Source organism: Rhizobium sp. MHM7A (genome assembly GCF_005862215.1).
Classification (GTDB): Bacteria; Pseudomonadota; Alphaproteobacteria; order Rhizobiales; family Rhizobiaceae; genus Rhizobium; species Rhizobium bangladeshense.
This window is the reverse complement of sequence record NZ_VCHT01000001.1, coordinates 276,085-332,331: the sequence shown is the minus strand read 5'-3', so window position 1 is coordinate 332,331 and position 56,247 is coordinate 276,085. Positions and strand designations below refer to the sequence as shown.

Below are 56,247 nucleotides of genomic sequence, written 5' to 3'. Positions count from 1 at the left end.
GTCAGCAGGACAACTAAGGTGATAGCAAGTGTGATCTCCCCTCCAGCCGAACCCTTCATGGAAGCTGCATCTTCATGAGTAGCTTCAGCAATGCGCCACGCAATCGGTCCCTTTAACCTACCGCCAGCTTCGACTTCCACGACTTGAGACTTTAGTGTCGAAACGAACCCGCCCCGCGCGTGATGCCCGCCAAATTCGACGACTTCCAAGCGTGCGGGATTCGCGAATTCCTTCAGCTCCCCTGGCCGTAAGTGACTGAACTCCTGCAAAGCAGAGACTTTGATGTCATCCGGATCATGCAGAGCGGTTATGCCCTGAATGAGACCAGTTGCTTTGGATAGATCAAAAATACCATGATCTCGGTGACCAATTGTGAAGCGTGGGTAAGGAGTGTTCCGCATAGTTTTCCTTTAAGAAGATGAAATTGAGTTTCTTTCCACGTCGGGATCGAAGCCGTTGCCATCAGGCCCACAGCCATCAAGCTTCTCTCCACCGGCAATCACAAAGCCTGAAGGATCAACATAGATACGACCTTCACGACACAGCTCACCGTTCACACTGATCGTCCGAGGTCCCGAGACATGAACTCCCTGCGCGACGAGCCATGCGGCTATTGCCGTAGCGACCTCCTCGCCAGCCAATTCGATGCTTACACCGGGCCCATACTTGGTTCGACCGTCACCATATCTAATCAGCATGGCCGTAGTCTCAACCGTCCCGTTCGCTGTCGGGAAGCTGCATAAGCTCCTCAACAATCCATGCCATAGCCATAGATACGGATTTTACTGTCACTACCTCGCGAGGATGCGGGCGGTACGGGTCCCAACGCTCATCATGGATTGTGATCGCGCCCGGCTTGCCACGAACCTTGAACGCGCGCTCGGAGCCACCGTCATGACCGGTCGTGTGACCCTCCGGGTAGGCAGCATGAAACGCAGAAATCCGCCCTGGAGTCTGCTCAGCCGAGATGTCCCAATGACAACCGTCTCCACGATAATATACCGAAAAACCTTTCGGGAAAAACGGCTGAGCCTTATCGAAAAAATGCTTTTCAGCTTCCTTCAGCCGAGCATCGCCAGCCGCATATTCCAACTTTTTCTCAAGCGTAAGCGTCATTCTTGTGGTCCCTAGAGGTGCGATGGGAAAACTGATAAAGGAATTTCGCGATTATTCAACAGAATTCCTTCTAACCTCATTAAGAAAGGAGTTCTTGCAAAGAAATCTCAGCTAAATAGCGTCACGCGACAAACATATGCATGATGAGGTCAACACTGCCCGAGCACACTTGCCATTCTCGGATGGCGTCCTTGAATGAGGAGTGCAAAAGCCGGGAGGAAGGCTGACCCCGCCACACGTACTTTCTTCGGGAAGTGTCTCCCTTGGGAGCGTGCAAAAGGCGGGGTTTTTATTTTCAGGACCCGATGAAAATCAGGGTTTCGATAGATGGCGCAATCCCAGGCGGATGAGCTTGGTCGTATCCACCTCTTGGCCAACCTCCTTGATCACAGCTGAAATCGCGTTAGCGGCTTGATCCCTTGAATAGCCAAGATTGGTTAGTCCCGAGATAGCCTCCGCGACCGGCGCGAGGGTCTTAGCACCTCCCAAGTCCTGGTAGACCTCTGCATCGCCCTGATCGCTCAGGTTCTTCGGCAGTTTGTTCTTCAACTCAAGAACAATTCGCTCGGCGGCCTTCGGACCCACCCCGGGGGTTTTAGACAGCAAGCTCTTGTCCTGAAGGGCAATCGCGTTCGCCAACTGGCCAGGAGACAACTTTGACAGGAGCGCAAGCGCCAACTTGGCACCGATGCCCTGGACAGACTGTAGCAACAGGAACCACTGACGCTCAAAGGCGCTGGCAAAACCGAAAAGCTTGAGCTGATCTTCGCGTAAGTAGGTCTCGATAAAGAGCGTGAGCTGGTCACCGATCTTACCTGCATGAGCGATAGTCCGTTCCGAACAATGAACCACGTAGCAAACGCCATTCACGTCTACCAGCACGTAATCGTCGGCCTTCTCGTCAACAATTCCTTTAAGCTTACCAATCATGCGAGAACCGCCCATCAACAGTTTCAATCACTGAATATTGGACCGCAATTCCTTTGGTCCTGCAAAGGGAAAACCCGGAAGAGTCGATAAAGACCGTTATCGACCCTTCAAAAGCTTCCAAATTCTTGCTGGTTGCTCGATTCGCACCTACGTTAGGGACACAACAATCGAGAGATAAAAAGATGTCCGTTTCACAGGGAACACGTTACCCAACTTCCATTGAAGCTTCCTGCTACGGCCTTCACCCGATTGCGCCGGAGCGATTGCAGGCGGATGCCGCCGCGATCATGGAGGTCCTGGCACTTCTCGAAAACCATGAAATTCCGCAACGCCAGGAGGCGAATTCGCAGCGGTTCCAGGTCGTCTCCCGCCTGCTCAGCGCAGTCGTTTCTCAGTCCGATCCGACCTGGTTCACGGTCTCCGAATTGTTTGGCCACCCGGCACCGGAGCTTGCCAGGCGACTGATGCAGCATATGAGCAACTTCTCGCGCAGCATCAAACAGCAGGATCAGAAACGGTACACTGAACTCGTCGAACAGTTCGACAATGATCGAGGCTTCGAAGTCCTGGACAGCTACCTCGATGTTGCTCTTCGAGGCGAAGCGCCTGTTGGCGAGGATAAGATGGCCTACATTATGAAGGTCCCCGGCAAGTTTAGCCTTCAGATCGGCGCTTGTGATGAAACCCTCCGCGATTTTCTTACAGCCATGATCAAAGATCGGGGCTTTTCCCAGCAGCGTCCAGAGCTTTTGGGAGCATGGCTCATCCATGACCCTCAGGAAGTGCAGGCAGCAATTTCAACGGCTTTCAAGATGGAGGCAATGTCTGATGGCACGTTCTTCATCAACGAGCACAAGGCCAAGCCAATGCTGGAAGCCCTGCTAAAACAGACGAACAACTACGTCCTGTCACCCTGGCACGTGGAGGACGAGCCGTCAGCCGGTTTTGGCATGTAAACTGCCAACCGCCAAATTTGTGCAGGCGGATAAACGCCCGCGCCGACGGGACGCTGGACGGCCTGCAGTAGTGGGAAACGGCCGATCCCGGCTTGTCTCGCCGACGCTACTGAACCAAAAGGGAACGATGAAGCTCGCGAACGGTATCCCAGGTCGACCGGACCGCCACTCGATTGCCTATGTGGGGCCACTGGCAAACGCCGTGGACACGACCTTTGATGACCTCCCCGAATACAACGCCCTTGGCGGCCATTGCCCACGTTGTGAGCGGGTAGGCTGGGTGGATCGCTACGAGTTGAAGCGACGGTTCTCCAATGCCTTCCTCGGCCCCTTAGCAGTCAGACTTCGCTGCCTGGGATGCGGTAACCGTCAAAACAACAAATGGATCATCGGAAAACTACCGCGATGACGGCCCGGCCTCATCAGCCTCGATATGACTGGTTCATGACAAAACTCGATGAGCTTGACCCGCCGACGAAATTTGATTGGATGGACCTATCGGCATGTGCGCATTCGCAAAGAACTGAACGGCCCACTGAAAGGCAAGTGGCAGTGGTCGGGATGTTTCCTCGTACGCATTCAGGACATCCTCCATCGCCGAACACCGGATATTGTGACACGGCTCGTATCGCAACCGAGATGGTCGAAGAATTCTATGCGACATGTCTGCGCGACATGCAGGCGAGACAGTGCCCAATATCCCGCTCATGAAGGCACGCCAACAAATGCACAAGTCGCCGACAGTGTCGAAACAGAGTCGTCAACGGGATGGAGAATAGCAACGAAATGAAGCGCAGCGGCAAAGCTGTTTTCAGACGGAACATGAACGCCTGGAACAGCAATTCTGTCTGATAACGCCAAGGCGCTCCACGCCTTGGCGTCTGGTTCTGGTCGAGGTGCCCCTCGCTCTTTCCAAAGATAATATTCGCTTCTGACATTTTTAGTGTTGACACAATCGTTCACCCCATGTTCTCCTATGTTGACATAGACGATGAGATGATAATTCAATTTGGCTGAAGCGGTTAAGGCAGAGAAGCGAGTTTTGAAACTGGCTGTTCCGAACAAGGAATGGGCAGTTGTTGCTCTTGCGCTCACGCATGAGGCGAAGAACCTCTACAACACCTGCACCTTTCTCATTCGCCAAATCAACAGTGCATATCTCTTTGACAATGAGACGAAAACCTATCGTCACAGAGACGATTTGCATGAGCATCAGCGCATCGCGCTGATGGCTTTCAATCGCGTTATCGAACAGGTCAATGCCAAGCGCAGGGCAAAGCAGAACGACAAGCCCAGGTACGTCGCTTCGCTTAAGCCCGTGATGAGTGTTCCACCGCTTTATGTCGTCCTGGATGTCACCGTTCTCGACAACGTGGCCAAAGCCCACGTCGATCATGAAGGGCAGATCGTCTACCGACGACTGCCCGCGTCAGCGTCTCAGCAAGTCGTCCGGTCCGTCATCGACGTGTGGAAAGCTTCGCTGGCCGCGCAAAGGGACTTTGCCAAGCATCCGGAGAAGTACACCGGTCGGCCGCAGTTTCCAGGTTTCAAACCGAAGGACGGGCATTTCCCCCTGGAAATGCCCTATGCCATGATGGTGAGAGGGTTGCCAAAACCGGCGGTGCTAAAATCGCTCGGCGATGTCACCACGGATCAGCTGAACCGTTTCTACGCCTACGACCTGAAACAGGCAGCCTTGACTGCCTGTGAGAAGCGCGGTTGGCAAAATGCCAAGCCGCAACACATCAGAATCATCGCCGAAGGTGCGTCCAAGGTGAAGATCGAGGCGGTCGTCGCTTTGAGCAGAACTTATCCGGAAGGATCACTACTTCATCGTATCAGCGAAGAGCACCAAGGGAATTTCACCGATCTGAAAACGGTCGAGGATCGGGAGAAGTTCATTCTCAATCACGTTAGACGATCTGATTTGAAACTGAAACTGGCGGGCTTGGACTGTGGGCAAACCAACATCGCCACAGTGGGTTTCTCCACCGGTCATCGTGCCATTGTTCATTCCGGTGACCGACCGAATGAGATCGTTGAACGTTATCACCAGTTGATGGACAAGCGCCTAGCCGCTTGCGCTACGCCCCGCATGATGGAACTGCAACGCCTGAAGCAGGAGCTTGTCGACAAGGGAGAGAAGCTGGGCAAGGCCCAGCGGATTGAGCTACGCAAGGAGCAACAGAAGGGTTTTGCCGATCCGGAATATCGGAACCTGGCAGCCCGGTTAAACCACATCAAAAGCGACTTCGAACACAAGATTACCACCGACATTGTCAGTCAGTGCGTGAAGCACGGGATTGACCTCATTGTCATTGGCAAGAACAAGGGTTGGAAGAGTGATATTGACAGTGGCAATGAGCAGAACCGCAAGTTCCATGCCATTGCGCATGCACGGCTGATCAGTTTGATCAGGTATAAGGCCGAAGCCTACGGCATCGCCGTGATAACTACCGAGGAGAGTTACACTAGCCAATCGTCCTTCATCGACGGCGATGAACTTCCAGTTCATGCCACGGTAAAATCGGAAACGAAAAAGGAAAAATCGACAACACAGACCGAAGCGGATTTTCCCGTTCCGCAGCACAACTTCTCTGGAAAGCGCAGCGCCAAGAACCGCACATGGTTCGTTCGACACAATGTCGTGGCAGAGAAGCGTTTCTCCAGGATACACGCTGACGTTAACGGAGCATTCAACATCATCCGCAAGGTCTTCACGAACTTCTGTCATCACGCCGGACTGACGTACAAATTCACCGTCAGGTGGATCAGTCCCAGGCGTGGCACAGTCGTCCCGATTGCCTGTCTCTAACGAGACGAGCAATCGGAAATTCAGTCCCCGTCGGGAAACCATTGGCGAACGAGGCATGGTTCAGAAATGAATTGTGGAACAAGCCAATCCTCTCAATTGAAGGTCGTTGCTCGATCAAGAAGGATAACCAGGACAACCAGTTGGAAGTCACCTGCAAGACCGGCGAGAACTCGTATCTCAAGCACTTCCTCGGGATCAGCGACAACGTCACCTATTTCGCAGAACAGATGGAAGCGAGCAACGTCAGTGCCTATCATTACAAGGTGATCTTCAAGCCGCAGGCAATCTTGCCGGACATCGACCTCGCCGTCAGCGGCAAGGAGCTGGTGACCCCGCGCTCGGACGTCAATACCACCGACTTCAACCCGAAAACGCGTCAGTAAGGTGGCCTGAAAGGCACCGACTCTGGAGCCTTACCGCTCTCACCATGTAAGGCTTGAAACTTAGTATAGAACGGAACCTACGGCGGCCAGTAGCCGCCGTTTTGCTGTCAGCATGACCATAACAGACCTTCAACCTGGCGGCCTTACACGATAGGCTCCACAAGAGAGGAAATTGACGTGCTCGCTATAACAGCAGCTCGCTCGTCCTCTCCCAGTCAAAAACACCGTTTGCCATGTCGCGTGCCGAGCCCGGGTAGCCGACGCTCAACTCAGAAATCATCCTTCCGAACCCAGAAAACATGAAGTTGAGATGGTCATGGAAAATCTCACCTTGCTCCGTGCCCTTGGCCTCGTCATAGGCAGGTATCACGCTGATCGCGGATCGAAGTCGATTGCGCATAAATGCAGGCACACGCTCGTCGCGTTGCGCGGAAACGAGGAAATCAAGGGAGAATGCTCGCTTAACCTCGTCGAACGACGATGCACCCGACGCCAAGGCCGCTGGCAGGACAGAGATATAGTTTTGCGACATTCGGCCCGTCCACATCGGTCCGTCGGAGCCTGCCATGTTCTGCCGAACAAACCCTGAAACAAGTTCAAGATGAGCATCTTGCGAAAGACGACGGAACGTTTCGAACGCGTCCTCTTGGCGCAGAGGTGATGCGACAGCCCGAATTCCTGCAGCAACGCACGTCACCATGGCAGTAGACAAAACCGTAAATGATCGCCTGTTCAAAAGCATTCGCCGCACCTCAATTCACTCATAATCGTTATGTTGCTACATTCCATTCCGCCCGTCATCTTGCAAATGCCGTAAAAATGCCGAGCCCCGCAAGAACCAGAAGGGCCGACCATCACCTATTCAATGCTGACCAAACTCAGGCGCGGCGGCAACAAGCATCATTCCCGGAGATGAGACCCGAAAGCACCCCTGACACGGACCATTGTTGTGCATCGCACGGAGGCCTTGTAAGGTTCGCACACCTAGTTGTTAGGAGCCCGACCATGCATCCTGCGGACAAATCCAAGCTCGATATGATTGCTAAATACGGCTTCTGCTTCAATCCGGTGAGGGCTAACGGAACCGACTTCGTTTACACTGCCGGACTTTATCGCAATTTCAAGCACCCTGAAATCTATGTCATGGGTTACCAAGTCCAGGACGCCGTGAACCTTATTGGCATGGTCTACGAACGCATCAAATCCGGTGATCGTTTCTCCGATGCTATGGTAATCGATGACTTGCTTAATGACTCACTATTTGCAATCAGGCCGATGTTGCAGTCGAGCACCGATCAAAATTCCGGACTAGGCCGGAGGCTCGTGGGGGAGTTTCCGGCGGTTCAGCTATTTTTCACAGATGCTAACGACCTATTTCCCTGGGAAGAGAACTGCGACCCGCGCTGCAAGCGCGTCCAGACCGGTTTTCTGGAGGTCACATCCGAAATACCTGTTCGCCAGATGCGAAGCCTGAAGATGAACTAAGGGCCACGAGGGCTCGACCGCCACCTGCGGGACCGGCAACGTCGGCTCGAAAAGCGACTGAACTCTTTACCCGGGAAGATGCTTCAAACCCCAGCTCGCTGGGCCAATATCAACCATTGCAATTGGCGGAAGATACGTCGTCCGCACCAGTGCTGGTCGGGACAGTGCCTCGACAATCAGACGGGCTGTTTCGGCTTCCAAAGTCGTCCCACTCCTCAAGTTCTCTTCAATCTTGTTCATAGAGAGCGTTCTTTCCTCGTTGCATGTCCTACGGCTTCCTCAGACTTCATCGTGCCTAAAGGGCGAAACCTCCGTCAAGTCTCTGCGACATTATGTGGATTTGCCTGGGCACTCTCAACCGTGTGTAATTCCTTACAGTGGTCAATAAATTTAGCTGGACGAGACCCATTTCCAGCGCCACAATTCCTTTACTTCGATTTCAAAGGATTACGTTTGATGGTCCAGATTCTAAAACTTGGCCCAAACAAAGTGGTCACAGAGGTCATTTGCACAAGGTGCCAATCGACACTCCGCGTTTATGAAGCTGAGTGGAAAGACGGAGGCTACGGTAGCGAACGTCACATCAATTGCCCCGTGTGCAAGGCGCACATAGTGAAGCCAGGCACCGAATACCAAGGCGATTTCTAATCCAGATCGACCTCGCACCCTGTAAGCGGCTCTTACAGGGTGCCTTATAGGCATACTGCTCTGCAGATTTCAGCGAAAAGCTATTCAAGGAGGACCATAATGGCAGAACATCTAGGCATTGCACCGGATTATTGCGGAACTGGCACGATCAACTCTTCAGGGAAGATCGTAACTTCCGAGAAAGAAATACTCACAGCACTCGTAACAGGCGGAGAACTTCGAGGCATGTACACTGCCCGAGGCGCTACCGAATTTGAGCTACTGACGGGCGAGCAGGTGAAGGCTGAAGACAAGCGTGGGATCATGGAGATTGGTAGCGGCGCTCAAGTTCCCCAATCGGTGATGCGGAGCCTGGCCGAGAAAGGGTTGATCTCCATACCGCCACGTCAAGGACCGCGAAATCGAGTTGCTATAGCAAAGCTCCAGCCAAAGCTTAGTCTGATTTCGGGATAATCTCGTTAGGCTCACAGCCTTTTATCTCTTTAATAACGCTTGCTCACTCCCAAGGAACACAGCAGAATCGGAAGATCGCAATCTGGAATTCCCGATGACGACTTACCTTGATGTCCCGTTCCGCTACCCCGCTACCGTAATTCCAAAACGAGCCAGGAAAGAACGGGACGTATTTCTTACAGCGGCACTCTCTCTACCCATCCCCGAACTGCATCCTGATGATGCTCCGGTCGTCATCGAGGCGGAGGTTGAGTATGATTACGTCGTCCGCACTGGCGAAATGAAGGAGAATGGCTGGTACGACACTGCCTGGCGGCACAAGCTTGTTCCAGTCCAATACCGTCGCTACGGGAGCCATCTTCTTCGTCCTTTTGATGCCGTCTATCAGTGCGGCTTCGAAATCCCGGAGACATTCAGCGTCTCACGAGAAGACGCGTCTGAGCTTTTCCGCAAAATCCTCCGGACCATGAATGGCTTCTACGAATTCGAAGTCCAGCCCGTGATCGAGCCCGGGCGGCGTGACACATTCAACGAGACGGAGTTTGAAGGAAAGATTTTGGCAGATAACCGAAGAGAAAGAGCCCGTCTACTCACAGAATGGGTGAATGACTACGGCCTAGTCTTCATCGACGACCTTCTCTGGAAGCGAACAGAGCTACCCGTCTGGGACATTGGTTACGAAGAACTCAAGCCGGAGCTTGCACCGACGGCAGACAGAGGGTCGAAGCGCTTCCTGCGGCCAGTGCCATACGAGAACTGCACACACCTCGAAGACGCCTTCTGGAATAAGGATTTGGCACAGGCGAACTTTGCCCGGGCGATGGCGGAAAAGCAGGAATATAGCCGAGCATCAAGGACAGCTCTGGAAATCGCTCCTGAACGCGGACACATCACTCTGGTTGGCGAACTTCCTTTCGGGCGCAACGAGCCAGTGCAGCGGATATTTGAATGCCTTTCCTACGCGGTAGAACGTTCCCGTGACATGCCTGCTGCCCTCGGCAAGAACCTCCAAGACTTACTGGCAGCGTCAGATGCGATCCGCAGAGACGAAGAAGCCGACCCTCACGCTCTCATCCAACAGCTGGTGGATTTCAATGAGCCCTATTCAAAATTGCCCGAGAACAAGTATCATAATCCAGTTGAATATCGCCTAGAGAAGATTCAGCGCATGGTGTCGGGAGCTTCTTCTGAAGCCGCGCCTGAAACTGCCCCGATCAAACCATTCAGCCATCGCGCTCGCAGGGCGAACGGCTACGATACGGTGCCAGCGCAAGCTCTCATTCCGATTGATCACGAGGGGACGACCATCTTCATTGACCGAGAAGATGCTCGGCGCGCATGTGCAGCATTTGCAACGGGAGAGAGGACCCAAGAGGAAGGGAAGACTTACGAGGAAGTCTTCCAGGTCGACGGACTACCGGCATTCCGAGCCAGCGACAGCGTCACACTTACCGAATCCCCGAAGGTCATTGGCTCCGAGCACACGCTGTTCGATATCCTTGAGAACAAGCAACTCGACCTTCTGGCCAAATGCGACTGGGAAACATGGAGACGCGGGGCAGGGACCGTTCTTCGGCCTGAGGGCACCGGTGGAATGGCGGCGCGCATTTGGGTCAAAAGAGAGTATGCCAGCCTGCTTTATATCTTCCTCGATGATCGCTACACCTATGAAGCTGTCGAGTTTATCGACAAGGTCGGGGACGCAAAGCAGCTCTGTGAAGCCGCACTGGAAGCCTACGGCTTCGGCCCGGACTATTTCAACAAGCACTTTGGAGACATCTTCAGGCTGAAAAGAGACCGTCTACAGGAGGTTCAGCCTCAAGACCTTGAAGATGACGGTTTCGAGTTCGATTTCAGCGAGGCCGCCTCAGACAATTGACGATCAACGCCAACGCCCGCGATCATTCGACAGCGGGCGTTGGCGCACCATGTTTCCAGACGGGATCAGGTCGTTTCCATATCAATTTTCTGACGTCGAAGCTCCGACTCTCGGCGCTCCTCCGTGTAACGGCGACGGCGTTCAGCTCGCTTTTCACGTTCAGCTTTCTTCCATTGGGTGTCAGCCGCAACGTAAGCGTCAAAGTCGCCTCCAACAGCAACCCGGTTCCAATACATCCCGATGGCCAGCGCCATGATGCACCCGGCGAGTTGCAGCATTTCCATTCCGAACTGAGTGCTTTCCTTTCGGATCAGGTAGACCAGCGCCTGACATACAATGAACGGAATGCTGATCGAGGTCACAACCCTCAAAAAACCGCCGAGACGCTCCAGTTTCGTGATCCGCCGCCCATCTAAGTCGTAGTCACGGGCCATTAGAACGAAGAGAACTTTTGACAAGCGGTTGAGAACGGGCATCGGATTACGACATGCCTCTTCAGCACGAACACACAACTTCGCACCGAAGTTCGGCTGGATCAGACCGCGCTCCGCAATCTGAGCCTCCACATAATCTTCCAGGCCCTTTTCATACCATCCTTGTTCGCGGAATTTCCGTCGGAGGCGATCAACGTTCGAGCCCGTATCTTCACCCAGGACAGCTTTTGCACCTTCATCCACCGAACCGAATTCTCTTGAAACAAGTCCGTCAGCCATGCGCTTCAACAGGGCGCTGTCATCATATCCACGCTGCTTATTCTCGCTATCCATATTGCTTTCCTCTGCGAAAACCATGCTAAAAGCACACCCTCAATTTCGAAGGGCCGCAAGGATTTCTTGTTGTTCAATTTGGATACGAACCTGTCCATGACCTCGCAGGAGTGATCTGGCCAGCAAAATGCGGATCATCTGACGACAGTAGGGCCGCCCCGGAACCATTCAATCCTCTGGCTTCCACACGCCGGATGCGCTATCTCTCAGGAAAACCGCGAGGGGAGAAAGTGCAATGTTCATTCCGAAACTCAACGAAGAAGAAGCGCGCTTTCTTACCCTCCGATATCTGACCACCGCTCCAAAGAACCAGGGCACGGTCGAAGAGATAAGGCACTCAATCCAAGCAACCAGGCAGATGGGCGACGACGACCTTCGCCCGAACCCGACACGCAGCAATGCGCCGTTTTGGCATCAGATTGTTCAGAACTCGACTGACCGCATCATCATCCCGCGCGGCTATGTGGACGTCATAAGCCCGCCGCCGAACAAGATCGTTCGACTGACAGAGGGCGGCTGTCGTTTCCTCAAGCCCTATGTGGAGATGTTCGAAAGCCACCCCGACCTGGCCACTTACACGTTCTTCGACAACTCAATTCTGGAAGACCTGTTCTCTCGGAACAAAGCCATCTTCACTAAGAGCCGGATTAGAAGCTCCGAGCGGCTTTGCGACTTCATAAAATCGAAGAGGTCCGCGCAATTGATCTCGCAAGCCATGGAAGACCAGGGTTACGCAGCAACCTTTCTCGATGGCCTGGAAGGAACCTATTCGTCTGCTTCGAAGGACCCGACAGACGAAGCCACATTCCGGGTTCGACAGATCAGAGCCTGGCGACAGATACGCACCAGCTTCGATCCGATCACTGAAGCACTCGCAGATTTCACGAGCCTGGTGAACACCCCGTAGAACCCGCCTTAGCCCCCAGAATGCGAATGCGGGTGACTGATCACACGACTACATCGCGCTTTCTTTCAGACGACCGTCAAACAGCTCTGGCGGTCACGCCCTCTGCAATATGCGTTACCCGACCAGATCGTCCGATAACGGCCCTTATCATAGTTCGCCCAACTACGGCCGAGCTTGTAAAAGATCAGATATACGAAAGTCGCTTTACACCAAGCCACTCAGCAGCTTCCGCGACCGATTTCGCGTGGCGCAGCGCCGACTTGTAATCCATTGCGCTGAGGCCTGGCTGCAGTCTTTTAAGCTCCTCAAGGTCGGCAGCTTGTTGTTCAGTCTCGCTGTTTCTCGACATCTTAAATCCTTTATCTGGTTTCTTCCGCAGGATGCGGGGGATGAGCCACAAGTTCAAGTCCGGCAAATCTCTTTGATCGAGCGCTGCAGAATATCTATTGCAAGAGGAATATCCTTTGCGCCAATGCTGCCGCAATGCAGGCGCAGGTAAGGACGGCTCTGACCGTCGATATAATGGTGGCGGTTTTCATCAATCAGCAAGCCGTTTTCCTTGCACCTGACGACAAGCGCACGGATATCCAAATCATCCGGCAGTGGCAGCTCGACATAGGGGCCGCCCTCCGGCACTGGACCGCCAACCCCAAAGGCTGCGATTAATGCACGGCGCATCGTATTGACCCTAGATTTCAGTTCATGCCGCCAGCGATCCAGGGCCTGTGACGTAATGCCTGCGCGTGCAGCTTCCTGGATGAAACGTGGGGTCGACAGCTCCATGGTGATTTTCCGCGCACGCAGAGCCTCAAGCGTCGCTTTGTCAGCCCGAACGAATCCCACACGAAAATCGGGACTGACGATCTTCGATAAACTCCCAATGCGGATACTGCGGCCAGGATCAGCGGGAACAGGGGTGGGCGCGCACTCGAACCACAACGGCTCATAGGCATTATCTTCAATCACCCAAGCATCGTTTTGCCTCGCGACCTTGGCGACGCGCTGTTTATCTACCTCCGGCAGTGACCGGCCACTGGGCGGCGTCAGGTTGCTCGTCAGCAGGATCGCGTCTATTGCACCAAGTTCTTCCAGTTCGACCACCGTATGCCACGGCTTCACGGTCATCGCGAGTTCCTTCGCTTGCCGCAGAACACCAAAATAACATGGCACCTGGATCGCCAGAGTTTTGCCCCGACCGACATGCTGCAACGACAACATCAACGCTTGAGTAGCGGAGCCGGTGATCAGCGCCTCGCCGGTCCAGTTCGGCGTCAGGCGCTTCACATCATCGCGAAGCGCGAGGTCGCCCCATGTGTCGGCATAAGAAGCCGCCCGGCGCACATCGATGGCTTTGAGCGCCGCATCCAGCTCGCTTAACGTTTCGTCCGGTAAGAGCACCGTATTGGACTGCAGGGATAGCATCGTCATTCTACAGCCGCGTCTGACCAGATAATGTGATCCCCATGCTGTGGCTTGACGATGACGTAACAAATGCTGTTACCGTACTGCTGCATGTCGAACGACAGTCCGGCTCTCAGGAACGCCTCACGCAATCGATCCGGCGCGTGTTGATAGAACTGATTGACGTCAAGGACCGCATCCCATCGACCCTTATCGAAGTCGATGATTTCAGTGCGCTGGGTATGCAACACGTCGTCATCGGTGATCCGATTATCCTCTCGGGTTCGAATGAGGATATTGTCCAGCTCAGTTTCGATATCGCGGGCCTTTGCCGCACCGGAGGGAATTTGAGCAAAGCTGTTGAAGACAAACCGCCCTGATGGCTTAAGGATGCAAGCAATGTTCCTTGCGACCTTATCCAAATTCTCCGGTTCAACGTAAGCGAAGGCTTGACGGACAGTGACCAGGTCGTAGGTGCGGGCAGGGATGTTACCAAGGTCCTCAAGCTCTGCCACCTTGCCTCTGCGGCCAAGCCGTCTTTCCGCGACCGCCAGCATTGAAGGAGACCCATCAGCGAAATCGACATCCTTCAGTCCGAGGTTCTGAAGCGCGAGCGTAGAAGCTCCCGTGCCACAGCACAGGTCGAGCACCTTCGCCTGGTTCGGCAACGTCATATTGCCTATTGCTCGCTCCAAGCTTGTCGGCTTGTCAGGCGCGGATTGGAAACGAGCATAGGCCAGATCGTAGAGGTCGCTATTGTGCCTATAGAGACTATTCTCCTTGAGAAGAGGCAGCAGCTCCTCCGGGTCTCTGAGCAGTATCAGCGTGCCATGATGCGGTTGATTTACAATCCGCGCGCCGCCGTGCACAGCTTGTGCAACTGCCTTCCAGTCATCGAAAGTGCCAGGTGTCGACAGGTCGGGAACAGTGACTCCTTCAGGCAAGAAAACATGGCTGTGCACCACGTAATTGATCTCGGGTCGTTCCTGCAGGATACGATGTGCCAGCGGCGCATTCAGACTGGCTTTTCGCTTGGAACTCCGAACGTGAACCGTGCCGTCGTCACCAATATCGGTGATCAACGTAAAATCATCGACGCCAGGACGCTCTTTGTTTGAAGCGCGAGCGGTGATCAGAGTTCCCACATTCGTGCGCTTTGCAATGAATCCGAATTCAGCACCAGGATATCGAGGATCGCGAGATTCATATTTCGGGAACAGCGACCATTTCGCCCATACTTCCGTATAGCGGATAGTTTCTGCGAGATCGCCGCTGATGCAATCTGGCAATCCATTCAAAGTGAGTTCCGTTCGATGATGCCGATTACCGACCCGGCTACGGAGCAAATCGATAAAAGACTTCGCACCCTCATCCAGCCCGTTCGAAGGCTTAATGCCGCGTTCCCCTGTAATCACCAGTGATCGGTTGGCAGAAGCCTCCTCGCTCGGCAGCAATCCCAACATCATGGTGCAGCGATACTTGAGCAAATTGGAGTAAGTATCATCTATTGCTTCATTAATGGACGCCCCTTGCTCACTGGCATAAATGCCGATTACTGCCAGATGCGGGTGCGCAGCCTTTACTTGCTGCATGATGTGGCCGGATGTGACCACGTCCCCTATCAGCGCCTGCGCGCCCTCACACGCTTCAGTAATCGCGCCGACGTCTTCCGCAAGTATTTCCGCCTCCATCCCAGAGGCCAACGCCTCCTTTGTCAATCGATGGAACACGGCGCTATGGCAATAATCGCCGGAAGGGAGGATGAATAACAGCTTACTCATGACGCCCACTTTTCTCATCTAGTAACTGGGCGATCTTTCTGCCGATAGCCTCGCCAACCTGAATCTTAGGAATTTCCTGCCACTCCTCGTGGCCAGAGAGGGTAACGAACGTGATGCTATTCGTAGATGAGCTACGATTAGCCATCAGGTCTCCCACCTGGTTGGCACAGATAAAATCTGCACCTTTCCTTTTCAATTTGTCGCGCGCGTATAGCAGCAGGTCATGCGTCTCCGCAGCAAATCCGACTACCACCGATGGCCGTTGCGACGGGTGGGTTCCCACGGCCTGCAGGATATCCGGGTTTTGACGTAGCTGCAGCGTATGGGCCTCACCCTCTTTCAAAGAAAGCGTGACCGGGTGCGGCAAGCCAAAGTCTGCGACCGCCGCAACGCCGACGAAGATGTCAGCAGGCAATTCAGAGATAACCGCATCATGCATCTCCTGGGCAGAGCCAACATCGATAGTGCGGATACTTTCGCAAGCTGGCACAGCCAGGTTCGTCTGGCCGGAGACCAGCACCACCTCAGCACCCATACAGGCCAGTGCTTCCGCTACAGCGTGACCCTGCCGCCCTGACGAAAAATTCGTGATGACGTCACCGGCATCAGTGAGTGGCTCAACCGTTGGCCCGCTGGTGATGATAACCTTCCGCCCCTTAAGCTCATTGCCTGCAGCCGAAGAGCGAGACTCGTTTCGACGATATGATTCCTCACACTGGTGTTGATCGGCGACCGCCCGGACACTCTGCGATAATTCACCATCACCTACACAGACCCACTGCTGCCTATTATCGTAGCCGACGACCGTACTTCGCGGAAACAAACTCTGAAGCTGCGCCACGACACCAATGTTGCCGATTACGTCGAGCGACACGACCTCTTCCACCTGATTCTTCACCTTCAGTTTGTGATCTGAGCGCTGTGCCGGAACAAACGCAGGAATGTTTGCCAACTGGACCACCGCATCATAATCCTCGGCGGCCTGCTGAACACAGGCCGCAATCAAATCCTGTGTCGATATGATCGTATGACCGTGCACCCTCTCGATGATCTCCAAGCCCTGTACAATCGGGAGGGAAGGGGATTTGGCCGTAATGAACGTAACTTTCGCACCAAACGCGACTAGCGCCGCCGCCGTTCTCGCGCCGTGCCCTTGATCTCGCCCCTGGTTAAGATAGTGCCGGACCCCGTCGATGACTTCGCGTGGACTACCACCAATGACCAGAAGGTGTTTGCCTTCGAAAATTTTCATTAAAGAACTCGCGGCATTGAGCGCCAGGCTGCTAGGAATTCCAACCTAAGTAGTGACAAGAATGCGCCACCACAAGCGAACCGCATTCTTCGCTACGAGCTAAATCCTGCCTTCATCATTTCGCTGCACCAACTCCTTGAAACGAGCTATCGCCTGCATCTCAGTATCTCCACGAAAGGTGCCGGAACCGCCGCCATCGTCCCACTTGGCGCTTTCTGTGTAAATGAAAACACCATCCCCTTCGATTGAAAGACCAACGACCCGCCCGCTTCCGGCTGGACCCTCCTTTTCGAGGAACTTACGCATGGCTGCCGTCTGAGGTTTGTCGAAGGAATTCATGAGTTGGCTCTTACTTGTCACGGTCGATGACGCAATGCTGTCCTGGAGAACACAGCCCGTCAAGCGACTCCTCCTAAATGGCCGGAGCCTCCGAGAGTTCAGCAAGAACCCGCACTTCTGTAACGGTCACTTGCTTGGGATCAAATGCGACAAATTCGAAACGCTCGCCAGTGGTAGGGTTAATCCCAATCACTCCGTCATGACCAAGGGCAATCAGTTCATCACGCCTGGAAAAGCTGATCTCATGGGATTCCATACCATACATGAGGAACGGGTTCTTGATATCCACGTGAGCGACCATGACTGTCGGGACATCTCCGTCCTCGATGCAGTTGCACCTCGCCAAATCGACTGCATCATCGAAGTTATCCGTGAAATAGATGCCAGCTGCGTCCTCATACCGAAATGGCAGAAATTCCCGAATCTCCTTGTAGGACCCGTGATAGAGTTCATGAGGAATGTTTCTGATCGCAGATGTCATGAAAGGCCTCCCAGTGGACCCATCCCGCTTCGTCCGTACGAATAGTTGATGTTCAGCATGCGTTCTTGCACTTCAGCCTTCAGACCTTCGTAATCTGCGATGTTCGATCTTTTAAGGTCACTAGCGACCCGCCTCTCTAGGACGGTCATATTTCCCAAAAAGCTGAATCGATTGACGACCGAAGCAACGATCTCAGGGACAGCAAGCTTTTCCTTTTCAGGCAAAAATGGCATCAGCTCCGCTTTGTCAGACTCGTATTCCTTCATCATTGCTCGCTTTTCCAGAAGGCGAAGGAAACCATTCCCCGTAAATGGATCGTTATGAAGCGGAGCTTCCCAAAGCTTGAGAACAGCGATTTTGCGAACCACCTCCTCATCAAAGGCGTGATTTCGAAGCGCATTCAGGTCATATAGGTCGCGAATACGAATCCTTTGATAGGAAGCCCTAACCTTTTCCCCCAGAACCTCTTCAAGTGCCAGGCAAGACAGCGGGGATGGCTCTCGCTGCGTATCGGTGGTGAAGGTCGATTTTGGCGTCAATGACACCGGTTCAAGTATCGGCTCAGCCCTGTGATCTATCTCCACCTTCACGGCCGTTGTTCTACCGTCTGGCAGTTTACACTCAACCGTCACGATGTGAGTATTCCCATGAGATGGAACTCGAATTCCATCCTCCGGCACGTGGAAACTCAGCCCGTGCGCCGTCCCGCTGATTTTCGCGATTAACGTGGATATCGTCCCATCCACATCAACAAGGCTAGTTTTATTCAGTGAGTAATCAAGATCACCCGAAAATCGGAAATCTTGGCCAACATGTATCCGACGCAGCATTGACCCACCCTTAAAAACGATGTGCTCGGACGCGCCCACCTCTGCGAAGTGCTCAATCACATGTGTCAGAACGATATCAGCAAGCGCCATATCCGCACTGCGGGCACCTAGCTTTTTCCTGACTACTTGTAGCTTGAGCCTGAAATCACCGTTGAATATGTCCAGTTGACGCACGCTTTCTCCCAAAGCGATCCGTCTCCGCCTTCAGCATGGCCGCATTTACATTTACCTGCAGGCCCCAGTCAGCAACGAAACCAAAATCGCCGTTCTCTCTGGTTTCACGGCCCAAGCGGGATCGTTGACCAGCCGTAATCCTGTTCTTCAGCATGGTGCGGCACTCTGCATGAAACAAATCAGGACGCACGACATCGAGCAGAAAGCCAAGTCTTTGTAGAGCCGATGTGGACCCTAGGCGCACCGTCTCGTCGACGACCGCATCAAGCCCCGCCTTCTCAATGCCACTGCCGAGAATGATGCCCGCCTCAGCGACCCCGCCAGCAAGATCGATGCGATCAATACAATCTGCCACCGTCTTCGCTACTGAAGAGATTTTGAAGTTGTCTCGGCCATCCCTTTCGACACCATAAAATCGACCAGGCTTCTGTTTGACAAAAACTATTCTGAAGCCTTCAAACTCGCGTTCTCGCTTCTGCTTCTCTATGGCAATGAAGATCGAGGTTGGGCGCTGCCAAGTTAAACCATGGTGCGCAGCAGCTGCCCACCAACCAACGTAACCTTCCGGAACAATGGCTGAAGCAAATTTTAGAGCTGTCATATATCTGAGATCAAGGTGCCCCAGTTCAGAAGGATACAATAGGTATCGACCTGGCGCGACGCGTTGAAGCCACCCCTTTTTCTCAAGTCTTTGCAAGACTCGAACGGCTTGTTCTCGATCACCCACCACACCCAAGGCGAAAGCGACGTTTATCTCCTCTACTTTTTTATTCTCGGCAGCGAGGACGACCTTAGCCTCCAACGCTCCAAGCGTTCGCACTCGAAATTCAACATCATCAACAGTCTCGAACATAGTCGCAATCTCCGTGTAGATCATATAACGCAGATGCCTTCTGGAAGCAACCAAGTAATATACTCTACACAGGTCGTGCGGCGACCTCATAGGCGCGGGCGTGATAAAAACCAAACGTCCATTCGAGTAGCGATAAGGACCCTTATCGGGCTTCTCGCGCTAATCCATGCTGCATACGGCGGCTCACGAGGTCTACTACTTGAACCGCAACCTCCATGATTTGCATCGCGCGCCGGGACCTCGATTTCCGAAAAAGCCGATCACGACGAAATCCCCGAGCAATAGGCAGAGCCGGAAAGCCTTCCTGCACCAACCATGATCTGGACGCTGAGTCCGTTCGTAAGGCGCTGGTATTGTTCCTTGGTCACCGGGCAGTCGATGGAATCGCTACCCTCTAAAGCAACTTGAGCCGTCCAGCTTTCCGGGTACGTGGTGATTTGCGGCACGTCGACGTCGCCAACCTTCATGTAGCTGACCGAGGTCGATTCCGGTGAGTAAGAACGCCCGACCACAACCCCATTCGATGGCGAAGTTTCGATCCCCAGGCTATCGACACCGATAAAAATAATGATCCCGAGGATACTAACAAGGATACAGATCAGGAGTGAGAAGAGGAACGGCATGATCGGACTATCACGCCACATCGAAACCACGCAACAATTCCTTAAAAACACCTTGACCAAGGAATACGTAGTGCAACAAAAGATAATCCGCATTCCGAGATCGAATTAGCCAAGAAGCAACCCGATCTCTCACCTGGGCCCGCAGGATGCGCCGAGCTGGCGTTCTTCTGACGATGGTGAACGACCGATAACACCCATTATCGGCTAATCGCCTCTTGCCTTGTGAGTATGGTCAGGCCAGCATTCTGAAGCTGCCGCGTACAGGCAACCAAGGAAATTAAATGCAGTGGATTTTGCAGGAAGACAAGGACAACACAGACCTAGCCGAAATGCTGGATCGAATGGGAATAGCCTATTCCGTTCACTCGAAGCTCCGTGATGTCGCGGTTCCAGAACCAGTCATCGATGATCCGAACCGCGTCATTGTCTTCGGCTATTATTCGGCACAGGCGTTCGCTCGTGACCGGGGGTACAGCCCTGGCGTCTTTGAGCTTCGACCCTACGTTCTGGAACAGGCCTGGCAGCCCTATCTTCTAAATCCTCGCGATGCCGCAACGTTCGTGAAAGTTCGCGACATCGGAGATCGCGTTTCCGACGACGACCGAAGGTATTTCGTCCGACCTGTCGAGGACAGCAAAACCATGTCAGGCGTTGTTCTTACCGGTAAGGAAGTCCGGGCCAAGGCTGCGGACGTCATGGGCCTTCCTCCGGAACGTCTGGTACCGGGAAGGCTCGAACCCGAGACCGAACTATCGCTGTCTGTGCCGGTCACCATTCAGAAGGAATGGCGGGTATGGGTGGTATCCGGCAAGGTGGTGACGTGGTCCCTCTACAAGATGGCCGGACAGATGGTTGTTCGTCGGGAAATCGACCAAGATGCATTGGATTTCGTAAGCGCGATGGTCGAGATCAATCCTGACTACTCCAACGCCTACGTGATCGACGTTTGTCGGACCGAGGACGGCCTGCGGATCATCGAAACCAACTGCATCAACTTCTCCGGCTACTATGATGCCGATCTACAGAAACTAATCGATGCGATGGAAGGTCTCGATCCATCTCTTGAGTACAGGACATGAGCATGGAGATGATGATTTTCTTTTGACAGTGGAGGTAAAAGCGAGAGAGCGAAAACCTTGGGCGCGATTTCCCGTCAACAGTCGACCCGTGAAGGCCTTGTATATGCGCATCATATCGGTCCAGGTCTGACCATCGGCTGGCATTCACCTCTTGCTCGACTCATATTTCCTTTACAAACAGGGACGTCACGATGAAAAGAGCGCTGATGGCAGTATTTCTTTCCGCTGCCGAATTCTTTTTAGCAGCTTCCGGGCAGGCACAAGAGAATAACCGACGGACCATCGCCTTATCACCTGACGTTCAGCAGAACGGGATACCGCCGCGTGAGCAAACGCCATCAGCAATGGACTCCACCAAAAATCGCGGCCTGGATTTGTCAACGATCACATTCAGCATAGGCGATACAAAGCTCAGGCACGGAGAAGACATCAGGGGGGCGGCGGCAGCATCAGACTGTGATCTAATGGCGATTCCGCCAAGGATATTGAATACTCACTCTAAATACGCCGGAGACGACCACACAAAATCTAATATCGACCAAGACGCACTTGAAGAGCGAAATCACATTCTACAACCGATACGCAACTCAATTCGGCTGCTAACCAGGGAGGCTTATACTCAATCGGGAACGGCTTCATTAAACCGAAGTCGCGCAAACTGTGTTTCGAAGAATGCGCTTCGGTGGGCAAGGGCTTCTGCTCTTTCTACAGCCCTTTCTCCAGACGCAATCATGACCAGGGACCGATTCATTGCCGAAATTGCTCTCGCACTTTTAAAAGCTAAAGAAGCACAGGAATTCACACTTGAGGAAAACACTGCATTCGGAGCCTGGCTCCGACCGATGGCAAAATCGACTATCGACTATTACTCGTATCGCGCAGGCCCAAAATCGAAGGTGAATAATCATCGTTACTGGGCGGGCCTGTCAGTCGCTGCTATCGGCTATCTCACAGGCGACCATGACCTTATCGAGTGGGGCCAGCAAAGTTTTAATATCGGCGTCTGTCAAGTTACGGCAGATGGGTTCCTGCCCCTCGAACTAGCTCGGGGAAGGAAATCTCTGGAATATCATGTATATGCTCTTCGCCCGTTGCTCGCCCTCTTGCAACTCGCCCAAAACGAAGGTGACAACATTCAAACGAAGTGCCCTGGAAATCTGGAGCGACTGACCAAGAGCACGATGGTCTCAATCCGGGACAAATCAGTAGTCGAGCGCATCGTCGGCATCGAACAGGAATTTCACGTCACGGAAACGAGCTATTCCGAGCCGTTAAGGCTTCAATCTCTCGTCTTTTCATTTTATTGAGCCTGCGCTCCATTCTGTCCGTCCATGCTGCTGCGAAGTGAGAGCGTTCCGCAGCAACTACGGTGACCCGCCCGCTCGATGAAATCCGCCTATTGCCGAGCATGAAATTCATGGTGAACGGCAGTACGCTAAACCTGATGCCTGTCGACGGGTGCCACCACCGAACGCCGATAATACCCATTATCGGGCAAACAGATAATGTGAAACAAAACAGAGTCGAATATAACTTATCCATTGATTTTTATAAGCTAAACTGGATGTTTGATTTATTCATTCAATCGTGCGATTGTGCCTCTGACAGGAGATTGACCATGCATCCAATAATTGCCCTCCGCCAACTCGATAACTTACAGCGTCAAATAGTGAATATTTTGCTGCGCGCACCAGAAGGCATGCCTCAGAAGGCAATCATGTCGAAGCTTCCAGCTGGAGTGAGTCAGCCCACGTTATCCAGAGCTATGAGCAAGTTGGCTGACAATGATATCATACTGAAAACTGGGGAAACAAAGGGCGCACTGTTCTCGCTCTCCGAAGATGCGAGGTGGTTCGCAAGGTCGGAAAAGCAAAGGCCCAAGGTTCCATACGATTCGGATCGCATTACCTCATACATCCCAAACGAGAGCCGATGGCTACCTCAAGCCCAACATGACCGAATGCAGCACGCCGCGAGGGGGATCAATGAAGCGCTTGACGCATCGACATACAGTCGAGAAATCGCTCAGCGCTTCCTTATTGATCTGGCCTGGGCGTCCTCAAATCTTGAAGGCAACACATATTCGTACCTGGACACTGAAGTGCTTGTGAACTACGGCGAACAGGCATCCGGACACGACCTTTACGAAGCCACGATGATCCTGAACCACAAGAACGCTATCAACGAACTCATCGACAACGTCGGCAAACCGGTTTTAAACGAACGATTTGCCTCTCGTTTCCACGCCCTCTTACTGCGCGACCTTGTTTCGGACGAGGATTTGGGACGCGTACGCGGCTCGGGAGTTGGCATAGGCGGTTCTTCATACCTGCCGTCTGAAGACAGATATACACTCATGTCTGGTCTGGGAAGTTTGTTATGGAAGGCCGAACAGGTTGAGGACGCATTCGAGGCCAGCTTCCTTCTGCTGTCGGGCCTTTCTTATCTGCAGGCATTTGTTGACGGAAATAAGCGCATGGGTCGCTTGATGTGCAATGCTCCTCTCCTTTGGCAAGGGCTTCCACCAATCTCTTTTATTGGAGTAGACCAAAGCGCCTATATCTCAGGCCTGATACTTTTCTATGAGAAAGGCGACACCTCCCTTTTGGCAGAAGCAGTTGCCGACGGCTATGTGGAGCACGCAATGAGTTACGCAGCGGCCGTCGCCACGAAGCGCGTTCCTCGATCTATCGAATTGAAGGAGCGCCCTCGTATCGACCGACTTGTTCGGCAAGTCATCGATGAACAAATCGAGGGAGACGACATACGGCAACTTTTAAGATCACAACTTGCCGATCTCAACGAGGACGACAGAATATTTCTTTGTGAACGAGTTGAAAACATTCTCAATTCAATCACAGCAGATAACGCTGCGGCATGGGGCGTTGATGCTGACAGTGTCGAGCGATACCAAAATTCGGGTCCTAAGATCGGCATTTAATTTATTCGTTTTATATTCACATCGCCTACATCTCGCTTAAGTTACTAATTTTAATGACTAATTTCAAATGATTTATTCACCCGGCGCGTGAATCGCACAAGGGGCACGAGCACGATGATGACCAGGTTGCCTCACTGCTCTAATCCGCCCCGTTGGGCGACGAGGGGCTGTCGGTGATGTCTACGTATGAGGTCACCCGGCTACGTTTTTTCAATGGCTTATCCCGTTCGCTCAGGTCCATACCGCTATTAGCATAAGAGTTGGAAGTGGATTCGACGGTGAAGATTGCTGAAACGCGGCTTAATGGCCCAGGCAGGGCGTAGGGCTGAGCATGTCTGTACCAAGACAGATTCGTTGCTTCTCGTCCTGACGACCTACCGGGTAGATGGGGATGTCCCCCGCAATGTTTCGGAACTATGTAGCAAATGCCACAAGGCTCCTTTTGTGTCGTTGATCGCGTTCCACAAGCCAACAGGTTAGCCCGTCGAATCAGGTTGACGGTCAACCATTTTACACTCACGCTAAATCTCTAGTGAAATTACCCGTTAGGAGTTGGCTATCATGACGATTACCGAGAGAGCTTTGAAAAGCATGGTTGAATGGGATGGTCTTGATGCTTCGATGTGGGGTTTCGCGATGATCTCTCTTGGTTCCGTTGTATGGTTGTTTGCGCAAGAGATTTTCAAGAATATCGGTGACTTCGGTACCGTTCTCGCATGGATTCTTGGGGTCTCGGTTATTTCCTATTGTATCGGAGTTGGCATGAGGTCTCTCGCCAGACGACTTGTTAAGTAACTACTATCTCGAAGGCCTTCCCTTTCACCTTCAAGAACCGCTCGTTCGACACGGATCGCATCCAGCAGCGCTTCCAATTCCGCCCACGCTCCGGTTCCACAGCCTGAAGGCAGTATTCACTGTGGTCGGAATCTTGTGACATTTGCTACCTAATTCCGCAATGTTTCGGTGGAGCAGCTCTGCTTATTCTGGTTGAAAAAGTCGCCGCCTAGACTCAAGCTATTGATCGGCAACACATGCTTGAAAAGGACTTTCTATGAAACGACCGGTCATTCTGAAGCTTTCGGGCATCGACGGCGTGGCGCTTTAGTCAACGCCTTCCTTCCTCCGCCGCGCACCCGTGATATTCGATCCGATTGGAACGTGGCGACGGAAGTCATTTCGACGTCCTCCCGAGCTAGGCTTGGCGGGTGGACATACCGCCTGGTGTTTCCTCCTCGCCCTGACGCCTCGGCGGGAGCGAGCGGAGCGTCGACGGCTTAGGCCGTTTCAGGAACTATTAAAAGCGCCGTGCTCAATACGCCGCACGCCATCGCCCAAGGCAAGCCCAGGAACCTGCGCACTTACTTCTCATCGATCAGGTTGACCACTCGGCCTCGACCTTCCAGCATCGGGGCGAACACCTTGTCACTAATCCGACGCTTTGCTTCCAGGTCACTTCCAGCAAAAACGAGATCAAACCCTAGCTTACGCGCCGCCCTTTTTTCCCTTGCTGACCGATACTTTGCTTTTGCGGCGTGTAGAATTCTCAGAAACACCATACCCGAAACTCCTTTCATTTCCTTCATGATGTCGGTAGCGACCGGCCGATGCAACTCGGGGCTCGATAACGACCATTATCAACCCTTGCAGATTGACCAACGCTAAGTGTGGGCTACAATAGTTTCATCAATGGCCTCCACCAGACTTCGTCGTAAGCGTGGGGGCTTTTTTGTTCGCTAATGGCTTGTGATCATTCGGCCGAAGTATGGGATTTACTGACAAGTAGTGAGACGGAGACAAGGAGGCGCAAATTGCAAATATCCTTAGAAACCACAACCTGGATCAACCAATCGCTTCTCAGAGGAGCGAGTTTTCTGTGCGCTGTTGCCGCTCTGATAAGCACAGTATCGGGCGGAGTATTTTTCTTGGAATGGTACGCCCCTAGTTCATGGACCCCACGCAGCTTTTCGTCGTCTCAGCTTGCAATCGGTGCTGCCGCGACCCTCGCGTTCTTCGCGTTCCGGGTTCGAAAAATTGAAAACAATCCTGAAAGGGCAACAACACCAAGTTCTCGCTCATCCGGATCGCAGCGGTGCTGGTCGCGGGACTGATGATAGCGATGAACTATCGCTGGCTCGCTCCAATACTGGCTAAGCCTCAAATATCTTGCGGATGCGTTTATACATTCTGAGAAAGCCACAGAACCATAATTCGTCTTATCGAGCTTTGTCCGACACTATTCCGAGCTGGCCGCGCCATTTTGTCGGCCGGGATTACACCGGCTCGCCGTCCGGCCCAAGCGGCACTGTCTTGAACGAAGGCCCCATCCTAAAGTAAAAATAGCCGCGTCGATCCGGATCAGAGGTCAGAAGCTGCTTGAATGCGGATTTGCAGGATTCAATGACCGTGTATCCCACTTCGCGTTGTGGCGGCAGAAACGGCACGCCTACCAGGTCGGGCATGTCCATATCCCGAATGAAAGTCAGGCGGAACGTGGAGATTTGATCGTCACCGGAGAGGAATTCCAGGTTCATTCCAGGAAACCCGAAGCCAGCCAACTCAGACTTCAACTTTTCCTGGAAAGTGATCTTTTGTTCATCAGCCAGCGCCCCTTCGATACAGAAGTCAGTGCCTACGGTGGTCGGCAAACTGAGCAGCATTCCTCTCTCCTATTGATGGCTTTCACATTTACCTAGAGACAATGACAGGGCTCTACAAGGTTGCCCGGATAACTCGCTTTATAGGAGTTCCGAAGAAATGGCATTTGCGATTGGACCGGATCAGCGTCATCGTTAATCATCGCCATAATGGAAACCGGTCCAATGACCAAAACTGCGAAACTTGTTAAGGACCTTGCTGAGACGCGCCGAGTGACGCCATACAGCGACGGTGCCTCGTTTCTTGCGGATCAATTCAATAGGATTGAAGGCGTAGAAGGAGATGAGACTCTACGGCTCATCGCTGATCTTATGCGCGCAAAGGCAATTTCTCCTGAAGAGGGGGGCAACCTGGTATTGGCCCACGTTCGAGAGCTGGCTTCTGCCGCTGTGGACGGAGCAGGTACAGGTAATGAGTTGGGATAATAACCCGTGGGAGCCCTCTGAAGATGGAGTGATCCTTCGAAACAAGTTTAGAGTAACAGACAAGGCCGAACTCGACTCGCTGGAGTTTTCATTTGTCAGAGCAAACATGAAGCAAGCTCTGGCAATGCTGCAGCTGGAAAAAGAGATTACACTCCAAAGCTGGCAGAGATGTCACGCAATTCTGTTTAGTGATCTCTATCCCTGGGCTGGCCAAATCAGGCATTTGGAGGCCAGGAGGAGACACGCTCCTTTCAACTACAAAAATGATATCGAAAGCTCGACAAACGACATGCTGAGCCGGGCAAAGGATTCATCCTTTTTCAGCGATCACTTGGGGGAAGTATACTGCGTATTAGCATTCAATCACCCATTTATTGATGGCAATGGACGCACCTTGAATGCCGTCTTCACTGAACTGGCCCGTCGGAGTGATTTTGGAATTGCTTGGGACAAGGTGAATAAAGAGACCTACCTGTCAGCGTTGACCCAAGGCGTGATGTTCATGATGTATAATCCGCTTGACGGCTTCCTGAATGACCTGAAGGTTATGCTCGACCATTACGATCCCGAAACAAGTCTAACAACGGCTCATACAGCTAAGTGACCGTCGGTTTGGTTCCGGATGAATTCCAAGCGAGGATTATTCGCCTTATCGCAGCATTCACGGCTATTAGGGATAGAGCACAGTCAAAGGCGGCCGAGGCTTAAGCGGATCAGGAAGTTCATCGTGCGGCCAAATTGTCGTCTCATCGAATTCCACGCCATGCCACTCTGACTTTCCTTCAAATACCGCGCCGGTGAAGTTCACTCCACGAAGATCGACATCGCCAAGACGAGAGTTTTTGAAGCGAACATTGCGCATAGACGCGCCTCTTAAATCCGCGCGCTCGATTGAAATCTGGTCAATATTGACATTATCAAAGTTAGCGCTCCTAAAATTACCGTTAAGATATAACCCTTTACCTGAAACATTGCGAAAATCCCCCTGCGTAAAATCCCCGTCAAGTGCAAGTCCTTCAACGGTAGAATTGCGGAAGGAGGCGCGCCTCGCATCAAAATGATAACTCCCAGGGTGTGCACCTTGATAAGGATTGGAGAACCTGACGCCTACAAAACGTGCTCGGGAAAAGTCGGCTTCAACAAGTGTCCCTTTCGGCGCTTCGAAATTCGATATCGTCGCGCCGGAGAAAATCGCTTCCGCAGCCGAAAAAGAAGCTGCTTGCACATTGACAATCCGCTGCCCGCGAAAATCACCACCATTAACGATCAAACCATTACGAAATGAAAGAGCCGATAGGCTCCTGAGGGGCGTATTTGCAGGTTCGCCCGCAACGAGCTTGATTGAGTTCTCGACAGTGCTTGTCGCGTGAGATTTTCCATAAGCGCCGTCGAGTGACCGAAGAAGTTCCTTCGCAGTTGCTACATCTCCCGATCTTAGGAGCGCGAACGCATAATCCGCTCCGTTTAATTGATTTTCGTCGACGTAATACCGCTTGCGATAGAAGTCTAATATCCGGTCGAAATCCCTTATTTCACTTAACAAGGCATCGATTGATGCGCTGACCTCGGGGGGCACCGCCGCTGGCGAACGGCCGTCGAGAAGAACATCATATTGCCGGGCAATCTTCCAGACTTTCAGCAAGCTCCGGTAGCCTTCCCATTGATCGGTCGGGTCCCCATCCCAGTCAATATCGGAGACAGCGCTTCCTTGCCAAATCGGATTACAATCGCCCCACCAAATGTTGCCATCATTACCCCTACTGGCTCCGATAAGGATCGCACCAGTTTTTACATCGACTTTCCTGCCCTCGGAGATTCCGTTCCAGCCAGGAGGGATTACGACCTGTATGAGAGAGCCTCTAGAAACTCCGCCTTTCAAAACCTTCTCGACGAGCACATCAATAACAGACGTTTTCTGAAACCGCGCTCTCTCGATCTCTGCAAACCTCTTTTCCTCGGTTCTAGGAGATATATAGCCATCCGCAGGTGAGACGTTCGTCACCTGTCCAGTGAACAATATTTGCTCGGAGCCCCGCTCACCCATACACGACAACGCCAATGCTGGAGTAGCGACGAAGCTAACAAAGATGGCTAGTATCGCCGCTTTTATCTTAGGTTGAGACATTGTTCTCATCCTCGCAAATTTACTCGCTACAACGTAGGACGCTATGTAATTGAAAGCAAAGGCCGATAATTCGCGTTATCAGCCCTCTCATACAAGGTGGGCTGGTCGTCGCGAAAAGAAAAAGGCAAAATCGCAAGGAGTTATCCCGCGCTATTGCAAAAGGAATTCTTTGTGTTAAACGTTGTCGCCAATCGATTTTGCGTAGGATTTCCTTTATGACTGAAACCACCGCTCAGGCTTCTGGCGACACCTCAAACAAAGCGAAAAGCTCATCCGCCCCAACGCCTTTGAAAGCTAAAATCTGCGTGGCCGTTTGCCTTGGTCTTTTCGCGATAACTGCTTTATTCATACTCGGCCTTGAGGGCGCAGTTCGCGACATGTGGAATGCCGTGACATCCGATTGGCGTATTCCTGCCATCACCCTCTCGTTTTTCATCTCGGCTGCGCTACTTACCTGGGCAATTCAGCACTACCCAAAGCAGGTAGCGCGTGGGGCAGTAGTTTCCATAATCGGCTGCATAGCAGCCATATGGTTTTGGATCGCAACTTTTGTGACGAACGACGGCACTCATCCGGTGGCACTGAGCCTGATCGTCCCCATGGTGATTTCCACCCTACTGTTTGCATGCTGCGCAGCACTTCATTTCGGCAACGATTGGGGCCGATCTAAATCAGAACGGTTTGTCCTCTCCTTCATCTTGGCCAGCATGTTCGCACTCCTTATCGCTGGAATTCCGGTGGTAAATGCCAGGGACCAAGATCAGCGCAACGCTATTGCCGCCGCGCAAAAGGCATTCAGTGAACTTCACATCAACCAAACAAACGTTGCTGTGTCCGAACTTGAATCGTCTGGCAATAACTTCTTATGCAAGATTGAAGAGTCCAAGGCGCGATGCGTTCTGGCGAAGTGAGCGTTCGGCGAAGGCGGCAGACAATGGGCTGTCGCCTTACCTACTACGGCGCATTCAAGACCCAAGGAGTTGTGCGCCACCCAGCGCTTGACGAGACATTATTTCTCCTATACGTAAGGCCCAGGTTTTCGGTGACCTGGGCACTTCCCGCCAAACGGCACGCTAAAGCACCGGATGAATACCACGACACTGAAAGCATCGAACCCCGTTCGAGCAGCTGAGGTGATGGGAAGAACTTCAAGACACCAGTCTTCGCTGCTCACTTGGAGGTTAGAATGCTTATCAACATCTCACGTGACACCTTCCGCTCCTTTTGCAACAGCCTGCGCCATGCGGCTGGCGCGTCGATTTCCAACACAGCGATGATGGAGACGGTTGCAGCGGCGCTCGGATGGCGTAGAGACGCACTGACACATCACCTTAAGACGAAGAACCTCACGATTGAGATCGAGGACGGCTTCCTCAAGGCGCTTGTATCCCGCGTTAACGGTCAAACGACCGGCAAACTCCAGACATCGGATGTGAAGCCGCTATTCGACAATTTTACAAACAGCAATGTCGACGCGTTGGAAGGTTTGGGCCCTGGATCAGAGCAGGAGTGGCAACTTTACCGACGTGTCGCGCTTCTGCTTGAGTCACGCCAGGCTGACGCAGCCAACGAATATGCCCGCCAATTGAACGAGGCAAATCCTGCGATCCGACTACTCAAGGGGCTTGTAGGCCTCGCGCTCGACCAAGTGGGAGCCGAGGCAAGCTGCGTCTCCGCACTGAGAAATCAGCCCGCCCTAATCCACGCCCTGGCAAACCTGTCTGGAATTGAAATCGGAAAGCCGATAGCGCCTTTCGAAATCGAGCAACCCTGGGATCAGATAGCGCCAATCAAGCGCCTCCCACTTTTTCCACCTCCAGCAACTGCCACCGCATTCTTTCCGAAAGGCATTGGTGGAGGCCTCGGCCACAAACACGATGAGGACAGATACTTCCGCGTGATCGGTGGACTGCGCCGCCCAGAACTGAAGGGCAGGGCGTACAGGGCAGTTGTCGCTGCAAGGATCGCCTTGCCATCGGATTTCCAACGATACCTTGAGGCACCCGCACCATTGATGGGAACTAAGGTCCGTTGCCTTATCGATGGCCAGTGGCGACTGTACATGAAGTCCTACCTGAAGAACAAATACTCAATCAGCACTGACACCTACAAAGCATTTTTTGATGTGCAGAATGACGCGCTGGTGATTCCTCGTTCCGTCGAGGAAAAGCAGCAGTTTGGAACGCCTGACCAATAAAGAGGGTAGGCCCACCAACGAACAAGCTGCGAGACCACCCGGATTTAGCAGCTTGTGCGTTGATCGCGCGGAAGACACGCCACCTTGAAGACGGCCCCACACCGTCTTCTTTGAGATCGCCTCTGTCGGAGACGGTTGCATTCACACGCGGTTGGGCGAGGTTATCATGCTTGCTGACTGCCAATGCTGGTGGCCGATGCCAACACCAATCTTCAGCCATGGGTGACCCGACACCATCCGCTTTTTCCTTCGTCCGCAGTAGGTTTTGAGATCGTCATTGCGCCAACCGTCGCCTGCTACGACCATAAAAGGACAGCACCCGATGAGGCGACTAAATGACGAAGATTATCTATGGGCTTAGCTACTGCGAGGACGACGGTTCAAGCGAATCCTACAACTGGTTCTACATGCCTATAGAGCTGTTTGAAGACGAAGCAGTGCGCGAACAGCGTAAGGCTATTCTCACCAGGAAGAACCCTCGCCTTGAGTTCGAGGAGTGGACTAGTCCGATCATCACCGACCCCGAACAGGGCGTACAGGAATCCGATCAATCCGAACAGAACGATGACGGAGTGGACGAGATCGAACACAACTTCACGCTTAGTCCGGAGGACCCAGCTATCTCGTTTCAACTCGCTCTCTTAGAGGATGAGGCCCCGACTTCGCAAATCACCGAGCCGAAAATTGTCATCTGCCACTATAAGATGGCGGACGACAACAGTCCGAGACATACTACGTCTCCCATCACTGTTCGGTGTTTTTGGTCCCACGCACGTGACGGCAATCTTCTCGGCGAAAGTTGCCGATATGACAGTTTGGAGGACTTCGGGTTGGCTCTTGACGAGATCATGGCCAGACTGGGTGCGAAAACAGTTATTCTCTCCTCTGATCTGGATATTTCAGTCGTTGAGGCAATCGCGGACTGCAACCAGTCGAATGCCTGGCTCTTTGTGAGGGATGGCTTAATAGTTGCTGAGGATTTGGGAGAAATTCCTGATCATGACCATATTTGTTCAATGTTGTTAGAGCATTGCTAAAGACGCCAGTTGTACGTATCAGCCGATAAAGCGTGTTATCGGCCCTTGCGCACCCATCCACCTGCGCGCGTCCTACCAAGGTACGTTAGACTACTCTCATATACCTGGAACAGGAACCCTAAGCTTAGTCTCTGGGTCAACAAAATCGTTTATCGAAGATGGGGTAAGCCCTCGTTCTGCGAAATAGGCTGCAAGCTCATCACCTACCAAGACCCTGGATGGAACGACGGGCGATAGGGAATACCAATCGCCGTCCTCGGCCTGCTCTGGCTCAATCACCCCTGCAGGTGGGCTTCCTGCCCTCATGAAGGTGGCGGAAGGTTCGATTTCAGCTAGCGCAGCGTACTTGAAGAAAAGCGCATCGTTGAAATGATAATGCGGTCCGATCTCATATTGATCATCGTCATCCTCAGTGATCTCGTCCATTACTGCAGCCACCAGTGCGTGAACAACGCGCTCCAGTCCCTCATCATCAGCCATGAAGACTGCAGGCAGTACACCCTTTGCGCCTTCGCCATAAACCCGTCTGGTGAACTCACCGACGCCTGGGACGAGCCCAACTGCTTCAATTGATGGCAAATGGCGGATCAAGGTTCCATGATAGAGCATATTGCAGCGTTGCCTCCGTATTCTCGCAACACGTTAGCAGATACCGACGAAACCAAGAATGCCCCGATTTCCTCATGAAGTTTCGCCGCTATTGACCTCTGATCCGTCAGTTTAAAGTGCTGATTTATTTATCGCTACCATCTCACGCAGCATTTCAGTGTGCGGCCGGGCCTCACGGTCTCGCAACCTTATGTTCTCATTGATTAGGCGTTCGCATACTGCGATTTGGCGGGAAGCTACTTCAGCAGGCGACGGGACGTTGTAAACGTCTGGCAGCAGACCCTCATCCCTCAGCGCAATCATGAAATAGGTAAAAAATACGATGGGAAGGTCAACTTGCATGGTTCTTGCAGATTTATTCACGAGGTCAGAAAACGAGAAACCAAAATCTCCATTACTGTCGCCAAACTCGCAATCTGTTTCGACCAACAGTTCGAGAAGCCTCCCGTCCATGAGATCATCCGCCTCGGCCTTCGCGAATGCGTCGGAGATCGCGGGGTCTAAGAAACGGCCGTCTTTCAGCACTAATGGAGCGTCATCAGACCAATCGCAGTTGGCCGACATCCGAGCCTTGAACTCTTTCATTGCTACGTCTTGCCGGTCCGGTGGGAGCAAATGCTGCCCAGGGACGTACCGACAGGTGTTGGGGCGGCGCTCGTAAATTCCGCATGTACCTTCGCTGGTCAGGACAGTGCATCTCCTCTTATGCGGATAGCCCAGCGCAGTTCCCGACAAGGTCGTCAGCACTTCCGGGTCACCATGAAATGAATCATAAGCGAAGTGTCGCAAACTCCCGAGTTCGAGTGAGCGATTTGCGATCATCTGAGTAAGCTCGTGACTTTCACGATCCCTAATGAACGGAGTCTTGACCGGCTGAGTCATCAGATTTGCTTGGAGGACGAAGTCGTCGAGATGCTCATACATCTCTCGGATCGACATCTGAGGAGGGCCATCGCAGCACTTGCCACATGCCTTGCACGCAAAACGGAAATCCCTCTCGCCCATTCACTGCTCCAATTAACGCCCGATTCCGAGGGACGCTACGCGGATTATCGACAGGCTGTCAACACTAGTGCATTTCGAAGCGAGAATAGTGCATTTCGAAGCGTAAATCAGGAATTTCGATCCGAATTCTTGATTTTCGATCAGCCCGCCGCTTCCGTCGATATCTGCCGGGTGCCTACGAATGAGCGTCGCAACCGCGTGCCGCCCAGCGCTTTTAGGTCCCCAGCCTCCGATATAGGTAAAGCATCAATTATACTCCTTATCGTCTCAAAGGTCCGACGTTAGATGAAACTTCGGCTACCGAAATTCTCGCCCTTGATGTCCTCCGCCACCTCCTTGATGTCGACGAAGAGACCGGCCACGAATTCAGCACTCCCAGAAATCCCGATGTAGGAAGCGTAGTCAGGACGCTCATCCCTCTCGCGATCATGGAACACCCCACTGATGGGATCGCAGCTCGTTACGACAATGCCACTTTCACCAATCCAAGCCCATCCGTCCTCATGATCGTCCACTCGTGTTAAGCCGTACTTCGCCATCAAGCGAGACCACTCTGCCCCGGCGATACAAGTGACATCAAAGCCTGCCTCGAAATTTCTCATGATCAACTACCTTGGTTAGATCACACCATGGTGGCCTTTCCGAAATATCCCCGCAAGCGATCAAGATGCGTTGCATCTTGCAGGCACATTCCATCACTTTGCTCATGTCGATAGGAATAGAAGCGCCAGATGTCATGACCAGCGAAGACGAAAGACGACCAGAGAAGTCCAGCCTCTATGAACAGGGCTTCGAGTTCGTCAAATACCGCGACCTTCCCACCCCGTATCAAATGGCGATGGCTTGGTACATGGCAGTCAATGGCGAAGCCTGGGATGACATCATCGATCATGATGAGATCGGCATGCCCGATGACGTTGAAAACAGCGATGATCCGAGATGGCACGCGTGTTATAAAGCGGCGCTTGAGAACCTACTACCGAAGTTCGTGAAGAAATACGGGAAAGTCGAGTTCGGTGTCGCCACCTGGGACACCGAGTCCTTGATCGCATCCATCGCTGGTGACGACACCTTCAAGGAAGATGGGGTAGACATCGACGGAACTCGCTCCTGGTTTAAAACGCCAATGCAGAACTACTTTACCACCAGCTACCCTGAAAAAGACAGGTGGCCCGTTATCATGTCAGGTTTCGAAGACGAAACCTTCCAGGACGGTTGGCACCGCTTCCACATTTACGTTGCGAACGGACACTCTGATATTCCGGTGATCTTCTTTCCGGAAGAATGGCACCGTGATTTAAAGGCCGAGATGGAAGCTGCTCGCCCGAAAATCTGATCAGGTTAAGCTTCAAAGATAGATCACGCTGGTCTGATCAGCTTCACTTTCCCTGTCATAGTCACCAAGATCGCCGTCGTCTGGCCCAACCCGTGTCAGGGCGGCTCCTTGCAGCCACACCATCATTATCCCGTGCTCAAGGTCCCAGTCGCAATCTCCTGCGGCTACCACGTACCAGAGCCCGTTTACTCCCTGCCGAACATCGAGGAAGTCCAGCGAGACGTGCGCCCATATCGTCTCGTCGTCCGTAAGAACCCCCATCTCCTCGTCGAGCCAATCGGCAAAATCGCCGACGCCCCTGAAGTCCTGATAATACTGGTAGACCAATGACGGCTCCGACAGGCGTTGCTCGTTCGTCAAACTAAGGAAGGCCGCGAGGGCTTCCTGGGCTTCATTAGGCAATGAAGCCTGATCCTCATCAAGTTCTAAGGACTGTCCATCGAAATACTGGACCTGAATTTTCTGACCTGACATTCCCACACCCATCTGCTTGTGCCGATCTATGGTGGGGAGGGGAGATCGCCAGACACAAGTGGCCATCAACGTCTCTTCATCTTCGAACCGAGTTCGTTTACAAGAATTCCCACAACAAAGAATTCCTTGCGGCATGGCCGTGCGTCACCTACATGAGGCTCATCTAGCATTTAATCCTCTAGGCATTTTCTTGCCTGAACCCGGAGAAACGAGATGATCGACAACGCAGCCCGCCTGACAATCGGCAAGGTAAAGCAGTATGGCGTAATCGGCCTGTATGACGGCAAGAAGACTGACATGCAGATCGCCACAGAAGCTACTCACGCAATCAGCCAGATGGATCGACGGCTGCTTGACGTTGAAACCCTGATGCTTTCCACGCTCAAAAGCGACGACTCGTGGGAATCCATCACCTACGAAGTTCGCGCACACGAGGGCATGGCGATGGGACACCTCGTTCGAGTCATCAAATACAAGGATTTTGGACACGGAACTCGTGAAGACCAGATCACCTATGGACCCCTGGTACCGGTATCGAAAGCCGCAGCGCTTCTCGCCGTTCTCAATTCATAAAGCGGACCAGCCTAAAAAGCCCCATTGTCGACTGGCCACTCGAATAGGTTTGACGAGCTGAGATATCAAATGGTGAATGTGGAATATCAAGTCGAGATAGGCGTTGAGGGTACCCGCGAGATGAGGGCGCTCGCCAACGAGCTTGGCCACCCTTCAGCCTTTACTGCAGCCAGAGACGAGGTGGTCCGGTTCGTCTGCTGCTGCGAGAGCCTCTTGGACGGCTTAGGCGTAGAGGACCTCACCGCCACCAGCCTGGAAACAAGGCACGGCTTCCAACTTTCAATATCAGCCGTAGTGAAAGAACCTGAACTTCTCTCGCAGGCGGCGATCAAGCGCTATATCGACACATGGCCAGCGACACGCGCTCCCGACCCTTGGCAGCCGAAATGCACAGCTGAAGCCCTTTTCACGTTGGTCACAAACCTCACCCCCGCGATAGAGTCCGATCACAGTGAATGTTTTTGGGTTGGCATACCAAAGTTCACGGCTGACGACTTTCCATTGCCCACATCAAAGACGTAGCGACCCCGACAACCATCGAGTGTTGATAATGCGAGTTATCGTCGATTGCGGCTATTCCCTTTTGTTCTAGGTCTCGGCATGCCGCTATGGGGTGTCTGGACGGCAAACTTTCACGCCAGCAAGATCGTCGACTAAGTTTGTCGGTCTCCGCACTTCCGCGTACTGTATACCCAACGGATTTGAGTGAAACACATGGTCAGTATAAAAATTAGACCCAGTAAGAAGATGCTCAAGACGGCGAAGCGCCCTGAGCCCAAGCTGCCGGAGACCGATTTTTCGAAACCATGGGCAATATGGCTCGATGACGAACGACCGATCCCAGAAAGATCGGGCATGCAGTATGTTCCGGCAGCCAATCCTCGCGAATTCATCAACCTAATCGGAGACCACGGCATTCCCTCGTTCATTTCCTTCGACTGGCACCTGGGGGCTGACTGGGACAATGGCGAAGCTGTTATCAAATGGCTGATAGAGAGCGACCAGTCAGGCGAACACGTGTTCCCAGAGGATTTCCTGTTCGACGTACATTCCTCGGACCACACTAAAAACCGAGCGATGAACGCGCTCCTGTCGGATTACCTTGTCTCAAAAGGCACGATGAAATACTTCTGTCCGCGAACGACAAAACCATTTTGACGTCACTGCCGAAATCCTTCGGGTTTCTTTCGCTCTAAATGTCGGTTAGACTGTTCTTTAACCCGTCGGCCAGCGCCTCAACCGTCTGACTTGCAGCACGAACTGCTAGGAGGTTGTAAAGGCCCGTGCACCATAACCAGTAACGGCTGCGCGACGCGAGTTCGAGGACGGCATGCGCCCATCAAGGGAGAACGCATAAGGAGATGCCCCGCAAAGAGAGAGTCTATGGCTCTCTCTTTTTCCTTTGTAGCGCATCTATGGGCCGGTGATGAGCGGATAAGGCGCGTTATCGTCGCCATTTGCAGGGCCCGACGTCGCTAACGGAAGTCCCGGGATCGAACCTCAAGCAATTCCAAGTCGTTCCCGGCTGTGGGCTTGGTTGCCTCAGCCGCACCCCGACTGCCGATGGAGGATAGCTGCGCGCTCATGTCGAAAACCTGCTGCACTACCAGGTGAACTACCTCACCCTCCCGCTGCACCTTGGCATTGATCCGAAGGAGGCTGGCTCCCAAGATCGTTCGGCGATGCTTCTCGTAAAGAGACGGCCATATGACCAGGTTGGCGATCCCTGTTTCATCTTCGATGGTAACAAAAAGAACTCCTTTGGCGGTGCCAGGCTTTTGTCGCATGAGCACGACTCCCGCCGTCTGAATCCAGCTACCATCCCTTGCTTCGGTTGCGTCGCGGCATGTGTGAACATTTAGCCTGGTAAGATCATTCCGCAGGAAGCTTACCGGATGTTCGCGAAGCGTGAGGCCTGTGTGCGAGTAGTCCTTCACGACTTCCCCACCGGCCGTCAGCGGTTTTAGTTCGACCTCAGGCTCAAGAACCTCAGCGACAACTTGTTTCTCGCGTTCTGCGGCGGCGGCAAAGAGAGGAAGAGGTTCATCGTGCAGCCCCTTTAAAGCCCAAAGAGCTTCGCGCCGAGCCAGCCGCATGGAGGCGAGATAACCGTCAGCTTCCGCAATCTTTTCCAACGAAGCAGCAGGCACCCCAGCGCGCCGCCATAAATCGTCGATTGTCGCGAAGGGCTGGTCGGCGCGAGCATTGACGATAGCCGCCCCGTCGATGTTAGCCAGTCCTTTGACCATGCGAAGGCCTAGCCTCACCGCAAATCGACCTTCTTCGTGGCTCGGCTCAAGCGTGCTGTTCCAGCGACTGCGATTAATACAAATCGGCCTGATTTCAACGCCATGGTCCTGTGCGTCTCGAACGATCTGCGCAGGAGCGTAGAAGCCCATGGGTTGCGCATTGAGCAAGGAGGTGCAGAACACGTCCGGGTGATGGCACTTCATCCATGACGAAGCATAGGCGATCAAGGCAAAAGATGCTGCATGGCTCTCAGGAAAGCCGTACGAACCGAAGCCTTCCAGTTGCTTGAATGTGCGCTCAGCGAAGTCGCGGTCATAGCCGTTGTCAACCATGCCGCTCACCAGTTTCTCCCGGAAATGGCTGACGCCCCCGGTGAATTTGAATGTCGCCATTGCGCGCCGTAGCTGATCAGCTTCGCCAGGTGTGAAGCCCGCACATTCGATGGCGATGCGCATAGCCTGTTCCTGGAAAAGCGGTACACCCAACGTCTTCCCGAGCACCTTCTCAAGTTCCGGCTTCGGAAATGTCACCGGCTCCTTGTTTTCGCGACGTCGAAGATAAGGATGCACCATGTCGCCCTGGATGGGGCCTGGACGAACGATAGCGACTTCGATGACCAGGTCGTAAAAGGTCCGTGGCTTGATGCGGGGAAGCATCGCCATCTGTGCCCGGCTTTCGATCTGGAAGACGCCAAGCGTGTCGGCACGTTGGATCATTGCATAGGTCCGTCCGTCCTGTGGGGGAATGTCGGCCAGCCCCATCCTGCGGCCCTTGTGTTGAGCCAGGAGATCAAATGCGCCTTTCATGCAAGACAGCATTCCAAGCGCGAGGCAGTCGACCTTCATGAACTTCAAGGCATCGATATCGTCCTTGTCCCATTCGATGACCTGACGATTGTCCATGGCTGCAGGCTCAATCGGTACCAGGTCGTCGAGCCGATCATTTGTCAGCACGAAACCGCCTGGGTGCTGCGAAAGATGCCTGGGCGCTCCAATCAATTGCGACGCTAATTCGATAGCGAGACGTAATCTTCTGTCAGAAAGGTTGAGGTTGACCTCTTGAGCGTGCTTCGCTTCAACGGGGTCGTTGGACCACGTGCGAACCTGTGCCGATAACATTGAGATGACATCCTCGGGCAAGCCAAGCGCTTTGCCAACGTCGCGTATCGCACCCTTCGCACGGTAGCGGCTAACAACAGATGTCAGCGCGGCTCTGTCGCGGCCGTAGGTGTTGAAAACCCACTGCATCACGATCTCGCGGCGATTATGTTCGAAGTCGACGTCGATATCAGGTGGCTCCCGGCGCTCTTCGGAAATGAAGCGCTCGAACAACAGGTCGTTGGTTTCCGGATCGATGGATGTGATCCCGAGGACATAGCACACGCTGGAATTGGCTGCTGACCCACGCCCCTGGCACAGGATGTCCTGAGACCTTGCGAAGCGGACAATCGAATTCACGGTGAGGAAGTATGGTGCGTATTCGAGCTTCTCGATGAGCTTCAGTTCATGCCGCAGGATTTTCTCAACCTTCTCGGGAACGCCCTCCGGATAACGTTCCGCCGCACCCTCCCAAGTGAACTTTTCAAGCGCCGCCTGCGGCGTCAGGCCCGAAATCCCGGCTTCTCGTGGATACTGATACTTGAGCTGATCGAGATCGAACTTGCACCGACGCACGATCTCCAGACCACGGTCCAGGGCTTCAGGGTAGCGCGAGAACAGACGCTCCATTTCCTCTGGCGGCTTCAGATAACGGTCGGCATACCTCTCTCTACGAAAGCCGATGTCATCGATAACCGTGTTGTGCCGGATGCAGGATAATACGTCACATAAGCTTCTACGCGTATGCTCATGAAAAAGAACGTCATTTGTCACCACCAACTTAACGACATACCGCTGCATGAGGTTGACCAGTTCATATAGCCGCATCTGGTCATTTGGCCGCCGTCGCAGCGTCAACGCCCCGTAAGCCCGGTCTCCAAACACAGTGGCCAGACGACGAAGATGAAGTGCAGTCTGGTCGTCGGCCAAGTCAGGAACCAAGACACCGATCATGCCTTCCTGGTACGCAACGACATCATCCCATTCCAGGTGACATTTACCCTTTCCAGCTCGCTTCTTCCCCAAGGAGAGAAGACGACAAAGACGGGAATAGGCAGCTATGTCTGTTGGGTAAACGAGAAGCGACATGCCATCGATCAAATCAAGACGGCAACCGACGACGAGAGGAACACCGGTGGCTTTAGATGCCTCATGCGCCCGCACGATTCCCGCCAAGGAGTTTCGGTCCACAATGCCAAGTGCTTCGATTCCTAGCTCCTTCGCCTGAAGAAACAGCTCATCACACGATGAAGCGCCCCGCAGAAAGCTGAAATGCGACGTGACCTGAAGTTCCGCGTATCGACCCTTGGTGCTCATGCGAATATTCCATGGAGGAACCACTTGTGGCTTCCCGTCTCCAGATGTTCACCGTCACCCGCTCGATAAATCCAGAACCGCTCGCCACTTTCGTTCTCGACCTGAAAGTAGTCACGCACAGCCGTCAGTTCAGCGTCGCGTCGCCACCACTCTCCGAACACGCGCTCGGGTCCATCTGCACGTTTGACCCGGTGCCGGACGCCCTTCCATGTGAAGCTCGCGGGCGGACTGTCAGGAAGCATCGCAATCGCTTCGATTGGCTGCGGGTCTTCAAACAGCCGGGCCGGGCGCGGCCAGTCGTTACGCCATGAATCGTTGATGGGCTCCTCAAGGGGAGGAGCGCGCATGAATGAGCGCTCCGGAACATCACTGGCCACCGGTTTAACAGCAAAGATACGCGAACGGCCGACGCGGTTTGCCAGGGTGTCCACGAGGTCGGAGACGTCTGCAATACTTTCTTCGATAAGACTGGAATGCGACTGCCTGATCTCCAACGGCTCAACGACGGTTGCTGCCAGGCTCATGATCTCGATGCCGAAGCCGGGCTCGATGGTTTCGATCTTGTCAGAAAGAAGCCTGTATAGCCGTTTTGCGTCCCGGTTCGGTTGCTGCAGCCCAATGCGCGCCGCACTGATGGTGTTATCGACTTTGTAGCATATGAGATCGATCCGCCGAGCGCCGAGACCGGTTTTCTGAAACTCAGCAACCAACTCATCGACGAGCCTCGCCAGGTACTTGGCAATCGTTTCTGGCGCTCCAATGGGCTCAGCGAAATTGCGACGAACCTCGATCATCTCCATGGGCCGGATAGGTTCAATCGGCTCCGCTAATCTTCCAAATGCCTGATCCAGCCGACGGCCGAGTTCAGGTCCGAACCGCAAGGTCAATGGAGCGCGAGGTTTGGAAGCAAGCTCACCGATGGTCTCGAAGCCCATGGTACGCAGACCGTCTACCGTTGTGAATGGCAGTCTCAGAGCCGTAATGGGGAGATCAATGAGCGCATCTGCAATCAATCCGGGAGGAACTACCACAGATGACTTCCCGCTAAAGCGTGCCATGGCGTGAGCAGCGCCCCAGGTGTCGGCAACCGCTGTCCGCGCTGCAAGGCCCGCATGTTTGAGCTTCTCCACAATGCCATTGGCCATTTCCGTTTCGCTGCCGTGAAGATGGTCGGCTCCAGTCGTGTCGAGAACGAGCCCGTCAGGCCCATCCACCGACACCACCGGCGTGTAGATGCCGAGTGCCCACAAGGCGAGCTTCTCCAGCGCAGCAAGGTCAGCTTGCATGCTTGCGTCAGCAATAACGACATCAGCGACCAGTGCCTGAGCTTTCGCCACAGGCATACCGACACGAAGCCCCACCTTGTATGCAGCAGGGTTCAAGGCGCTCACGACACGACGGTTTCCGGCATGATGTGCGAGGATGAGTGGGCGCTGACGGAGCGCCTCACCTTCACCCGAATGCTTTTGAAAACGGTCGGTCGACAGTGTTGGAAGGTACACGGACATAACCCTTCCCATCACAAGCCTCCACTTCGAAATCTGCGCATTCACCCGCTTTGACGCGGATCAGTTCAAGTTGCCATCGGGTTCGTCCAATGCCAGGAACGGGAAGTGGGTCCGAAGGTAAGGGTGAAACTCGCCAACGGGTTGTCGCCGCCGTAGGCTGACCAAAATCGACAGCCTCAGCCAACCGACGCCAGCGACGCACGGCTATACCTATTGTTTTGGTTCTTTCTGCCGCCAGATGGAGTCTCCGAGACTCTGTCATCGGAAGGCGAACCATTTCGCAGATGACCGCCCCAAGACCACCGTGGCGTAAGGCTTCTTCAAACACGGAAAGAACGTCGTTGTCGTTGTCTGGTTCAACGAAGATCATGCGGTCTGGCGTCAAACCTACCTGTGCAAGGGCAGGGTAGAAGATGTCCGATCTGCGGGAGCACCAGAGCACTTTTCCTTTGGTTCTGGCCGCGATGCCCGCCGCAAACAAGCCAGCCGTCGCAGCGTGAAGAGAGTCGGAGCCGCCACCGGCCACCTCATGCAGAGCGCCAAGCACCAGCCCGCCACCAGGAAGCTTGGAGTCAATGACGGGGTCGCCGAAGGGCAGAACATCTCTCACCCGCCGCGTGCCTTCGAGGTCGCGGATGGAGTTCCGCAACTGCTCGAAAACGTCATTGGGGTGAGGGACGACCATGATCTACGCTCTACAGGACTAAATTGTTCCTTATTTGTTCTCACAAGACATCCGAGTCAAACGGATTCTGAAGCGTCCACTAGGGCGTCATTGATTCAACAGGAAAAAATCGTGTGGGGGCAGCGGTTGCCGCATTTGGACTCATGGTTAGCGGGGCATCCACGGTTCTCGAAGGCAGAGAAGAAGGGGTTTCCGCAAGGCCGATAATGCGCGTTATCAGCCTGCAGCCGGAGAACACCCCTTCCTCGCCAGATCGGTCCCAGCGAGGAAGGCCGTGCAGAATGTTTCACGCCTTGAAACATCGTTACCAGAACTGCCCACCATGCCACTCGACGTGGTAAAGGTCCTGCCGTCGAATTACAACCTCCTCTTTATTGAATGAAGAGACGGCTGCCTGCTCCATAAACTCCCGAAGCAAATGAAAATGAGCCTCATCCTCTAGGGTCAAGGCCTCGTCAGTCTTGAGTAAGAGATAAACATCTGGAAATATCTCAGAATTAAGCGATAGTGCCCTAGTTTGGCGCGCCAGCACCTCCAGGTCGCCAAGCACCTCACGGGCGACAGCGTACATCAGAGCATCCACGGTGGCATCGCTCGTCTCATGCCTTGTTGATGCTAATGCTTCAATGTTTAGGCAATATCGTAAAACAGCCGGATCAGAATCCGCGTGAAGCTCACGGACGTAACTTACCATCCCTTGAGGCTCACTCACCGCAGGCCCTCTGACCGTGAGCATGGTCCGTTCACCGGATAAGGGAGCCGAAATCACACCTCCTCGGTCAATACACTCTTGCAGATCACGAAAAGCCGCAAAGATTGAGTCATGTTCTTCCTTCCGAACACGTTGCACCAGATACATCGCTTCACCAGGTGCACATTTTAAAACTTTATCGAGTTTCTCAACCTCACTTTCTCGCAAAAAACTATCGGGACGGACAATCAAAGACCGTCCTGTAAGAAAGGGCAAATCCCACAAGCCGGACGAGAGCCCTATTTGGTCCTGCATTGCCCGCTCTTCAGTTGTCTCCATAGAGAACTCCCAATCCATGGGAAGCTTCTGCAACAGAAGTGGCTCCGGCTCATTGACGGCCTTGCCGCCTCTGACAGCGAAGCAGCGATCCAGCTGAGACGCAAATAAACTCAGCCAGATGTAGTATTCTATTTCGAATGCCTTTCGCTTCGGGTCTCTGGCCAAGATCACCCTCTTGAAAGCGCGGTCACCTGTGCCCCAGTCCTTGAGCGCCAATTTTTCCTCTTGGATAACTACAAGGTCGCACATTGATCTTCCGAAGATAAAAAATGGCACCGATTCAAATTCAAACATTCTCCTTCGAACCGGCTCGGTCATTGCCGCCTCGAACTCAGAAACCTTTTTCCCGAAGTATTCCTCAAGACCTTCAGAATGCTTCCGGGTGCCGTAGGGAACCAGGGCTCCGGACACCAGTTCTAACAACTGAATTTGACCATCTCCGGGAGAAACACGAAGGACCGGCCTTGGGTCAAACGCGAACCCGCCATTCTGCAATCCCTTAAGCATTTCCAAAGCGGACGCAGTCGCACCGTCACAATACAAGGCACCTATTTTTGGCAATCGGTTTTCGTTCTCACGCGCATCTTTGAATGAGATCGAGGTGAAACGGCAGGGGAGGGGAGGGAACTCATCTTGATCATAATCATCGTTCTCTAACCCCTCTAATTCGTAGAACAAGCCGAGCGCCCAGGATGGCTTGTCCCAATTGGAAAGCGCGGGTGAAATAACGACTTCAACGCCTTTCTGAGGCAGCGCGTTACGTCTCCAATAGCTGCTGTCTCTAAGATCAGACCTAATTGCAGCCTGACAAGAAAACTCAGGCCAATTTTCCCCTTCGAATTCAGCGAGTGGGACGTCGTAGTGACTTAACACGTCCACAACGTGTTTAGCTCCAGGCGTTAACGATTGCCGATAGCAGACATGCCCAATTGGGACAAACCGACGGCCTTGTTTGAATGCGACGACCAAGCAGACAACAGTGACGTCCGTTACGTGAAACAGGAGATCATCAACGTTCCAACCAAGGGCTCTCGCCTGTTTCTCGTTCGTGATGCGGCGGGCATACGGCCCTGCGGGATGCTCCCTTCCTGTCCAATCCACACCAAGCGGGCCCCACACCTGCGTCCAATTGTTGTTGAATATCGTTGGAATGCATTCATGTGAAACAGTTTCACTCGGTCGCGTCGTAAACGCCGCCGTAGTGACGATTGCTTCAGCCGTCGATTGATCCAACCCGGCTTCGATCAGAACGCGTGCGTATTGAGACTTTCGCGCCAACGCGACCATTTCTGGAACCTGATCGTCCCAAATGTCCTTTTCCGACCTGACCGCATTTGCGAGCGCGAGATTCCAGTTTTTGAACCCAAGCATACGAGCCACCAGCTCGCGACAAGTGGAGAGTTTAAGCTCAACGCCTTTGGAAGCAGACTTTTGCTTGAGAATTTTGGGCAGCCGTTGCAGTCTGCCCGCGTCCGAAACGCAGATTTCCATCACATCCTCATGTGTTGAAACCAGCCCGCTTGGTCCACAGAAGGTTGAGAGTGGGTTTATGCTGGTTAGGCGACTTAGATAGCCAAAATGGACGTTAAAGAACGGATGTGCTTGCGCCGAGCCGTTGCGGGCTTGCCGGGTCTCCGTGAACCCGTCAAACCAAAGGTTGTCATATACATTGCGATTTGAATAGCCCCACGCTCCAACTTTCCAAAAAAAGTTAAACCGCGAGACCATGATCACCTTTGATAAGGAGCGTTATCGCTTGCTTGCTCGTTTGAATATTGTCCTTCAACCTTCTAACTATCAGTTTACGAGGTAGCGGCCAGAGCCAAGGACATTCCCATGCGCAAATTCATTGTCGTTGAAAACGAAGAAGATAAAGCTCATTTCGTCGCGGCGGGGCTCGACAGCCTGGCAACCGTCTACGTGAGCGGAAGGAACAGCGCTCTGTCGCTTACGAGTTCGTTTGCGATGACAGATAAAACATACGCGGTCTACGTCATCGGCACCGCGTCCGAAGAGGACCGTTTCTTCAGTGATTGGCTAGTCGACGCGGAATATCTCGCCAGCCGGTCCATCAACGACAGCCAGGGAAGCATCCTCCCAGCAGCCCCATCTATTGAAGCCGCCTGCAGGAACGACGCATGGGTAAACCGCTTGAAGCAACGCCTCGACGGACACCGTAAATCCTGATGCTGGCACGATGAGAGGTGCTGGGCCTTATCGCACCTACGGGGAGAAACCTACTCTCATGACCCGCAAACCCGATCTCACGAAAGAGCAGGCCAAGGAAGTTCGGGAGCTATACGCTCAGAGCCGGGACAAAAACTCGCCTGCATACTGGAACACCAGGATGCTGGCGCATTCCTTCGACGTGTCTCAAGCCGTCATTAACGCGGTCATCAACAGAACAGGGGCTTACGCCGAAGATTGATCGGTCGACACCGTGAGGCAGCGAGAAACCACCTCAAAATCCCATTTCATCGCTCTCTCGTCGCAGTAGCTCCGCACCCCGCTCTACGAATTTGTTTCCGAGAGCATAGAGCCTGTGCTGGAGCACCGGGTTCTGTGTCCGGGCGGCAAGATGCGACGTTAGTGCGTCCATATGATCTGTCCATGCCGTGTCCACCGCTTCCCAGGAGTCCTCTGGACTCCCAGGACGATCTTTCAACAGAGTTTCGTCGAGTTCATCGCAAACTAGTTCAATTAAAGCGACAGGGACGACGCCATCTGTCGGCCCATCCAACTGCAGTCCTGGGGCAGCCAAAAGACGGAAATACATTCGAACTACGAAAACAGAATCATGCTCCGCAATATCTGAGGGCAGGGCGCGAAGAGCGCCGCTTAGAGAAATCGCCCGTTCAGCCATTCGTTTTGTGACTGCCGGAAATTTGTCGCTGGCCGATAGCATAGACAGCCAGGCCGGAAGCTCACAAGAGTTCAACGCCTGAAAACGGCACCCTTTGACGAATTCCCCGTGGGGAGAAGCTACCCTGTCGAGCAAGATGCCAGCCGCGACCTCCACAGAGGCAGAGGCGCGCTTTCCTAATTCGCGCAGCCATTCTGCCATGTCTAACTTTCCATCGACACGGTCATAGAAAAGCTCAAGCATGGCGCATTCGTCAGGTGTCATTACGCTTGGCTCCTCGAAACCGGCCCACAAGGAACCCAGACTGCATCATATCCACTCCTATATAAGGGCCAGACGAGGCATGCGACGAATTTTCTTTGAACAAGGAAGAACATCGAGCGGCTCCAGTTCTAGCCGTCCAACCCACGCGTTGTCGGTTGCACCTCAGAAGCATCATGTTAACAAGATTGCATAGAGGATATGAACCATGCAGCTTAAAAGAAACAAGGGGTTCGCCCTGATCGTCGTCAACGGCGGCGCGGAGATCGCCCCATACCGTTACGATGGTAGCGACGAGTGGATGGTGAAGACGGCCCGTACGCCGATTTTCCTTCGCGATTACGATGATGACCTCGATGTTCACTTCGAAGGGAACTCAGAAGGAGGGATCGCCGACGTCATCCACGTCATCGCCATTGCCGACAGCCAGGCGGCACTTCGCGATCCGAAAACCATATCTGTACCGGAGAAAGGCGTGCTGACGGCTGCTTCATCCGCGATTCAGGCCGAAATCGCCAATTCTCGGCTCTCGCCGACGATGAAAGCCCACTGCAGAGGACTTTTTGATGAGCACCATATCGCGTCGACAACCTACCGAGCATCTTCTCAATCCGGCGACTTCACGCAAGGTGCAGTCAACAGCTTGAATACCCTGACAACGCGCGAGCGCCTTATGCTGCAGGGCATGCACGACACGATCTCATCGGCCTTGAGTGGCGGCAGTTACAGTTTTTGATAAGTCGAAGCGAGCCTGGGCTTGGATGACTTCCCGGGCTGCAAATCCCTGCCAACGGCCTGACCTCCTGAATTCCGGTTCCGATTATTCCAGCGCGGCAACGAACCTGATGCCGCGAACCCATTTCCTAACCTGACATCAACCACTTTCTGTTACAGTCGGCGAATGGCAAAGCGAGCACGACCAAGCAGACCGAAGCCACTCCTGCACGAAGACGGCGGACCCATAAAGTCGCGGCCGGTCAGAAAGAGGAACCCGGCTCAACCGGCTCTCCCATTCGATCCGATGCCAACCCGGGTCGAGCCAGCGCTGGCACAGCTACGAAAGGTGCCGCCCTCAGGCTCCGACTGGTCCTGGGAGATTAAATGGGACGGATATCGCGTACATGTTCACATAGAGCCTTCGGGCGTCCGCGTACTGACCAAGGGAGGCTACAACTGGTCGCATCGATTTCCCTTGATCACAGAAGCTGCCAAAGCCCTTGGCCCGGCCACCATGATCCTGGACGGTGAAGCCGTTGTCCTGGACGAGCATGGCAGGTCCGATTTCACCGCGCTTCAGAAGTCCCTCGGGGCCGAAGGGCGGAGAAGCGGCTCCAAAGCCTCACCGGCTATCATGATGGCTTTCGACATCCTTTACCTGGACGGACATGACCTGAGAAAGGTGGAATACAGGACACGCCGCCACCTCCTCGAAGATATCCTCTTGAACGCAGAAGGGGCCATCCGCCTCTCCGAGAGCATTGACGCCGATCCAGTGACCTTGTTAGAGCACGCCCGCCAGTTCGAGCTGGAAGGCATCGTCGGCAAGCATCGAGACAAACCCTACAGATCAGGCCGGATGGGTGACTGGGTCAAATGCAAGTGCGTCCAGAGCGAGGCCTTCCTGATCGTAGGCTACGAGCCGTCGACATCGTCAAGGGAAGGGTTCGCTTCATTGCTGCTGGCGGCCTACAACGGGACCGACTTACAATACGTCGGATCAGTCGGCACCGGCTTCACGGAGCGTGCTGCGCTCAATCTCCGCAAACTGATGGACAAACTGACCTGGAAGCGTAAAGCACCTCCAGTGACCTACTCCGGCCGCCGCAGAGTGACCTGGCTTCAACCAACGCTCATCGCCGAAGTCGAGTATCTAGCGTGGACCTCAGACGGGAAATTGAGGCATTCGGCTTACAAGGGTCTGCGTGAGCCTCAGGACAACGCGGACGTCTACCGTGTCGCACCGAATGGAAATGAAAATCTGGAAACGTAATTCCGAGCTAGCGACGCGGCTTCCAGCCAGGGAACATTTCCTTCATCGCGGCTGTCACCCGAGCTTCCTTTTCCACCTCCCGACGGTCCTTAGGTGGTTCAACGAGAGTGTCCCGTTCGATCATCTGAACGGGAAGGGGTCCCAGGCGCTCTTTCCCGACTGCAGCCAGACGTTCTCGTTCAATCTCAGCCCACCTGCGAGTAGATGGCGGCGCAACAGTTTCCCTTTGCTGAGCGAGCGAACGACGGATTTCGGACTCTGTTCGCTTTACCATCTAGCACCATCTCTCGTCGTTCACTTCAGCCATACATAGTTCACCAGGCAGCGAACTCCAAGATTACCATGCGATACCGCCGACCATTCGCGCTCACAGTCATAAGCCGCATCACAGACCTGGCGACAAGATGTTAGCCGGACTATTCGCAGGGCGAACCATCCGGGTCCATGAGCCATCCCGTTTTGCCTCAAACATCGCAGTACAAGGGGACTCGTAATCCCAATTCTCAATGAACCCATACCGCTCATAAAAGTCGACAAGTTCTTTGTGGCTTGGACAGTTATTGTCATCCATCGGCGTCGCGTTCAAAACCATTCGAACATTAAGCTTATCCGCTTGTTCCACCAACTTGGAAAGCATCTTAGTCGCGATCCCCGACCGGCGAATTAGTGGCGAGACCTGCAGGTAGGTGACGAATATTCCGTCGTCACCGTCAACCATCATTTTCAACACCAACCCATCACACTCCTCCGCCACCCGGTTCATTTCGCGCTGAAAGCGGCGAGCAGGAGTAATTTCAGCCTCATTCGCTCTTCTTTCCAATCGAGACGACAAGGCAGTAGCGATCCAGTCGAACATTTCCCAAACACTACAAACGACTTAATAGGTGACGGATATTATCCAACCGGGAAAAGCACTCACCAACCGACGGCTGAGACACGATCAGACGTGGCCTGACACGCAGGAAATTGATCGATCTCGACCACGGATAAGAGCTGTTTTACAGCCTTCTTGGCGATACCACTGAATTCCTCAAGGTGATCGATCTTCTCTGCAGCGTCGGCCAAATCTCCCACGAGCGCCGCAATCTTCCGACCAAAACTAAGGTTGGCTATGTCACCAAGACTCTCGCGCGCCGTCAGCTCTACTTTGAGGACCGCCGCCACCTCTTTCACCAAATTCCGCAGTAAGTTGAAGTCAGCGCTGTCCCAGTTCATACCAAGAAATCTCGGAACCAGGCGTGCTAGCTGGAGTGACAGGCTTTTTAAGCGACGTTCTGCGGGTCCAGACATTTAATTTTCCTTCTGGCAACGAAGCACCATTAAATGATTTGCGATTTCGCCCTGTCAATCCAGGTTGATGACCCACGTCGATTTGGCAGCCGATAAGACACGTTATCGACCCTTCATCAGTTTTAGACAAGCCGTTTTGACGGCAAAAGAAATAAATGGATACAGGTCTGCGGGCCTCCGCCCTCAGTTTCAACACCATGGGCCACCTCGTCCGTTGCGTCCTCAGCAACTAAGCTAGACCGGACAAACAAGCAGGACCAACGATGAAGATTTCCTTCACGCCACGAGACGGCATCACACACGACTTCACCACTTTCGAAGAGATGGCCACGTGTGTCAGTGAAAAATTGCCGGTTCGTATCGTCATTGAGGACGATGGGCGAACACTCTCAGACGTTTCGCTTACTCACTGTCCGGAGGCCGAAGACTTTCTGGAAGCAGTGCTCTGGACCACCCCTGAAGGAAGTGCGCCCGATGACAAGTATACACAGGGTGACTGCGATGTCTTTGCAATTACCCTACAAAGACTTCTGCCAGACGGGCGGCTGATAGCGGTATATGATCCTGTCGACCCTTTTACCGGCCGGAAAATGCGCGGGGCTCCATATCTGATCCATGCTGGTTTACTACTGGACGACATGGTTCTGGACATTCGCGGAGCGAGAGAGAAGTTCGACTGGATCACAGCGCATCGTGAGAATGGAGATGCATCTGATCTTTGGGGCTGGCGAGAGGTCTCCATCACGGACCTGGAAAAGATGCAGAAGAGCAAGATAACTGAAGCCGAAATTACGGAAGCAATGCCTTATGCCCGGCTCGTCCACATCACCTGCAGCGTGACGGATAAAGAACTGGAACTCCCCGTCCCAACATTCTGAATATATCGCTTTCTAGACAATATTGCATTCCCCTTTGCGAAGCTTGCGGGGAATAACTCGTCAGTCGCCTGATCCTAGAGGTCTTTATATGGAAAATCAGTTATATCGCGTCACCCTCGACGACTCCGCAGTCAAACTCCGGGCCAGGCCAGCAGACATCGAGTTCGACGAAAGCCAACTTGCCGAAATAAACGAAAAGCTCCCAACGTCAGCAGGCACCGGCCTTCAGGTCGTTGCCTTCGAAAAGGTGGGCAGGCAGTCAGACTTCGACATGGATGATTCGCGAAAGTGGATGGCAAGCCTCCACGTAACGCTTATCGTTAGCGCCGACGAGGCTACTGCGAAGCAGTTAATGCCATACAACTTGGTGCCGCAACACCTCTCGTCGATCTCCGACCTCCTGGACAAAGCGACCTCGTCGATGCGCCCGAAACTAAAGTTTAGTGGCGAATGGATCGTGAATGAAATCGGCCTCGCCAATGATTTCGAGCCAGAGCCCGCCACTCCAAAGCTCTGAAGAAGCTACTTAGCAAGGCTTGATCTTCACGACAGCCTCGCTCATGATCATTGCAACACGGCCCCTGTCGACTCGATAAATTGTCGAGTTGCTCAGGGTTTTTTTATTGCTCCGCGCAGGGTCACATTCCCGGGCGCGGCCCTTACTCGTCGTCACCATAACAAGCCTCTTGATTGCTGGCCGCAACCGGGCTCTGCCTAGACTTGAGCGTTTCATCGTGGCGGATATCCATCAGCTGACTCCTTGACGACCAAGCACGGTCTAAACCGGCATGATTTCTTTCACTTCAGACTTCGGGATAATACAGCAGATTGACGGAAACTCCGTCCTGCCAATATGGCGGTCAGCGTAGGCTTGGGCACTAGCCTTACTTTTAAAGGGTTTGGCCTTCTCGATCTTCTCGATACCGTAGCCATGTATTCCTGAATACGGCTCTCCAGCGTACCGGTAGTTCCCGAGGTAGATTACAAATTCATCCATCTTCGCCAGAGTCCGCTCCACATCATTTTCTACGAGATGATTTAGACACAGAACCGAAGACCTTCAAGCTGGCAGATTAAGAACCTTCGAAAGACGACGTTCATACTCCACCTGCGTCGCCTCGACCGCTTCAGACAGCGTCTTGAATTCTTCTTCGATGAAACTTTCACAATGACCTGGCACCGACCAAATCACCATGAATTCCTTGCTGTAGCGCTCGATCCTCAGACTTCCGAACAGAGGACACCTCGCCCTATAGTGATCGCCGCCGAGATGCTCCCAAATCAGCGGCTTTATGATGCCTCCCCTGTCCGGAGAGGACATTTTCGAGTCGATGTCGTTGTCTACAATCATTCTGGCCACGCAGCGAAAAGACGGATCGACATGTATCGTATGGTCAAGTCTCGCTGCTTGCCAAGGAAATCATTGCACTGCCGATCACCGGCCCGGTGTGTATTCTTTGAAAACTGGGTCCAAACTCTGATCATCATCTTTCATCAGCACCGGCCGCGCCAGGGTAGTTTCACAACAAGGTTGACAGGAGGCCGCGTGGCAAAGCGCTTTGACCGATAGTGCTCTTTATCGGTCGGTTGTCACTCAGTCCAGCGGGATCACCCAGAAACGTCGTCGCCGCTTAGAAACGAAGTCGCTCGACGATTTGAGCCATCGTTTGATAGACAGGATTTAATGCAAAGTGCTCAGCCACATCGGAGAGCACCTCATTGTGACTCCTTTTTGGTTCGCTCTTCTCCGCCCAGGTCCGGCCGGGATGCAGGATGTCCCACGAAGATCGTTTATTAGCTCTAGTAGAGGCGCTATCTCCGTGCTTGCCGAAGCCCGACAAGCATCCGCCTTCGTTGTTCCACACCGGCTTAAAGAAATCGATCAGGACCTTCTCGACTGAAACTTGAGTGCCGTCTCCGAGCGGTAAATAGCGATATTCAAAGTGCTTCGGATAGAGCCCCACCTTTTCGATATTTCTCAGATGCTCCACAAGCCTCGTGTAGAGGCGAATGCCCTGCTCGATTGGCTTAACTGAAACGATGTCCGGGTCTGCTTTACCCACATAAATCGGCGTCTCCGAACCGGCGATAGGGGCGTAAGGCAGAAGTGGACCCGTGTAGTAGAGAGCATACACTCCGCTACCATAGAATGGCGTTAGATCGCTCAGAGGATGCCTTTCCTCCTGAATGAACCTAAGCGCCAAAACAACAGCCTGGAATTTCGGGTCGTTGGGATCGATGATCTGTTTCGGCTGGGCTACGAGATCGAGAACATTGGCAGCTTCGTCAAGTTGTTTCGCGTACTTTCGAATTTCACTCACGTATCGGGCCATTTGCTTAACGGTAAGTGTCGGGGACCGCATACTCGATGCCGTCACTCGAACGAGATTCACGATCTCTTCTAGCGTGTCCAAATCAGCGGGTGCTACAATAATTTTTGGCAAACGTGCAGGCCATCTCAACTCAGTGAGAAAATTCTCCTGCTGAAGCGCCGTCGGCGCAACGCTCAAATACCCAGCAAGCTGAAACCCAGGACGCGACGAAGTGACGGAAATCAAAGGGTGAGGGCGTCAGGCGTCGCCAAACAAGCGATAATAGGCTTTATCGCCTCATCACAATCGTTAACCACACCACGCCAAAACTATGTCAACACTTGATAGGCGAGTTCAGCCTTGGTAAAACAATCCAATATTCAACTGCTTGTGGATTATTGCCTGCATGGAAGAAATGGTCTCGATGCACCATCGACTACCAGCGGAACTCCGTCGGCGTTTGAAGGTCGCCGCCGCGCAGCGTGACCTTGCCATGACGGATATCATCAATCAAGCAATCGAGATGTGGCTCGACCAGGAATTCGAACGGATGGCCGATGACACGGTGGCTTCCGGAAGCATTCCGTCTGCAGTCTCGGCGCTGGTGAACGCAGAACCAGAGGCCACCCATTCCCTTGTTCGAAACCTGCCAAAGGATCGGATCATCCTGATCTCGACTGCGCTTGGTGCCGACCCTGACCCACGCCATAGCTTTGGCGGATTGACAAGCCAGCTAATCAACGCGGTCGAGGAGGAGAGGGCGCGCAAATCGCTGGCGTTTGCAAAGTGCTGAGACTGAGGATCAATTAGAGCCTGACATTCGAGCGCTTGTCCGATGCTCGACCGAGCCTTGTAATGGTCTCCTCGCCATTGCCCAGAAGCCCCGACCATGCATATCGAGCACGCTGAAGAATACATCGACCCACTGCAGCGGGCGCGGCGCGCGAACTGGCTGAAACCTATCACCTTTCCGTCGGCTCAATATAGCAGCGGGCTTACCGTATCTTGATGTCCATGCCGAGAACATAGGCATGGTACCTGATCAATCCCGCCTCGGAGCGATGGATTTCGGGATGAACGACATCGAGAGCGTGCTTGGCTAGTCACTTCTAAAAGGCATACCAAGGCGGACGGATGAGGCCACACTCACGCACTCACGGTAGTGGCAATGGAGCGCCGATAACAGACCTGGCGAACTTAGTTGACCTCAACGGCCGTTGCCAGCACGATGGAATATCATCCCTGGAAAATTCAAAATGACAGTCATCCCAAAGGAATCGTTTAGCGGCGCGACCCGCAGAGGCATCGAAGATATTCGCGCCGCAATCGAGCAGGCGAACAAAACGACGTCAGCGGCCATTAATGAGACCCTCGAAAACAACGACGAGACACTCGTTGAGATTTTCAATCGATCCGAACGCGCGTCGGAAATTGATTGGGTTAACTTCAAAAAGAGTAGAGAGCGGGTACGACAATCACTGAAGGAAGCCCCTCTATTTCTGGCCTGTGCATTCGCCCTCATCAGCGTCCTGGCCGCCGTTCTCCTACCTCTTGCAGAAGCTCTAAAAGAGCCCCCACAAGACATCCCACCCTTGAGCTTCATCATGGGGTTCATGGCTGTGATTATGGCCTATCCTTTTGCGTCTACGCTGCTAGAACTCTTGAAAGAGCGCCGATTGGGATACACCGGCTGGTTTAAGTCCCAGATGCGTTATCGGCTCAACTCCGCCTGGGCAATCAGCAAGGAAGCCATATACGCCGCGCGATTGAACAAAACCGATGAAGAGCTAATTGAGGTCGTCAGAGTGCCGTTCCATGAGGTTCAGGCTTGTACTTATGCCGATTACGACGGCCTTCAGGTCGCACACCTCTATACCAAAGGCGGCCAAATTTTCGTACTCGCCGAACCAGCTGGAAAAACCCTCACTGGGGCCGCGAACTTGGCGAACTACATCTGGTCCCTAACAAAGGGCGAGCCGGAAAAAGGCAGATAACAGCCCCTTATCGGCCGCCTTAAATGAAAGAAGACTTTCTGTGCGCAACAACCAGAAAACCTCTAAAGGACAAGAATCAGTTCGAGTTTCGGGATTTCCACTTCATAAACTTCACCTTTGAGTAGGCGGCTCCAAAAAACACGACAAGCTCAAACATGAACAACGAGGCGACCGGCGTCATGCTGTCGCTCGTTTTATACAGGCTGCATAGGTCATTTTTAATGAGCCCATACGTCATCAAAG

61 protein-coding genes (2 of these 61 cut by a window edge) are annotated in these 56,247 nt (G+C 53.3%); 28 read left to right on the top strand and 33 right to left on the bottom strand.

Annotated elements, in window-relative coordinates:
* The 4 genes from FFR93_RS01940 to ruvA form a co-directional block, all read right to left on the bottom strand.
* Positions 1 to 401: the 5' portion of a hypothetical protein gene (locus FFR93_RS01940; protein WP_138391665.1), read on the bottom strand. Its footprint begins 193 nt before the window's first position; 401 of the gene's 594 nt are visible here — the first part of the coding sequence; it begins with the start codon at positions 399 to 401; the stop codon falls past the left edge of the window.
* Positions 402 to 410: 9 nt separating this feature from the next.
* Complete coding sequence (locus tag FFR93_RS01935) at positions 411 to 698, bottom strand: hypothetical protein (protein WP_138391663.1); 288 nt, start codon at positions 696 to 698, stop codon at positions 411 to 413.
* 10 nt (positions 699 to 708) lie between these two features.
* The gene (locus FFR93_RS01930; protein WP_138391660.1) at positions 709 to 1,116 is read right to left on the bottom strand and encodes a hypothetical protein; all 408 of its coding nucleotides are present in this window, start codon (positions 1,114 to 1,116) and stop codon (positions 709 to 711) included.
* A gap of 312 nt (positions 1,117 to 1,428) precedes the next feature.
* Positions 1,429 to 2,046, bottom strand: coding sequence for a Holliday junction branch migration protein RuvA (ruvA, locus tag FFR93_RS01925; RefSeq protein WP_138391658.1), 618 nt, complete (start codon positions 2,044 to 2,046; stop codon positions 1,429 to 1,431).
* Between the two features lie 53 nt (positions 2,047 to 2,099).
* Between ruvA and FFR93_RS01920 the strand changes: the two genes are divergently transcribed.
* Complete coding sequence (locus tag FFR93_RS01920; RefSeq protein ID WP_138391657.1) at positions 2,100 to 3,002, top strand: hypothetical protein; 903 nt, start codon at positions 2,100 to 2,102, stop codon at positions 3,000 to 3,002.
* A 705-nt stretch (positions 3,003 to 3,707) separates the two neighbouring features.
* Here the strand turns inward: FFR93_RS01920 and FFR93_RS01910 are convergent.
* Complete coding sequence (locus FFR93_RS01910) at positions 3,708 to 3,965, bottom strand: hypothetical protein (protein WP_138391655.1); 258 nt, start codon at positions 3,963 to 3,965, stop codon at positions 3,708 to 3,710.
* A 46-nt stretch (positions 3,966 to 4,011) separates the two neighbouring features.
* On the opposite strand from FFR93_RS01910, the gene FFR93_RS01905 reads away from it, so the two are divergent.
* Both FFR93_RS01905 and FFR93_RS01900 read left to right on the top strand, forming a co-directional pair.
* Positions 4,012 to 5,817 (top strand): IS200/IS605 family accessory protein TnpB-related protein, encoded by a 1,806-nt coding sequence (locus tag FFR93_RS01905; RefSeq protein WP_138391654.1) that lies wholly within the window; start codon positions 4,012 to 4,014, stop codon positions 5,815 to 5,817.
* Between the two features lie 41 nt (positions 5,818 to 5,858).
* Positions 5,859 to 6,200 carry a hypothetical protein gene (locus FFR93_RS01900; RefSeq protein WP_138391652.1) on the top strand — a complete coding sequence of 114 codons (342 nt, stop codon included), beginning with the start codon at positions 5,859 to 5,861 and terminating at the stop codon, positions 6,198 to 6,200.
* 184 nt (positions 6,201 to 6,384) lie between these two features.
* On the opposite strand, the gene FFR93_RS40635 is transcribed toward FFR93_RS01900, so the two are convergent.
* Complete coding sequence (locus tag FFR93_RS40635; RefSeq protein ID WP_171049027.1) at positions 6,385 to 6,942, bottom strand: hypothetical protein; 558 nt, start codon at positions 6,940 to 6,942, stop codon at positions 6,385 to 6,387.
* Between the two features lie 263 nt (positions 6,943 to 7,205).
* Here FFR93_RS40635 and FFR93_RS40630 point away from each other — a divergent pair, with 263 nt between their 5' ends.
* From FFR93_RS40630 to FFR93_RS01880, 3 genes are all read left to right on the top strand, one after another.
* A complete protein-coding gene (locus FFR93_RS40630) occupies positions 7,206 to 7,685 on the top strand; it encodes a DUF4262 domain-containing protein (protein ID WP_171049026.1) in 480 nt (159 codons plus the stop codon).
* 747 nt (positions 7,686 to 8,432) lie between these two features.
* Positions 8,433 to 8,786 (top strand): hypothetical protein, encoded by a 354-nt coding sequence (locus FFR93_RS01885; RefSeq protein ID WP_138391648.1) that lies wholly within the window; start codon positions 8,433 to 8,435, stop codon positions 8,784 to 8,786.
* A 94-nt stretch (positions 8,787 to 8,880) separates the two neighbouring features.
* The gene (locus FFR93_RS01880) at positions 8,881 to 10,665 is read left to right on the top strand and encodes a hypothetical protein (protein WP_138391645.1); all 1,785 of its coding nucleotides are present in this window, start codon (positions 8,881 to 8,883) and stop codon (positions 10,663 to 10,665) included.
* 65 nt (positions 10,666 to 10,730) lie between these two features.
* Here FFR93_RS01880 and FFR93_RS01875 read toward each other — a convergent pair whose 3' ends face one another.
* On the bottom strand, positions 10,731 to 11,432 hold the full coding sequence (locus FFR93_RS01875) for a hypothetical protein (protein ID WP_138391644.1): 702 nt from the start codon (positions 11,430 to 11,432) through the stop codon (positions 10,731 to 10,733).
* Between the two features lie 235 nt (positions 11,433 to 11,667).
* On the opposite strand from FFR93_RS01875, the gene FFR93_RS01870 reads away from it, so the two are divergent.
* Positions 11,668 to 12,339 (top strand): hypothetical protein, encoded by a 672-nt coding sequence (locus FFR93_RS01870; protein ID WP_138391643.1) that lies wholly within the window; start codon positions 11,668 to 11,670, stop codon positions 12,337 to 12,339.
* A gap of 184 nt (positions 12,340 to 12,523) precedes the next feature.
* Here FFR93_RS01870 and FFR93_RS01865 read toward each other — a convergent pair whose 3' ends face one another.
* From FFR93_RS01865 to FFR93_RS01825, 9 genes are all read right to left on the bottom strand, one after another.
* On the bottom strand, positions 12,524 to 12,745 hold the full coding sequence (locus FFR93_RS01865) for a hypothetical protein (protein WP_138391642.1): 222 nt from the start codon (positions 12,743 to 12,745) through the stop codon (positions 12,524 to 12,526).
* The gene (locus FFR93_RS01860; RefSeq protein ID WP_138391641.1) at positions 12,742 to 13,767 is read right to left on the bottom strand and encodes a PLP-dependent aminotransferase family protein; all 1,026 of its coding nucleotides are present in this window, start codon (positions 13,765 to 13,767) and stop codon (positions 12,742 to 12,744) included. The genes FFR93_RS01865 and FFR93_RS01860 overlap by 4 nt, the downstream gene beginning before the upstream one ends.
* A complete protein-coding gene (locus FFR93_RS01855; RefSeq protein WP_171049025.1) occupies positions 13,764 to 15,521 on the bottom strand; it encodes a methyltransferase domain-containing protein in 1,758 nt (585 codons plus the stop codon). The genes FFR93_RS01860 and FFR93_RS01855 overlap by 4 nt, the downstream gene beginning before the upstream one ends.
* A complete protein-coding gene (locus FFR93_RS01850; protein ID WP_138391639.1) occupies positions 15,514 to 16,773 on the bottom strand; it encodes a phosphopantothenoylcysteine decarboxylase in 1,260 nt (419 codons plus the stop codon). The genes FFR93_RS01855 and FFR93_RS01850 overlap by 8 nt, the downstream gene beginning before the upstream one ends.
* A 99-nt stretch (positions 16,774 to 16,872) precedes the next feature.
* Complete coding sequence (locus FFR93_RS01845) at positions 16,873 to 17,112, bottom strand: hypothetical protein (protein WP_138391638.1); 240 nt, start codon at positions 17,110 to 17,112, stop codon at positions 16,873 to 16,875.
* Positions 17,113 to 17,185: 73 nt separating this feature from the next.
* Entirely contained in the window at positions 17,186 to 17,593 is a 408-nt protein-coding gene (locus FFR93_RS01840; RefSeq protein WP_138391637.1) for a hypothetical protein, read from the bottom strand.
* Entirely contained in the window at positions 17,590 to 18,597 is a 1,008-nt protein-coding gene (locus tag FFR93_RS01835; protein WP_138391636.1) for a nucleotidyl transferase AbiEii/AbiGii toxin family protein, read from the bottom strand. Before FFR93_RS01835 ends, FFR93_RS01840 begins: the two co-directional genes overlap by 4 nt.
* A complete protein-coding gene (locus FFR93_RS01830) occupies positions 18,569 to 19,450 on the bottom strand; it encodes a type IV toxin-antitoxin system AbiEi family antitoxin (RefSeq protein WP_171049024.1) in 882 nt (293 codons plus the stop codon). The genes FFR93_RS01835 and FFR93_RS01830 overlap by 29 nt, the downstream gene beginning before the upstream one ends.
* Before the next feature lie 260 nt (positions 19,451 to 19,710).
* Complete coding sequence (locus FFR93_RS01825) at positions 19,711 to 20,103, bottom strand: hypothetical protein (protein ID WP_138391634.1); 393 nt, start codon at positions 20,101 to 20,103, stop codon at positions 19,711 to 19,713.
* 251 nt (positions 20,104 to 20,354) lie between these two features.
* On the opposite strand from FFR93_RS01825, the gene FFR93_RS01820 reads away from it, so the two are divergent.
* The 4 genes from FFR93_RS01820 (at position 20,355) to FFR93_RS01805 (ending at position 24,888) form a co-directional block, all read left to right on the top strand.
* Entirely contained in the window at positions 20,355 to 21,152 is a 798-nt protein-coding gene (locus FFR93_RS01820; RefSeq protein ID WP_138391633.1) for an ATP-grasp domain-containing protein, read from the top strand.
* Between the two features lie 191 nt (positions 21,153 to 21,343).
* Positions 21,344 to 22,459: an alginate lyase family protein gene (locus tag FFR93_RS01815; protein WP_138391632.1), complete on the top strand. Its 1,116-nt coding sequence runs from the start codon at positions 21,344 to 21,346 to the stop codon at positions 22,457 to 22,459.
* A 62-nt stretch (positions 22,460 to 22,521) separates the two neighbouring features.
* Positions 22,522 to 24,093, top strand: coding sequence for a Fic family protein (locus FFR93_RS01810; RefSeq protein WP_138391631.1), 1,572 nt, complete (start codon positions 22,522 to 22,524; stop codon positions 24,091 to 24,093).
* A 561-nt stretch (positions 24,094 to 24,654) separates the two neighbouring features.
* Positions 24,655 to 24,888 (top strand): hypothetical protein, encoded by a 234-nt coding sequence (locus FFR93_RS01805; protein ID WP_138391630.1) that lies wholly within the window; start codon positions 24,655 to 24,657, stop codon positions 24,886 to 24,888.
* Positions 24,889 to 25,451: 563 nt separating this feature from the next.
* Here the strand turns inward: FFR93_RS01805 and FFR93_RS01800 are convergent.
* A complete protein-coding gene (locus tag FFR93_RS01800; protein ID WP_138391629.1) occupies positions 25,452 to 25,649 on the bottom strand; it encodes a hypothetical protein in 198 nt (65 codons plus the stop codon).
* 714 nt (positions 25,650 to 26,363) lie between these two features.
* Entirely contained in the window at positions 26,364 to 26,750 is a 387-nt protein-coding gene (locus FFR93_RS01795; RefSeq protein WP_138391628.1) for a hypothetical protein, read from the bottom strand.
* 162 nt (positions 26,751 to 26,912) lie between these two features.
* Between FFR93_RS01795 and FFR93_RS40625 the strand changes: the two genes are divergently transcribed.
* Together FFR93_RS40625 and FFR93_RS01790 are read left to right on the top strand one after the other, a co-directional pair.
* Positions 26,913 to 27,173, top strand: coding sequence for a hypothetical protein (locus FFR93_RS40625; RefSeq protein WP_171049023.1), 261 nt, complete (start codon positions 26,913 to 26,915; stop codon positions 27,171 to 27,173).
* Complete coding sequence (locus FFR93_RS01790) at positions 27,160 to 27,777, top strand: Fic family protein (protein WP_171049022.1); 618 nt, start codon at positions 27,160 to 27,162, stop codon at positions 27,775 to 27,777. The genes FFR93_RS40625 and FFR93_RS01790 overlap by 14 nt, the downstream gene beginning before the upstream one ends.
* 66 nt (positions 27,778 to 27,843) lie before the next feature.
* Here FFR93_RS01790 and FFR93_RS01785 read toward each other — a convergent pair whose 3' ends face one another.
* A complete protein-coding gene (locus FFR93_RS01785; RefSeq protein WP_171049021.1) occupies positions 27,844 to 29,298 on the bottom strand; it encodes a pentapeptide repeat-containing protein in 1,455 nt (484 codons plus the stop codon).
* 215 nt (positions 29,299 to 29,513) lie between these two features.
* On the opposite strand from FFR93_RS01785, the gene FFR93_RS01780 reads away from it, so the two are divergent.
* The 3 genes from FFR93_RS01780 (at position 29,514) to FFR93_RS01770 (ending at position 32,532) form a co-directional block, all read left to right on the top strand.
* On the top strand, positions 29,514 to 30,209 hold the full coding sequence (locus FFR93_RS01780) for a hypothetical protein (protein WP_138391625.1): 696 nt from the start codon (positions 29,514 to 29,516) through the stop codon (positions 30,207 to 30,209).
* Positions 30,210 to 30,484: 275 nt separating this feature from the next.
* On the top strand, positions 30,485 to 31,495 hold the full coding sequence (locus FFR93_RS01775; protein ID WP_138391624.1) for a hypothetical protein: 1,011 nt from the start codon (positions 30,485 to 30,487) through the stop codon (positions 31,493 to 31,495).
* A gap of 335 nt (positions 31,496 to 31,830) precedes the next feature.
* The gene (locus FFR93_RS01770) at positions 31,831 to 32,532 is read left to right on the top strand and encodes a hypothetical protein (RefSeq protein ID WP_138391623.1); all 702 of its coding nucleotides are present in this window, start codon (positions 31,831 to 31,833) and stop codon (positions 32,530 to 32,532) included.
* A gap of 96 nt (positions 32,533 to 32,628) precedes the next feature.
* Here FFR93_RS01770 and FFR93_RS01765 read toward each other — a convergent pair whose 3' ends face one another.
* The 3 genes from FFR93_RS01765 to FFR93_RS01755 all read right to left on the bottom strand — a co-directional run bounded on the left by FFR93_RS01765 (position 32,629) and on the right by FFR93_RS01755 (position 34,748).
* Positions 32,629 to 33,012: a hypothetical protein gene (locus FFR93_RS01765; protein ID WP_138391622.1), complete on the bottom strand. Its 384-nt coding sequence runs from the start codon at positions 33,010 to 33,012 to the stop codon at positions 32,629 to 32,631.
* Between the two features lie 240 nt (positions 33,013 to 33,252).
* Entirely contained in the window at positions 33,253 to 34,146 is an 894-nt protein-coding gene (locus FFR93_RS01760) for a YkgJ family cysteine cluster protein (RefSeq protein ID WP_138391621.1), read from the bottom strand.
* Between the two features lie 281 nt (positions 34,147 to 34,427).
* Positions 34,428 to 34,748 (bottom strand): hypothetical protein, encoded by a 321-nt coding sequence (locus FFR93_RS01755; protein WP_138391620.1) that lies wholly within the window; start codon positions 34,746 to 34,748, stop codon positions 34,428 to 34,430.
* Positions 34,749 to 34,882: 134 nt separating this feature from the next.
* On the opposite strand from FFR93_RS01755, the gene FFR93_RS01750 reads away from it, so the two are divergent.
* Positions 34,883 to 35,482, top strand: coding sequence for a hypothetical protein (locus tag FFR93_RS01750; protein WP_138391619.1), 600 nt, complete (start codon positions 34,883 to 34,885; stop codon positions 35,480 to 35,482).
* 12 nt (positions 35,483 to 35,494) lie between these two features.
* Here FFR93_RS01750 and FFR93_RS01745 read toward each other — a convergent pair whose 3' ends face one another.
* On the bottom strand, positions 35,495 to 35,956 hold the full coding sequence (locus FFR93_RS01745; protein WP_138391618.1) for a hypothetical protein: 462 nt from the start codon (positions 35,954 to 35,956) through the stop codon (positions 35,495 to 35,497).
* Between the two features lie 213 nt (positions 35,957 to 36,169).
* On the opposite strand from FFR93_RS01745, the gene FFR93_RS01740 reads away from it, so the two are divergent.
* The 3 genes from FFR93_RS01740 to FFR93_RS01730 all read left to right on the top strand — a co-directional run bounded on the left by FFR93_RS01740 (position 36,170) and on the right by FFR93_RS01730 (position 37,687).
* A complete protein-coding gene (locus tag FFR93_RS01740; RefSeq protein ID WP_138391617.1) occupies positions 36,170 to 36,529 on the top strand; it encodes a hypothetical protein in 360 nt (119 codons plus the stop codon).
* A gap of 69 nt (positions 36,530 to 36,598) precedes the next feature.
* Positions 36,599 to 37,051, top strand: coding sequence for a hypothetical protein (locus FFR93_RS01735; RefSeq protein ID WP_138391616.1), 453 nt, complete (start codon positions 36,599 to 36,601; stop codon positions 37,049 to 37,051).
* Positions 37,052 to 37,243: 192 nt separating this feature from the next.
* Positions 37,244 to 37,687, top strand: coding sequence for a cyclic-phosphate processing receiver domain-containing protein (locus FFR93_RS01730; RefSeq protein WP_348640317.1), 444 nt, complete (start codon positions 37,244 to 37,246; stop codon positions 37,685 to 37,687).
* Positions 37,688 to 38,004: 317 nt separating this feature from the next.
* On the opposite strand, the gene FFR93_RS01725 is transcribed toward FFR93_RS01730, so the two are convergent.
* The 4 genes from FFR93_RS01725 to FFR93_RS01710 form a co-directional block, all read right to left on the bottom strand.
* Positions 38,005 to 41,193, bottom strand: a complete 3,189-nt coding sequence (locus tag FFR93_RS01725; protein ID WP_138391614.1) for an error-prone DNA polymerase — start codon at positions 41,191 to 41,193, stop codon at positions 38,005 to 38,007.
* Positions 41,190 to 42,713: a DUF6504 family protein gene (locus tag FFR93_RS01720; RefSeq protein ID WP_138391613.1), complete on the bottom strand. Its 1,524-nt coding sequence runs from the start codon at positions 42,711 to 42,713 to the stop codon at positions 41,190 to 41,192. The genes FFR93_RS01725 and FFR93_RS01720 overlap by 4 nt, the downstream gene beginning before the upstream one ends.
* Positions 42,646 to 43,386: an ImuA family protein gene (locus FFR93_RS01715; RefSeq protein ID WP_138391612.1), complete on the bottom strand. Its 741-nt coding sequence runs from the start codon at positions 43,384 to 43,386 to the stop codon at positions 42,646 to 42,648. The genes FFR93_RS01720 and FFR93_RS01715 overlap by 68 nt, the downstream gene beginning before the upstream one ends.
* A 304-nt stretch (positions 43,387 to 43,690) precedes the next feature.
* Positions 43,691 to 46,144 carry a hypothetical protein gene (locus FFR93_RS01710; RefSeq protein ID WP_138391611.1) on the bottom strand — a complete coding sequence of 818 codons (2,454 nt, stop codon included), beginning with the start codon at positions 46,142 to 46,144 and terminating at the stop codon, positions 43,691 to 43,693.
* A 108-nt stretch (positions 46,145 to 46,252) separates the two neighbouring features.
* Between FFR93_RS01710 and FFR93_RS01705 the strand changes: the two genes are divergently transcribed.
* Positions 46,253 to 46,603, top strand: coding sequence for a hypothetical protein (locus FFR93_RS01705; RefSeq protein WP_138391610.1), 351 nt, complete (start codon positions 46,253 to 46,255; stop codon positions 46,601 to 46,603).
* Between the two features lie 58 nt (positions 46,604 to 46,661).
* The gene (locus tag FFR93_RS01700; protein ID WP_138391609.1) at positions 46,662 to 46,844 is read left to right on the top strand and encodes a hypothetical protein; all 183 of its coding nucleotides are present in this window, start codon (positions 46,662 to 46,664) and stop codon (positions 46,842 to 46,844) included.
* A gap of 33 nt (positions 46,845 to 46,877) precedes the next feature.
* Here FFR93_RS01700 and FFR93_RS01695 read toward each other — a convergent pair whose 3' ends face one another.
* A complete protein-coding gene (locus FFR93_RS01695) occupies positions 46,878 to 47,543 on the bottom strand; it encodes a hypothetical protein (RefSeq protein WP_138391608.1) in 666 nt (221 codons plus the stop codon).
* 205 nt (positions 47,544 to 47,748) lie between these two features.
* Between FFR93_RS01695 and FFR93_RS01690 the strand changes: the two genes are divergently transcribed.
* Positions 47,749 to 48,276 carry a hypothetical protein gene (locus tag FFR93_RS01690; protein ID WP_138391607.1) on the top strand — a complete coding sequence of 176 codons (528 nt, stop codon included), beginning with the start codon at positions 47,749 to 47,751 and terminating at the stop codon, positions 48,274 to 48,276.
* A gap of 165 nt (positions 48,277 to 48,441) precedes the next feature.
* Entirely contained in the window at positions 48,442 to 49,530 is a 1,089-nt protein-coding gene (gene ligD / locus FFR93_RS01685; protein ID WP_138391606.1) for a non-homologous end-joining DNA ligase, read from the top strand.
* 385 nt (positions 49,531 to 49,915) lie between these two features.
* Here the strand turns inward: ligD and FFR93_RS01680 are convergent, their stop codons facing one another.
* A complete protein-coding gene (locus FFR93_RS01680; RefSeq protein WP_138391605.1) occupies positions 49,916 to 50,386 on the bottom strand; it encodes a GNAT family N-acetyltransferase in 471 nt (156 codons plus the stop codon).
* Between the two features lie 59 nt (positions 50,387 to 50,445).
* Positions 50,446 to 50,820, bottom strand: a complete 375-nt coding sequence (locus FFR93_RS01675; RefSeq protein WP_138391604.1) for a hypothetical protein — start codon at positions 50,818 to 50,820, stop codon at positions 50,446 to 50,448.
* Between the two features lie 263 nt (positions 50,821 to 51,083).
* On the opposite strand from FFR93_RS01675, the gene FFR93_RS01670 reads away from it, so the two are divergent.
* Together FFR93_RS01670 and FFR93_RS01665 are read left to right on the top strand one after the other, a co-directional pair.
* Positions 51,084 to 51,698 (top strand): hypothetical protein, encoded by a 615-nt coding sequence (locus tag FFR93_RS01670; protein WP_138391603.1) that lies wholly within the window; start codon positions 51,084 to 51,086, stop codon positions 51,696 to 51,698.
* Positions 51,699 to 51,786: 88 nt separating this feature from the next.
* On the top strand, positions 51,787 to 52,215 hold the full coding sequence (locus FFR93_RS01665; protein WP_138391602.1) for a hypothetical protein: 429 nt from the start codon (positions 51,787 to 51,789) through the stop codon (positions 52,213 to 52,215).
* A 543-nt stretch (positions 52,216 to 52,758) separates the two neighbouring features.
* Here FFR93_RS01665 and FFR93_RS01660 read toward each other — a convergent pair.
* Positions 52,759 to 53,049 carry a hypothetical protein gene (locus tag FFR93_RS01660; protein ID WP_138391601.1) on the bottom strand — a complete coding sequence of 97 codons (291 nt, stop codon included), beginning with the start codon at positions 53,047 to 53,049 and terminating at the stop codon, positions 52,759 to 52,761.
* 280 nt (positions 53,050 to 53,329) lie between these two features.
* Positions 53,330 to 54,208, bottom strand: a complete 879-nt coding sequence (locus FFR93_RS01655; protein ID WP_138391600.1) for an Eco29kI family restriction endonuclease — start codon at positions 54,206 to 54,208, stop codon at positions 53,330 to 53,332.
* Between the two features lie 208 nt (positions 54,209 to 54,416).
* Here FFR93_RS01655 and FFR93_RS01650 point away from each other — a divergent pair, with 208 nt between their 5' ends.
* Both FFR93_RS01650 and FFR93_RS01645 read left to right on the top strand, forming a co-directional pair.
* The gene (locus FFR93_RS01650) at positions 54,417 to 54,803 is read left to right on the top strand and encodes a hypothetical protein (protein ID WP_138391599.1); all 387 of its coding nucleotides are present in this window, start codon (positions 54,417 to 54,419) and stop codon (positions 54,801 to 54,803) included.
* Between the two features lie 463 nt (positions 54,804 to 55,266).
* Entirely contained in the window at positions 55,267 to 56,004 is a 738-nt protein-coding gene (locus FFR93_RS01645; RefSeq protein WP_138391598.1) for a hypothetical protein, read from the top strand.
* A gap of 76 nt (positions 56,005 to 56,080) precedes the next feature.
* Here the strand turns inward: FFR93_RS01645 and FFR93_RS01640 are convergent, their stop codons facing one another.
* A protein-coding gene (locus FFR93_RS01640; RefSeq protein ID WP_138391597.1) for a hypothetical protein crosses the window boundary here: on the bottom strand, positions 56,081 to 56,247 show its end. It continues 475 nt past the right edge of the window; the window shows 167 of its 642 coding nt (coding positions 476-642); its start codon lies off the right edge, out of view; its stop codon occupies positions 56,081 to 56,083.

Bases quoted from the DNA above. Each gene is read 5' to 3' on its own strand.
- FFR93_RS01785 (WP_171049021.1), bottom strand. From the start codon at position 29,298: ATGTCTCAACCTAAGATAAAAGCGGCGATACTAGCCATCTTTGTTAGC.
- FFR93_RS01875 (WP_138391644.1), bottom strand. From the start codon at position 11,432: ATGGATAGCGAGAATAAGCAGCGTGGATATGATGACAGCGCCCTGTTG.
- FFR93_RS01930 (WP_138391660.1), bottom strand. From the start codon at position 1,116: ATGACGCTTACGCTTGAGAAAAAGTTGGAATATGCGGCTGGCGATGCT.
- FFR93_RS40635 (WP_171049027.1), bottom strand. From the start codon at position 6,942: ATGCTTTTGAACAGGCGATCATTTACGGTTTTGTCTACTGCCATGGTG.
- FFR93_RS01840 (WP_138391637.1), bottom strand. From the start codon at position 17,593: ATGACATCTGCGATCAGAAACATTCCTCATGAACTCTATCACGGGTCC.
- FFR93_RS01730 (WP_348640317.1), top strand. From the start codon at position 37,244: ATGGTCAGTATAAAAATTAGACCCAGTAAGAAGATGCTCAAGACGGCG.
- FFR93_RS01675 (WP_138391604.1), bottom strand. From the start codon at position 50,820: ATGTCTGGACCCGCAGAACGTCGCTTAAAAAGCCTGTCACTCCAGCTA.
- FFR93_RS01815 (WP_138391632.1), top strand. From the start codon at position 21,344: ATGAAAAGAGCGCTGATGGCAGTATTTCTTTCCGCTGCCGAATTCTTT.
- FFR93_RS01860 (WP_138391641.1), bottom strand. From the start codon at position 13,767: ATGACGATGCTATCCCTGCAGTCCAATACGGTGCTCTTACCGGACGAA.
- FFR93_RS01735 (WP_138391616.1), top strand. From the start codon at position 36,599: ATGGTGAATGTGGAATATCAAGTCGAGATAGGCGTTGAGGGTACCCGC.
- FFR93_RS01740 (WP_138391617.1), top strand. From the start codon at position 36,170: ATGATCGACAACGCAGCCCGCCTGACAATCGGCAAGGTAAAGCAGTAT.
- FFR93_RS01720 (WP_138391613.1), bottom strand. From the start codon at position 42,713: ATGGGAAGGGTTATGTCCGTGTACCTTCCAACACTGTCGACCGACCGT.
- FFR93_RS01755 (WP_138391620.1), bottom strand. From the start codon at position 34,748: ATGAGAAATTTCGAGGCAGGCTTTGATGTCACTTGTATCGCCGGGGCA.
- FFR93_RS01870 (WP_138391643.1), top strand. From the start codon at position 11,668: ATGTTCATTCCGAAACTCAACGAAGAAGAAGCGCGCTTTCTTACCCTC.
- FFR93_RS01680 (WP_138391605.1), bottom strand. From the start codon at position 50,386: ATGTTCGACTGGATCGCTACTGCCTTGTCGTCTCGATTGGAAAGAAGA.
- FFR93_RS01830 (WP_171049024.1), bottom strand. From the start codon at position 19,450: ATGTTCGAGACTGTTGATGATGTTGAATTTCGAGTGCGAACGCTTGGA.
- FFR93_RS40630 (WP_171049026.1), top strand. From the start codon at position 7,206: ATGCATCCTGCGGACAAATCCAAGCTCGATATGATTGCTAAATACGGC.
- FFR93_RS01695 (WP_138391608.1), bottom strand. From the start codon at position 47,543: ATGACACCTGACGAATGCGCCATGCTTGAGCTTTTCTATGACCGTGTC.
- FFR93_RS01845 (WP_138391638.1), bottom strand. From the start codon at position 17,112: ATGAATTCCTTCGACAAACCTCAGACGGCAGCCATGCGTAAGTTCCTC.
- FFR93_RS01700 (WP_138391609.1), top strand. From the start codon at position 46,662: ATGACCCGCAAACCCGATCTCACGAAAGAGCAGGCCAAGGAAGTTCGG.
- FFR93_RS01790 (WP_171049022.1), top strand. From the start codon at position 27,160: ATGAGTTGGGATAATAACCCGTGGGAGCCCTCTGAAGATGGAGTGATC.
- FFR93_RS01795 (WP_138391628.1), bottom strand. From the start codon at position 26,750: ATGCTGCTCAGTTTGCCGACCACCGTAGGCACTGACTTCTGTATCGAA.
- FFR93_RS01660 (WP_138391601.1), bottom strand. From the start codon at position 53,049: ATGATTGTAGACAACGACATCGACTCGAAAATGTCCTCTCCGGACAGG.
- FFR93_RS40625 (WP_171049023.1), top strand. From the start codon at position 26,913: ATGACCAAAACTGCGAAACTTGTTAAGGACCTTGCTGAGACGCGCCGA.
- FFR93_RS01780 (WP_138391625.1), top strand. From the start codon at position 29,514: ATGACTGAAACCACCGCTCAGGCTTCTGGCGACACCTCAAACAAAGCG.
- FFR93_RS01775 (WP_138391624.1), top strand. From the start codon at position 30,485: ATGCTTATCAACATCTCACGTGACACCTTCCGCTCCTTTTGCAACAGC.
- FFR93_RS01750 (WP_138391619.1), top strand. From the start codon at position 34,883: ATGACCAGCGAAGACGAAAGACGACCAGAGAAGTCCAGCCTCTATGAA.
- FFR93_RS01645 (WP_138391598.1), top strand. From the start codon at position 55,267: ATGACAGTCATCCCAAAGGAATCGTTTAGCGGCGCGACCCGCAGAGGC.
- FFR93_RS01805 (WP_138391630.1), top strand. From the start codon at position 24,655: ATGACGATTACCGAGAGAGCTTTGAAAAGCATGGTTGAATGGGATGGT.
- FFR93_RS01665 (WP_138391602.1), top strand. From the start codon at position 51,787: ATGGAAAATCAGTTATATCGCGTCACCCTCGACGACTCCGCAGTCAAA.
- FFR93_RS01820 (WP_138391633.1), top strand. From the start codon at position 20,355: ATGCAGTGGATTTTGCAGGAAGACAAGGACAACACAGACCTAGCCGAA.
- FFR93_RS01710 (WP_138391611.1), bottom strand. From the start codon at position 46,144: ATGGTCTCGCGGTTTAACTTTTTTTGGAAAGTTGGAGCGTGGGGCTAT.
- FFR93_RS01725 (WP_138391614.1), bottom strand. From the start codon at position 41,193: ATGAGCACCAAGGGTCGATACGCGGAACTTCAGGTCACGTCGCATTTC.
- ligD (WP_138391606.1), top strand. From the start codon at position 48,442: ATGGCAAAGCGAGCACGACCAAGCAGACCGAAGCCACTCCTGCACGAA.
- FFR93_RS01770 (WP_138391623.1), top strand. From the start codon at position 31,831: ATGACGAAGATTATCTATGGGCTTAGCTACTGCGAGGACGACGGTTCA.
- ruvA (WP_138391658.1), bottom strand. From the start codon at position 2,046: ATGATTGGTAAGCTTAAAGGAATTGTTGACGAGAAGGCCGACGATTAC.
- FFR93_RS01855 (WP_171049025.1), bottom strand. From the start codon at position 15,521: ATGAGTAAGCTGTTATTCATCCTCCCTTCCGGCGATTATTGCCATAGC.
- FFR93_RS01800 (WP_138391629.1), bottom strand. From the start codon at position 25,649: ATGGTGTTTCTGAGAATTCTACACGCCGCAAAAGCAAAGTATCGGTCA.
- FFR93_RS01690 (WP_138391607.1), top strand. From the start codon at position 47,749: ATGCAGCTTAAAAGAAACAAGGGGTTCGCCCTGATCGTCGTCAACGGC.
- FFR93_RS01670 (WP_138391603.1), top strand. From the start codon at position 51,084: ATGAAGATTTCCTTCACGCCACGAGACGGCATCACACACGACTTCACC.
- FFR93_RS01885 (WP_138391648.1), top strand. From the start codon at position 8,433: ATGGCAGAACATCTAGGCATTGCACCGGATTATTGCGGAACTGGCACG.
- FFR93_RS01650 (WP_138391599.1), top strand. From the start codon at position 54,417: ATGGAAGAAATGGTCTCGATGCACCATCGACTACCAGCGGAACTCCGT.
- FFR93_RS01715 (WP_138391612.1), bottom strand. From the start codon at position 43,386: ATGGTCGTCCCTCACCCCAATGACGTTTTCGAGCAGTTGCGGAACTCC.
- FFR93_RS01935 (WP_138391663.1), bottom strand. From the start codon at position 698: ATGCTGATTAGATATGGTGACGGTCGAACCAAGTATGGGCCCGGTGTA.
- FFR93_RS01880 (WP_138391645.1), top strand. From the start codon at position 8,881: ATGACGACTTACCTTGATGTCCCGTTCCGCTACCCCGCTACCGTAATT.
- FFR93_RS01760 (WP_138391621.1), bottom strand. From the start codon at position 34,146: ATGGGCGAGAGGGATTTCCGTTTTGCGTGCAAGGCATGTGGCAAGTGC.
- FFR93_RS01745 (WP_138391618.1), bottom strand. From the start codon at position 35,956: ATGTCAGGTCAGAAAATTCAGGTCCAGTATTTCGATGGACAGTCCTTA.
- FFR93_RS01705 (WP_138391610.1), top strand. From the start codon at position 46,253: ATGCGCAAATTCATTGTCGTTGAAAACGAAGAAGATAAAGCTCATTTC.
- FFR93_RS01850 (WP_138391639.1), bottom strand. From the start codon at position 16,773: ATGAAAATTTTCGAAGGCAAACACCTTCTGGTCATTGGTGGTAGTCCA.
- FFR93_RS01765 (WP_138391622.1), bottom strand. From the start codon at position 33,012: ATGGCTGATGATGAGGGACTGGAGCGCGTTGTTCACGCACTGGTGGCT.